General features: G+C 56.8%; 54 protein-coding genes and 4 tRNA genes (2 of these 58 running past the window's edge). 28 read left to right on the top strand and 30 right to left on the bottom strand.

Annotation, left to right across the window (positions count from 1 at the left end; all coding sequences use genetic code 11):
* The 6 genes from ACOKCT_RS13795 to ascF all read right to left on the bottom strand — a co-directional run.
* Positions 1–919, bottom strand: the 5' portion of a protein-coding gene (locus tag ACOKCT_RS13795; RefSeq protein ID WP_420193575.1) for an MDR family MFS transporter. Its footprint begins 314 nt before the window's first position; the window shows 919 of its 1,233 coding nt (coding positions 1–919); the start codon lies at positions 917–919; its stop codon lies off the left edge, out of view.
* A gap of 13 nt (positions 920–932) precedes the next feature.
* Complete coding sequence (locus tag ACOKCT_RS13790) at positions 933–1,694, bottom strand: ABC transporter ATP-binding protein (RefSeq protein ID WP_103180900.1); 762 nt, start codon at positions 1,692–1,694, stop codon at positions 933–935.
* Positions 1,694–2,731 carry a FecCD family ABC transporter permease gene (locus ACOKCT_RS13785; RefSeq protein ID WP_156655155.1) on the bottom strand — a complete coding sequence of 346 codons (1,038 nt, stop codon included), beginning with the start codon at positions 2,729–2,731 and terminating at the stop codon, positions 1,694–1,696. Before ACOKCT_RS13785 ends, ACOKCT_RS13790 begins: the two co-directional genes overlap by 1 nt.
* Positions 2,731–3,729, bottom strand: coding sequence for an ABC transporter substrate-binding protein (locus ACOKCT_RS13780; RefSeq protein ID WP_103180898.1), 999 nt, complete (start codon positions 3,727–3,729; stop codon positions 2,731–2,733). The genes ACOKCT_RS13785 and ACOKCT_RS13780 overlap by 1 nt, the downstream gene beginning before the upstream one ends.
* A 193-nt stretch (positions 3,730–3,922) precedes the next feature.
* Positions 3,923–5,347 carry a 6-phospho-beta-glucosidase gene (locus ACOKCT_RS13775; RefSeq protein WP_336998131.1) on the bottom strand — a complete coding sequence of 475 codons (1,425 nt, stop codon included), beginning with the start codon at positions 5,345–5,347 and terminating at the stop codon, positions 3,923–3,925.
* Between the two features lie 18 nt (positions 5,348–5,365).
* Positions 5,366–6,817: a PTS cellobiose/arbutin/salicin transporter subunit IIBC gene (ascF, locus tag ACOKCT_RS13770; RefSeq protein ID WP_103180896.1), complete on the bottom strand. Its 1,452-nt coding sequence runs from the start codon at positions 6,815–6,817 to the stop codon at positions 5,366–5,368.
* Positions 6,818–7,061: 244 nt separating this feature from the next.
* Between ascF and ACOKCT_RS13765 the strand changes: the two genes are divergently transcribed.
* Positions 7,062–8,075: a LacI family DNA-binding transcriptional regulator gene (locus ACOKCT_RS13765; protein ID WP_103180895.1), complete on the top strand. Its 1,014-nt coding sequence runs from the start codon at positions 7,062–7,064 to the stop codon at positions 8,073–8,075.
* A 350-nt stretch (positions 8,076–8,425) separates the two neighbouring features.
* On the opposite strand, the gene norW is transcribed toward ACOKCT_RS13765, so the two are convergent.
* Complete coding sequence (norW, locus tag ACOKCT_RS13760) at positions 8,426–9,559, bottom strand: NADH:flavorubredoxin reductase NorW (protein WP_103180893.1); 1,134 nt, start codon at positions 9,557–9,559, stop codon at positions 8,426–8,428.
* Positions 9,556–11,004, bottom strand: coding sequence for an anaerobic nitric oxide reductase flavorubredoxin (norV, locus tag ACOKCT_RS13755; RefSeq protein WP_159339784.1), 1,449 nt, complete (start codon positions 11,002–11,004; stop codon positions 9,556–9,558). The genes norW and norV overlap by 4 nt, the downstream gene beginning before the upstream one ends.
* 189 nt (positions 11,005–11,193) lie before the next feature.
* Here norV and norR point away from each other — a divergent pair, with 189 nt between their 5' ends.
* Positions 11,194–12,708 carry a nitric oxide reductase transcriptional regulator NorR gene (gene norR, locus ACOKCT_RS13750; protein WP_420193574.1) on the top strand — a complete coding sequence of 505 codons (1,515 nt, stop codon included), beginning with the start codon at positions 11,194–11,196 and terminating at the stop codon, positions 12,706–12,708.
* On the opposite strand, the gene gutQ is transcribed toward norR, so the two are convergent.
* The 7 genes from gutQ to srlA all read right to left on the bottom strand — a co-directional run bounded on the left by gutQ (position 12,705) and on the right by srlA (position 17,646).
* On the bottom strand, positions 12,705–13,670 hold the full coding sequence (gene gutQ / locus ACOKCT_RS13745; protein WP_103180890.1) for an arabinose-5-phosphate isomerase GutQ: 966 nt from the start codon (positions 13,668–13,670) through the stop codon (positions 12,705–12,707). The genes norR and gutQ overlap by 4 nt on opposite strands.
* On the bottom strand, positions 13,663–14,436 hold the full coding sequence (gene srlR / locus ACOKCT_RS13740; RefSeq protein WP_103180889.1) for a glucitol operon DNA-binding transcriptional repressor SrlR: 774 nt from the start codon (positions 14,434–14,436) through the stop codon (positions 13,663–13,665). Before srlR ends, gutQ begins: the two co-directional genes overlap by 8 nt.
* Positions 14,437–14,499: 63 nt before the next feature.
* Positions 14,500–14,859 (bottom strand): transcriptional regulator GutM, encoded by a 360-nt coding sequence (gene gutM / locus ACOKCT_RS13735; protein ID WP_103180888.1) that lies wholly within the window; start codon positions 14,857–14,859, stop codon positions 14,500–14,502.
* Positions 14,860–14,957: 98 nt separating this feature from the next.
* Positions 14,958–15,737: a sorbitol-6-phosphate dehydrogenase gene (srlD, locus tag ACOKCT_RS13730; RefSeq protein ID WP_103180887.1), complete on the bottom strand. Its 780-nt coding sequence runs from the start codon at positions 15,735–15,737 to the stop codon at positions 14,958–14,960.
* Positions 15,738–15,751: 14 nt separating this feature from the next.
* Positions 15,752–16,114 carry a PTS glucitol/sorbitol transporter subunit IIA gene (srlB, locus tag ACOKCT_RS13725; RefSeq protein WP_103180886.1) on the bottom strand — a complete coding sequence of 121 codons (363 nt, stop codon included), beginning with the start codon at positions 16,112–16,114 and terminating at the stop codon, positions 15,752–15,754.
* Between the two features lie 12 nt (positions 16,115–16,126).
* On the bottom strand, positions 16,127–17,086 hold the full coding sequence (gene srlE, locus ACOKCT_RS13720; protein ID WP_103180885.1) for a PTS glucitol/sorbitol transporter subunit IIB: 960 nt from the start codon (positions 17,084–17,086) through the stop codon (positions 16,127–16,129).
* Positions 17,083–17,646, bottom strand: a complete 564-nt coding sequence (gene srlA / locus ACOKCT_RS13715; protein WP_103180884.1) for a PTS glucitol/sorbitol transporter subunit IIC — start codon at positions 17,644–17,646, stop codon at positions 17,083–17,085. Before srlA ends, srlE begins: the two co-directional genes overlap by 4 nt.
* Positions 17,647–17,730: 84 nt before the next feature.
* On the opposite strand from srlA, the gene ACOKCT_RS13710 reads away from it, so the two are divergent.
* From ACOKCT_RS13710 to ACOKCT_RS13630, 17 genes are all read left to right on the top strand, one after another.
* Entirely contained in the window at positions 17,731–17,856 is a 126-nt protein-coding gene (locus ACOKCT_RS13710; RefSeq protein ID WP_259935559.1) for a hypothetical protein, read from the top strand.
* 57 nt (positions 17,857–17,913) lie between these two features.
* The gene (gene mltB, locus ACOKCT_RS13705) at positions 17,914–19,005 is read left to right on the top strand and encodes a lytic murein transglycosylase B (RefSeq protein WP_156655151.1); all 1,092 of its coding nucleotides are present in this window, start codon (positions 17,914–17,916) and stop codon (positions 19,003–19,005) included.
* A gap of 161 nt (positions 19,006–19,166) precedes the next feature.
* A complete protein-coding gene (gene pncC / locus ACOKCT_RS13700) occupies positions 19,167–19,664 on the top strand; it encodes a nicotinamide-nucleotide amidase (RefSeq protein WP_103180882.1) in 498 nt (165 codons plus the stop codon).
* An 87-nt stretch (positions 19,665–19,751) separates the two neighbouring features.
* A complete protein-coding gene (gene recA, locus ACOKCT_RS13695) occupies positions 19,752–20,810 on the top strand; it encodes a recombinase RecA (RefSeq protein ID WP_103180881.1) in 1,059 nt (352 codons plus the stop codon).
* A 67-nt stretch (positions 20,811–20,877) separates the two neighbouring features.
* On the top strand, positions 20,878–21,378 hold the full coding sequence (gene recX / locus ACOKCT_RS13690; protein WP_420193573.1) for a recombination regulator RecX: 501 nt from the start codon (positions 20,878–20,880) through the stop codon (positions 21,376–21,378).
* 131 nt (positions 21,379–21,509) lie between these two features.
* Complete coding sequence (gene alaS / locus ACOKCT_RS13685) at positions 21,510–24,137, top strand: alanine--tRNA ligase (protein ID WP_156655150.1); 2,628 nt, start codon at positions 21,510–21,512, stop codon at positions 24,135–24,137.
* Positions 24,138–24,378: 241 nt separating this feature from the next.
* The gene (csrA, locus tag ACOKCT_RS13680; protein ID WP_000906486.1) at positions 24,379–24,564 is read left to right on the top strand and encodes a carbon storage regulator CsrA; all 186 of its coding nucleotides are present in this window, start codon (positions 24,379–24,381) and stop codon (positions 24,562–24,564) included.
* Between the two features lie 342 nt (positions 24,565–24,906).
* A tRNA-Ser gene (locus ACOKCT_RS13675) sits at positions 24,907–24,999 on the top strand.
* A 4-nt stretch (positions 25,000–25,003) separates the two neighbouring features.
* Positions 25,004–25,080: transfer RNA gene (locus ACOKCT_RS13670), tRNA-Arg, on the top strand.
* Positions 25,081–25,144: 64 nt separating this feature from the next.
* Positions 25,145–25,221: transfer RNA gene (locus tag ACOKCT_RS13665), tRNA-Arg, on the top strand.
* A gap of 197 nt (positions 25,222–25,418) precedes the next feature.
* Positions 25,419–25,495: transfer RNA gene (locus ACOKCT_RS13660), tRNA-Arg, on the top strand.
* Between the two features lie 248 nt (positions 25,496–25,743).
* Complete coding sequence (gene yqaB / locus ACOKCT_RS13655) at positions 25,744–26,310, top strand: fructose-1-phosphate/6-phosphogluconate phosphatase (RefSeq protein ID WP_156655149.1); 567 nt, start codon at positions 25,744–25,746, stop codon at positions 26,308–26,310.
* The gene (locus tag ACOKCT_RS13650) at positions 26,307–26,735 is read left to right on the top strand and encodes a YqaA family protein (protein WP_103180877.1); all 429 of its coding nucleotides are present in this window, start codon (positions 26,307–26,309) and stop codon (positions 26,733–26,735) included. Before yqaB ends, ACOKCT_RS13650 begins: the two co-directional genes overlap by 4 nt.
* 71 nt (positions 26,736–26,806) lie before the next feature.
* The gene (gene gshA, locus ACOKCT_RS13645) at positions 26,807–28,351 is read left to right on the top strand and encodes a glutamate--cysteine ligase (protein ID WP_103180876.1); all 1,545 of its coding nucleotides are present in this window, start codon (positions 26,807–26,809) and stop codon (positions 28,349–28,351) included.
* Between the two features lie 152 nt (positions 28,352–28,503).
* The gene (luxS, locus tag ACOKCT_RS13640; protein ID WP_103180875.1) at positions 28,504–29,019 is read left to right on the top strand and encodes an S-ribosylhomocysteine lyase; all 516 of its coding nucleotides are present in this window, start codon (positions 28,504–28,506) and stop codon (positions 29,017–29,019) included.
* A gap of 228 nt (positions 29,020–29,247) precedes the next feature.
* Positions 29,248–29,616, top strand: coding sequence for a hypothetical protein (locus ACOKCT_RS13635; RefSeq protein ID WP_103180874.1), 369 nt, complete (start codon positions 29,248–29,250; stop codon positions 29,614–29,616).
* 77 nt (positions 29,617–29,693) lie between these two features.
* Positions 29,694–32,504 (top strand): FKBP-type peptidyl-prolyl cis-trans isomerase N-terminal domain-containing protein, encoded by a 2,811-nt coding sequence (locus ACOKCT_RS13630; RefSeq protein ID WP_214422339.1) that lies wholly within the window; start codon positions 29,694–29,696, stop codon positions 32,502–32,504.
* Positions 32,505–32,564: 60 nt separating this feature from the next.
* Here the strand turns inward: ACOKCT_RS13630 and emrB are convergent, their stop codons facing one another.
* The 12 genes from emrB to ACOKCT_RS13570 all read right to left on the bottom strand — a co-directional run bounded on the left by emrB (position 32,565) and on the right by ACOKCT_RS13570 (position 45,503).
* Positions 32,565–34,112 (bottom strand): multidrug efflux MFS transporter permease subunit EmrB, encoded by a 1,548-nt coding sequence (emrB, locus tag ACOKCT_RS13625; RefSeq protein WP_420193572.1) that lies wholly within the window; start codon positions 34,110–34,112, stop codon positions 32,565–32,567.
* Positions 34,113–34,128: 16 nt separating this feature from the next.
* Positions 34,129–35,301, bottom strand: coding sequence for a multidrug efflux MFS transporter periplasmic adaptor subunit EmrA (gene emrA, locus ACOKCT_RS13620; protein ID WP_103180870.1), 1,173 nt, complete (start codon positions 35,299–35,301; stop codon positions 34,129–34,131).
* 124 nt (positions 35,302–35,425) lie between these two features.
* Complete coding sequence (gene mprA, locus ACOKCT_RS13615) at positions 35,426–35,956, bottom strand: transcriptional repressor MprA (protein WP_039029994.1); 531 nt, start codon at positions 35,954–35,956, stop codon at positions 35,426–35,428.
* 309 nt (positions 35,957–36,265) lie between these two features.
* Positions 36,266–37,450, bottom strand: coding sequence for an MFS transporter (locus ACOKCT_RS13610; protein ID WP_103180868.1), 1,185 nt, complete (start codon positions 37,448–37,450; stop codon positions 36,266–36,268).
* A 135-nt stretch (positions 37,451–37,585) separates the two neighbouring features.
* On the bottom strand, positions 37,586–38,581 hold the full coding sequence (proX, locus tag ACOKCT_RS13605) for a glycine betaine/L-proline ABC transporter substrate-binding protein ProX (protein WP_156655146.1): 996 nt from the start codon (positions 38,579–38,581) through the stop codon (positions 37,586–37,588).
* A gap of 9 nt (positions 38,582–38,590) precedes the next feature.
* Positions 38,591–39,661, bottom strand: a complete 1,071-nt coding sequence (gene proW, locus ACOKCT_RS13600) for a glycine betaine/L-proline ABC transporter permease ProW (RefSeq protein ID WP_103180866.1) — start codon at positions 39,659–39,661, stop codon at positions 38,591–38,593.
* Positions 39,654–40,856, bottom strand: coding sequence for a glycine betaine/L-proline ABC transporter ATP-binding protein ProV (gene proV / locus ACOKCT_RS13595; protein WP_114385885.1), 1,203 nt, complete (start codon positions 40,854–40,856; stop codon positions 39,654–39,656). The genes proW and proV overlap by 8 nt, the downstream gene beginning before the upstream one ends.
* 341 nt (positions 40,857–41,197) lie before the next feature.
* The gene (nrdF, locus tag ACOKCT_RS13590; protein ID WP_159340350.1) at positions 41,198–42,157 is read right to left on the bottom strand and encodes a class 1b ribonucleoside-diphosphate reductase subunit beta; all 960 of its coding nucleotides are present in this window, start codon (positions 42,155–42,157) and stop codon (positions 41,198–41,200) included.
* 9 nt (positions 42,158–42,166) lie between these two features.
* Entirely contained in the window at positions 42,167–44,311 is a 2,145-nt protein-coding gene (nrdE, locus tag ACOKCT_RS13585) for a class 1b ribonucleoside-diphosphate reductase subunit alpha (protein WP_420193571.1), read from the bottom strand.
* Positions 44,284–44,694 carry a class Ib ribonucleoside-diphosphate reductase assembly flavoprotein NrdI gene (gene nrdI, locus ACOKCT_RS13580; protein ID WP_103180862.1) on the bottom strand — a complete coding sequence of 137 codons (411 nt, stop codon included), beginning with the start codon at positions 44,692–44,694 and terminating at the stop codon, positions 44,284–44,286. The genes nrdE and nrdI overlap by 28 nt, the downstream gene beginning before the upstream one ends.
* Entirely contained in the window at positions 44,691–44,936 is a 246-nt protein-coding gene (nrdH, locus tag ACOKCT_RS13575; protein WP_290557515.1) for a glutaredoxin-like protein NrdH, read from the bottom strand. Before nrdH ends, nrdI begins: the two co-directional genes overlap by 4 nt.
* A 240-nt stretch (positions 44,937–45,176) precedes the next feature.
* A complete protein-coding gene (locus ACOKCT_RS13570; RefSeq protein WP_159340347.1) occupies positions 45,177–45,503 on the bottom strand; it encodes a DUF883 family protein in 327 nt (108 codons plus the stop codon).
* A 161-nt stretch (positions 45,504–45,664) separates the two neighbouring features.
* Between ACOKCT_RS13570 and ACOKCT_RS13565 the strand changes: the two genes are divergently transcribed.
* Positions 45,665–46,009: a DUF2002 family protein gene (locus ACOKCT_RS13565; protein WP_039030004.1), complete on the top strand. Its 345-nt coding sequence runs from the start codon at positions 45,665–45,667 to the stop codon at positions 46,007–46,009.
* Positions 46,010–46,041: 32 nt separating this feature from the next.
* Here the strand turns inward: ACOKCT_RS13565 and alaE are convergent, their stop codons facing one another.
* Positions 46,042–46,491 (bottom strand): L-alanine exporter AlaE, encoded by a 450-nt coding sequence (alaE, locus tag ACOKCT_RS13560; RefSeq protein ID WP_159340346.1) that lies wholly within the window; start codon positions 46,489–46,491, stop codon positions 46,042–46,044.
* Positions 46,492–47,120: 629 nt separating this feature from the next.
* On the opposite strand from alaE, the gene stpA reads away from it, so the two are divergent.
* Positions 47,121–47,525 (top strand): DNA-binding protein StpA, encoded by a 405-nt coding sequence (gene stpA / locus ACOKCT_RS13555; protein ID WP_103180858.1) that lies wholly within the window; start codon positions 47,121–47,123, stop codon positions 47,523–47,525.
* A gap of 45 nt (positions 47,526–47,570) precedes the next feature.
* Here the strand turns inward: stpA and ACOKCT_RS13550 are convergent, their stop codons facing one another.
* Positions 47,571–47,750 (bottom strand): hypothetical protein, encoded by a 180-nt coding sequence (locus ACOKCT_RS13550; protein WP_103180857.1) that lies wholly within the window; start codon positions 47,748–47,750, stop codon positions 47,571–47,573.
* 221 nt (positions 47,751–47,971) lie between these two features.
* Between ACOKCT_RS13550 and ACOKCT_RS13545 the strand changes: the two genes are divergently transcribed.
* Complete coding sequence (locus tag ACOKCT_RS13545) at positions 47,972–48,130, top strand: YqaE/Pmp3 family membrane protein (protein ID WP_103180856.1); 159 nt, start codon at positions 47,972–47,974, stop codon at positions 48,128–48,130.
* Here the strand turns inward: ACOKCT_RS13545 and ACOKCT_RS13540 are convergent.
* Positions 48,127–49,056, bottom strand: coding sequence for a LysR substrate-binding domain-containing protein (locus ACOKCT_RS13540; protein WP_103180855.1), 930 nt, complete (start codon positions 49,054–49,056; stop codon positions 48,127–48,129). The genes ACOKCT_RS13545 and ACOKCT_RS13540 overlap by 4 nt on opposite strands.
* A 319-nt stretch (positions 49,057–49,375) precedes the next feature.
* Here ACOKCT_RS13540 and ACOKCT_RS13535 point away from each other — a divergent pair, with 319 nt between their 5' ends.
* The 6 genes from ACOKCT_RS13535 to ACOKCT_RS13510 all read left to right on the top strand — a co-directional run.
* Positions 49,376–49,981: an ankyrin repeat domain-containing protein gene (locus ACOKCT_RS13535; RefSeq protein WP_420193570.1), complete on the top strand. Its 606-nt coding sequence runs from the start codon at positions 49,376–49,378 to the stop codon at positions 49,979–49,981.
* Between the two features lie 105 nt (positions 49,982–50,086).
* Complete coding sequence (gene fdrA / locus ACOKCT_RS13530; protein WP_103180853.1) at positions 50,087–51,628, top strand: acyl-CoA synthetase FdrA; 1,542 nt, start codon at positions 50,087–50,089, stop codon at positions 51,626–51,628.
* Positions 51,628–53,043 carry a DUF1116 domain-containing protein gene (locus ACOKCT_RS13525; protein WP_180209179.1) on the top strand — a complete coding sequence of 472 codons (1,416 nt, stop codon included), beginning with the start codon at positions 51,628–51,630 and terminating at the stop codon, positions 53,041–53,043. The genes fdrA and ACOKCT_RS13525 overlap by 1 nt, the downstream gene beginning before the upstream one ends.
* A gap of 11 nt (positions 53,044–53,054) precedes the next feature.
* Positions 53,055–54,608, top strand: a complete 1,554-nt coding sequence (locus ACOKCT_RS13520) for a xanthine permease (RefSeq protein ID WP_156655140.1) — start codon at positions 53,055–53,057, stop codon at positions 54,606–54,608.
* Entirely contained in the window at positions 54,605–55,552 is a 948-nt protein-coding gene (locus ACOKCT_RS13515) for a carbamate kinase family protein (protein WP_159340344.1), read from the top strand. The genes ACOKCT_RS13520 and ACOKCT_RS13515 overlap by 4 nt, the downstream gene beginning before the upstream one ends.
* A gap of 53 nt (positions 55,553–55,605) precedes the next feature.
* Positions 55,606–56,760: the 5' portion of an amidohydrolase family protein gene (locus tag ACOKCT_RS13510; protein ID WP_159340343.1), read on the top strand. 234 nt of this gene lie beyond the right edge of the window; the window shows 1,155 of its 1,389 coding nt (coding positions 1–1,155); the start codon lies at positions 55,606–55,608; the stop codon falls past the right edge of the window.

The raw sequence follows: 56,760 nt of genomic DNA, 5'->3' as shown, positions 1-56,760 counted from the left end.
ACCCCGTGCCCGGCGGCGAAGAGGCAAACAGCGCGACGCTCAGAAACGCGGCGGCGATAAGCAGAAAACCCACCGGCAGGACCCGCACCGCGCCCACCCGACGGGCAAAACGCGCCAGCGGAAGCTGAAAGAGGATCACCAGCCCCGAGGCCAGCATAAACAGCGGGCCAAGATCTTTCTCGCTGCCGCCAGCACGCTGGATCTCCACCGGGAGCGCCAGATAGAGCTGGTTATAGCTCAACAGCCAGCTGCTCCAGGCGATGATAAACGCCACGAACCGCGGCTGGCGAAAGGTGGTCCACCAGGGGGTGATATGCAGCGGCTGGTTTTTTGCTGAGCCTGAAGGTAAACAGAAGAACAGCACTATCAGCGCCACCACGAAGACCGCGGCCCCGGCCAGCGCCACCTGACGAAAACCCAGGCCGGTGAGCAGGGCACCCGCGACCGGGCCCAGGACGGCCCCCAACTCGCCACATACCGCAAAGAGGGCGAACCACTCGGCGCGGCTGCGTTTTCCCTGCGCCTCGCTGCGGGTTCCGGCTTTAGCCAGTAAGGCTTCGATGGAGGGGGAGAAGAGCGCGCCCCCGATCCCGGTGAGGCACGCCCCGGCAATAATGACCGGCAGGCTGTAACCAAAGGCCAGCAGCAGATAGCCCACCACCCGTACAACGCAGCCGCAAAGAATAATGATGCGCGCGCCGTAGCGGTCGGAGAGAGCGCCGCCAACGATAAACATCCCCTGCTGGGAGAAGGTCCGCAGCCCGAGCACCAGCCCGATAACGCCGCCGGAGAGCAGCATATCGTCGCGTAAAAAAATCGCCAGGAAGGGGACGACGGCATAAAAACCAATATTGAAAACAAACTGGCTGCCCAGTAAGACGGGCGGCCAGAGTTGCGTCGCGGGGCGAATGGATAGCACCTGTTATTTTGCCTCAGACGAGGAAGTGAATATGTTTTTTGCCATGATCGGGGGAGAGCTCAATGCGGGTTTTCACCCGGAATATCTCCCACAGCAGCTCTTCGGTCAGGATCGCCTGCGGCGTACCGCTGGCGACAACGCGCCCTTTTTGCATCACGATCAGCGCATCACAGAACATAGAGGCGTGGTTAAGATCGTGAATGGCGACGATGCTGGTGACCGGCAGCTGGCTAATCAACTGCATCAATTGCATCTGATGGTGAATATCCAGGTGGTTAGTGGGTTCATCCAGCAGGATCTCGGTTGGCATTTGCGCCAGCGCCCGGGCGATGTGCACCCGCTGGCGCTCGCCGCCGGAGAGGCTCAGCCAGCCCTGCTCGCTATGATGCAGCATATCCACCGTCTTCAGCGCCTGGTTTACCGTTTCGTCATCCTGCGCCGTCCAGCCGGAGAAAGGGGAGTGGTGCGGAATACGCCCCAGCTTCACCACATCCCGCACGCGCATGTTGGCGTCGGTCATGCCATGCTGTTCCACAAAGGCTACCCGCCGGGCGAGCTGCTTTTTCGGGATGCCACTGATGCTTTTGCCATCCAGCGCGACGGTGCCGCTATGGGGGCGACGTAACCCGGCCAGGATCCGCAGCAGCGAGGATTTGCCGGAGCCGTTTGGCCCCAGCAGGCCGACGGTCTGCCCCTGGGATACTGCCAGCGAGACATTGTCGACGATGACCTTTTTACCCACCTTCCAGGTGATATTTTCAGCAGTGATGCTCATCACTTATTCCTTGAACGGTAGATAATCACAGCAAAGAACGGGACGCCCACCAGCGCGGTAACGACGCCCACCGGCAGGCTTTGCGGAGCGATCAGCAGGCGTGAGGCGATATCCGCCAGCACCATCAGGATGGCACCCGCCAGCGCGCTGGCGATAAGCAGCGTGCGGTGCAGCGGACCAAAGAAGAAGCGCATCATGTGTGGCACCACCAGCCCGACAAAGCCGATGGAACCCGCCATGCTGACGATGGTGGCGGTCATCAGTGCGGTAACGATGAACAGGATCAGCCGCACCCAAGGGACGGCGATCCCCAGCGAGGCGGCGGCATCATCGCCAAAGGTGAAGGCGTCGAGCGCCCGGGCGTACCAGAGGCAGACAGCCAGACCGACCAGCACCGCGACCAGCACCATCTGGAACTCGGGCCATCTCACGCCGCTAAAGCTGCCCAGCAGCCAGAACATCACGTCGCGCGCCTGCTGGGCGCTGGCCGAGGTGCTGACGGTCCAGGCGGTGATGGCGTTAAACAGTTGCGAGGCGGCAACCCCGGCAAGGATGGTGCGTTCACTGCCGCCGCGGGCACCGTTCGTCAGCAGGGCCACAAACGCGAAGGCGGTAAACGCCCCGGCGAAGGCCCCGGCGGAAAGCGTCACGGTACCGCTGCCAATGCCCAGCACGACCACGGAGACCGCCCCGGTTGACGCCCCGGCGGAGACCCCCAGAACGTAAGGTTCGGCGAGGGCGTTTTTCAGCAGGCTTTGCAGCACCGCGCCGCAGATAGCCAGACCCGCACCGCAGCAGGCCGCCACCAGCGCCCGGCTCAGGCGAAAGTCCCAGATCACGCTCTCATAGATGCGATTGAGCGGCACCTCGGTTAAGCCCATTTTATTGGTAATGGCGTAGAACACGCTCTGCAGGGGGATCGACAACTCCCCCACGCTGACGCCAAAAGCGATAACCAGCAGCAGCGCGACCACCGCCAGGAAACCCGAAGCTGGCAACAGCCAGCTCAGGCGGGTCTGTTGTACTACCGCGGTCATTAATTCAGTTCCATTTTTCTGAGCTGTTCACCAATCTGCTCCGCGCCGTAAAGGGTGCGGATGGTCGGGTTCATCGCCTGGCCGTCCATCACCACGATGTGGCCTTTTTTCACCGCGTCGAGCTGGCTGACGGCGGGATCGCTTTTCAGGAATTTGATTTTTTCCTCGGCGTTATCCAGCGCCCAGCGGTTGCGGTCGAGGCTGGAGACCACGATCACGTCCGGGTTGGCCGCGATAATGCTTTCCCAGCCGACGGTCGGCCATTCCGTTTCAGAGGTGATGGCGTTGTGGCCACCCAGCACGTTAGCAATAAAGCCGGAGGCGCTGTTTTTACCGCCGACGTAAGCGTCAGAAGAGGGGGAGGAGCTGGAGAACCAGAAGACAAATGAGAGATCTTTCTTGTTTTTGCTGAACTCAGCCCGCAGGTCGGCTTCACGCTTTTTGAAATCGGCAATCAACGCCTGGCCGCGATCTTCGACGTTAAAGATTTTGGCGAAATCCTCAATCTCTTTATACAGGAAGGTCATATCCCAGAGCTTCTGGCGGCTGCCGTACATATCGCCGATATCTTTTTTGGTGGCGCACATGCCCGGCGACATGTAGCTGTTGACGCCGACGGTGGCCAGATCTTCGCGTTTGGCGACTTTACTCTCTGGCCCCAGTAGCAGCGGCAGCTGGGCCGGAACGAAGTCCGGGTTTTGCGCAAGGATAGACTCCAGCGTCGGGATCTCAACGGTCAGCAATTTAACTTTTTCATTCTTTTCAGCGAGTTCAGGTAGCACTTTGGTCGGCCAGAAGGCGCTGGCGGCAACCTTATCCTGCAGGCCCAGCAGTAAGAGAATTTCTACGGTGTTCTGGCCCAGTGCCACCACGCGCTCTGGCGCTTTGGTGAAGGTCTCTTTATAGCCGCAGTTCTCGATCGTCAGAGGGTAGGTGGTTGCAAAAGCAGAACCGGCTGTCGCGATCAGCAAGCCTAATGCACTGATGATCTTTTTCATGAAACGCTATCCTTCATTAATTTATTGATGACAGCCCGGGAGCATGGCTGAGAATGAATATCATTTATTATGGCGGGGTTTTATACAATGATATATTCACGGTGTCAATGAACGATAATAACGTCATGAAATTATTGGGTTTCATAGGGGATTTGTAGGCCGGGCAAGCGTAGCGCCGCCCGGCGAAGGGGGGTTAATCTAAATCTGCACCATTGCTGGCAATCACTTTCTTGTACCACCAGAACGATTTTTTGCGTTTGCGTTCAAGGGTGCCGTTGCCCGCATCATCACGATCGACATAGATAAAGCCGTAGCGCTTGCTCATCTCGCCGGTGGAGGCGGCAACCAGATCGATGCAGCCCCAGCTGGTGTAGCCCATCAGCGGAATGCCATCTTCAATGGCGTCGCCCATCGCGCGGATATGCTCCCGCAGGTAGCTGATGCGGTAGTCGTCGTTAATCTCACCGTTGGCGTCCATCTCATCCTTCGCGCCTAAGCCGTTCTCCACCAGGAACAGGGGCTTCTGGTAGCGGTCGTACATCATGTTCATGGTAATGCGCAGGCCCAGCGGGTCGATGCCCCAGCCCCACTCGCTGACGTCAATATGCGGGTTACGCAGGGATTTCACGATATTGGCCGCGCTGGTGTTGTTGGCATTCATATCCGCCGAGGCGCAGCGCGAGGCGTAATAGCTGAATGAGACAAAATCGACGGTGTGTGTCAGCAGTGCGTCATCACCCGGATCTTTGACAATCACCACCCCCTTTTCGCGGAACACGCGAGCAGAGTAGGCCGGGTAGCGGCCACGGGCCTGGACGTCGATAAAGAACAGGTTCTCACGATCTTTTTCTAATGCCGTCCACACATCTTCTGGTTTGCAGGAGTAGGGGTAGAAGTTACCGCCCGCCAGCATGCAGCCCACCTGGTTTTGTGGGTTCACCTCGTGGGCAATTTTGGTTGCCAGCGCGCTGGCAACCAGCTCATGGTGGGCGGCCTGATACTTCACCTGATCCTCATTTTCACCTTCCTCAAACACCAGCCCGGCACCGGAGAAGGGGCTGTGCAGCATGATGTTGATCTCGTTGAAGGTGAGCCAGTATTTCACCAGCCCGTTAAATTCTTCGAAGCAGGTGCGGGCGTAGCGGGCGAAAAAATCGACCATCTTGCGGTTGCGCCAGGAGCCATACTCGGTCACCAGATGCATCGGCACGTCAAAGTGGCAGAGGGTCACCAGCGGTTCGATATTGTACTTTTTACACTCCTCGAACACGGCCCGGTAAAAGGCAATCCCTTCTTTATTAGGCAGCGGTTCGTCGCCGTTTGGGTAGAGACGGCTCCAGGCAATGGAGGTACGAAATACCGTGAAGCCCATCTCGGCCATTAAGGCGATATCTTCTTTATAGCGATGGTAAAAATCGATCGCGTCGTGGCTGGGATAGAACTCATCGTCACGCAGCGAAAAGCGTTTTTCCTTGCCGACCTTCACCGCCAGGCGGTTTGCGCCGTGGGGGATCATATCGACGGTGGTCAGGCCCTTGCCGCCCTCGCGGTATGCGCCTTCGCTCTGGTTAGCGGCCAGTGCGCCGCCCCATAAAAATCCTTGTGGAAAAACTGACATTCTTACCTCGCTATAAATTTATGCTTGTGCTGCTTTGGCCTGAACCGGTGCGGATTGCAGCGCGCGTGCTTTTTCTGCTTCGTCTTCTACCGGGATATCTTCAAAGCCCAGAATCAGGGTCAGCACGAAAGAGAGCACCACGGCCAGGGCCATGACTCCGAATACCCAGACGATGGACATCGGGTTGGCCGGGTCGAAGAACTGGACGCTGGTAAACAGGCCCGGCGCCGCCATCGAGTGGCTGGCCAGCCCGGCGATCCCGGCCACGGCGCCGCAGATAAAGCCGCTGATCAGGCTCGCAATTAAAGGACGTTTCAGACGAACCGCCACGCCGTACAGCGCCGGTTCAGAGATCCCGGCCATGATGGCGGAAGCGGCCGCGGCTAGCGCCGTCTGGCGCAGTTCCGGGTTTTTGGTTTTCCAGGCGACCGCCAGCGACGAACCGCCGAGGGAGAGGTTGGCGCCGATTTCTGACGGCATCACCATCCCCTCTTTGCCCGTTTCGGCAATGGTCTGAATGATGGTAGGCGTAAAGACGCGGTGCATCCCGGTCATCACCAGCAGCGGCCACAGCGCGCCCATGATGGCGACGGAGAGCCAGCCCAGATAGCCGTGAATGGTGTAAACCAGCGCGGAGATGCCGCTACCGATCCAGATCCCCAGCGGCCCAATCAGGACGATGGCGAGCGGGGCGGCAATCAGCACGATCAGCATTGGCTTGAGGAAGTTTTTCGTCACCGCCGGGGTGATTTTGTCCACCCAGCGTTCGATATAGGACAGGCACCAGGTCATCACCAGCGCCGGGATCACCGTATAGGTATATTTCACCGCCGTCACCGGCACAAACGCGAACTCAACGTGCTCGCCCTGCGCCGCTTTCGCCATCAGCTCAATAAAACTCGGGTGGACCAGCACGCCCGCAATAGCGATCGCCAGCGACATGTTGGTTTTGAATTTCACCGCCGCAGAGGCGGCCACCATCAGCGGCAGGAAGAAGAACGCGCCGTCGCCGATGACGGTCAGGATCGTCAGCGTCGGATCGCCTTTGGTCAGCACGCCGCTCATCTCAAGGATCATCGCCAGCAGCTTGACCATCGACCCGCCGATGATCGCCGGGATCAGCGGTGACATGGTGCCGATCAGGGCATCAAGAATGCCCGCGCCAATGCGTTTCAGGGTCAGCTTTTGCGGCCCCTGGGGTGCGGCAGGCTGCATGTCGGCGGGCAGCAGGTTGACCACCTCGCGGTAAGCCTGGGAAACGGTATTGCCGATGATCACCTGGCACTGGTTGTCGTTGCGCACGACGCCCAGCACGCCGCTGATGCTTTTCAGCGTCGCGCTGTCGATCAGGCTTTCGTCTTTTGCCACGAAGCGCAGACGGGTCATGCAATGGGTGACCGCGACGATATTCTCTTTGCCGCCGAGCGCGCTGACAACGGCATTCGCCAGCGCAGCATAATTTTTGGCCATCGGGTTGTATCCTGTTTTATCAGTAAGGTACGTCCTCATCGGGGTGAGCGATGAAACTTATATAGGAAACCGGTTCCACAAAATCATGAAGAGTTTCCTGGAATCTAACAAGATCACGTTTTAGCCATTTTTTAAATTCGTGATGGCGATCACCTGGCGTGTTAAAAAGCGTGTGACAGACGCTGCGACAATTTTCACGCGGTGCAGTACACTGCCGCTCACGGGATTAAGACGGAACAGATGCATGACCACGATGCTGGAAGTGGCGAAGCGGGCAGGGGTCTCGAAGGCGACGGTTTCACGGGTGCTTTCGGGCAATGGCTACGTGAGCCAGGAGACAAAAGACAAGGTTTTTCAGGCGATTGAAGAGAGCGGGTATCGGCCTAATTTACTGGCGCGTAACCTGGCGACCAAAAGCACGCAAACCCTTGGGCTGGTGGTGACCAACACCCTCTACCACGGGGTCTATTTCAGCGAGCTGCTGTTCCATGCCGCCAGAATGACCGAAGAGAAGGGACGTCAGCTGATCCTCGCCGACGGTAAGCACAGCGCCGATGAGGAGCGCGAGGCGATTCAGTACCTGCTGGATATGCGCTGCGATGCGATCATCATCTACCCGCGTTTTCTCAGCGTTGATGAGATGGACGAGATCATCCAGAAACACGCCCAGCCGGTGATCGTGCTTAACCGCCGCCTGCGTAAAAACAGCAGCCACTGCGTCTGGTCAGATCATAAAGCCTCCAGCCAGGCGGCGGTATCGACCCTTATCGAGCAGGGCCACCGCGATATCGCGTTTATCACCGGATCGCTCGATTCCCCCACCGGGATCGAACGCCTTTCCGGCTACAAAGAGGCCCTTGCTGCGCACCGCATTCCGCTACGCGAGTCGCTGATTGTCGAGGGTAAATGGCACCCGGCCAGCGGCGCGGCAGGGGTGGCGACGCTGCTGGCGCGCGGCGAGCATTTTACCGCGCTGGTGGCGAGCAATGACGACATGGCGATCGGCGCCATCAAGCAGCTTCACGACAGTGGGGTCGCCGTGCCGGAGGCGGTGTCGGTAGTGGGTTTCGATGACATTGCGATGGCGCCCTACGTGGTACCCTCCCTCTCCAGCGTGCGCGTACCGGTGACAGAGATGGTGAAAGAGACCATCAGCCGTCTGATCTTTATGCTCGATGGTGGGGACTTCACCTTCCGGCAGACCTTCGCCGGAGAGTTGATGCTGCGTGATTCCGTCATCCCCGGCCCGCACCACTGATTTATAGGGCAGCCAGGCACAAGTAAAGCCGAGTCGGCCGCCCGCGGTCAGCGCCATATCCTGCACGTTTTCCAGGGCGTTGAGCGGTGATGGGCTGAGACAGCGCCAGCGAAAAAAGAGGTTCATGCTTCCTGACCTGTCTGAACCAGGCGGCAAGCCAGGTTATTTCCTGGGTGAAGTTTGCCATGTGTCGTCTCCGGTGAAGGAGTAGCGCAACAGTGTAGGCCGGAAAACAGGCTTAAAACCTGACGCGGTTTCATCACTGTTCCGCATTAAAAAAGCCCCGGGCACCGGGGCTGCGAAAGGCAAAATCTGACAAGCATACAACGAGTAGAACAAGAGTTTGAGGGTTAAACAGGTAAGGCTTTCAGCAGGGCGAAGGCCTCCTTCATACGATCTTCGCTGACCACAAAGGCGCGCAGATTGCCCTCGTTGTCGGCCCCTTTCGCCACCATCCCCTGGGCTTCGATGGCGATCTGCCAGTTCAAATCCTGGCGCTGGGTTTCGCCTGCCAGGTGCAGCGGCAGTTCCGGCGTTTTGACCTTCACCAGCATCGCAGGCAGTTTCAGTGGCGTACTGGCCCCGAGCAGATTCTTCGCCAGATACATGGCGCTTAACTGGATCGGCTGCAGGAACGGCAGCACCTGACCGTTAATTTCGGCGCAGTCGCCCAGAGCATAAATATCGGGCCGGGTGGTTTGCAGATAGCTGTCGACCTTTACCCCGCGATCTGTTTCTGCACCGGCCCGCTGTGCCAGCCCGATTTCCGGGCGCAGGCCAGTGGCGGCAATCACCACATCGACTTCAAGGCAGCGATCCCGATCCAGCAGGGCGCAGATCCCAGTGTCGGTTTGGGTCAGGCTTTGCAGCTGGGATTTCAGCAGCAGATGCACCCCCATATCGGTCAGCCGGTGTTGTAAGCGACTGCTCACTTCGGCGGGCATCAGCGCGGAGAGAATGCTGGCGGAATGGTCAACCAGGGTGACCTCTTTCCCGGCCCGGCAAAAATCCATCGCCAGTTCGCTGCCGATAAGACCTGCGCCAACAATCATCACCCGTCGGGCGTCACGCAGGGTGCTTTCACAGGCCCGGTACTCCGTCTGGCTGTTCAGGGTCAGCATCAGCTCGCGGCCTGCAACCGGCGGCACAAAGGCCGAGGCTCCGGTTGCCAGCACCAGTTTGTCATAGGACCACTGCTTGTCTTTCCCTTTGACCACGTGGGCTGCGGCGTCGATGTCGGTGACCCAGGTGTAGGGAAACAGGCGCAGGTTAAACTGTTCGGCAAACTCTCCCGCCGTCTGGCGGGTGAGGTCGTCGGCCTGCTGGCGCTGACTGATAACGTGGCTTAAGTCTGGCTTGTTGTACTCATCCATGCTGTCCGCTGCAATAAGCGTCAGCGGGACGTTCGCATCCTGTTTACGGATGTTTTTCACCAGCTGGCGGGCGGCGAAGCCCGAGCCGATGATGACGATACCGTGGCTCATTTTGCCTCCGATGCCAGTTCTTCAAATACATCTTTACCAAGGGAACATTCCGGGCAGAGGAAGTTGTCCGGCACGTCGCTCCACGGGGTACCTGGCGCGACGTCCTGCAGCGGCTCGCCGAGGGTTGGATCGTAGATCCACTGGCATACGCTGCACTGCATGCAGGGGCCGAGGTCGGCGGTGGTCTCTTCGACGCTGGCGCTTTCTTCCGCCTGAGCGGCAGGTTTCACGCTGGCTTCAGGCAGCGGAGCGAGCGCCCACTGACGGGCAATATCGCGACCATGCTGACGGCAGACTTCCAGCGCATCGAGATCCGGGCGCCATTTCGCCTTCAGGCTCATCGACATTTCAAAACCCGCGTCCTGCAAACGGGTGGAGAGACGGTCTACCGCGCCGCCACTCCAGCCGTGAGAGCCGAAGGCGCTGGCACGTTTGTTACGGAAGCGCAGGCCGGTCATCTCTTCCACCAGGCCGGCAATTTTCGGCATCATCACGTTGTTCATGGTGGAGGTACCCACCAGCACGCCTTTTGAGCGGAAGACGTTCGTGAGAATGTCGTTTTTATCGCTGCGGGCGACGTTAAAGATTTTCACCGCCACGTTCGGGTCAACTTCATTAATGCCCTGGGCGATGGCGTCGGCCATCATGCGGGTATTGTTGGACATGGTGTCGTAGAAAATGGTGATGCGGTCTTCCTGATAATCCGCCGCCCATTTCAGGTACAGCTCGACGATCTGCGTAGGGTTATCACGCCATACCACACCGTGAGAGGTGGCAATCATATCCACCGGCAGGTTAAAGCCGAGGATCTCGGTGATTTTTGGCGTCACCAGACGGCTGAACGGGGTGAGGATGTTGGCGTAGTAGCGCTGGCACTGCTCAAAGAGTTCGGCCTGATCCACTTCGTCATTGAACAGACGTTCGTCGCAGTAGTGCTGGCCGAAGGCGTCGTTACTGAAGAGCACCGCGTCGCCGGTCATGTAGGTCATCATGCTGTCCGGCCAGTGCAGCATCGGGGTTTCCACGAAGATCAGCTGTTTGCCGTTGCCGATATCCAGAGAGTCGCCGGTTTTCACCACGTTGAAGTTCCACTCCGGATGGTGGTGATGGCCGGTGATGGAGTCGATGGCGTTGGCGGTGCAGTAGATCGGGGTGTCCGGGATGCAGGACATCAGCTCGGTCAGCGCCCCGGCATGGTCCTCTTCCGCATGGTTAATGATGATGTAGTCGATATCGGCCAGGTCGATTTCACTGCGCAGGTTCTGCACGAACTCGCGGCTGAATTTATGATCGACGGTATCGATCAGGACGTTTTTCTCTTCCCGGATGAGATAGCTGTTATAGCTGCTGCCGCGCAGCGTTTTGTACTCCGTTCCGTGAAAATCACGTACTTCCCAGTCACGTTGACCAACCCAATGAATATTGTTTTTAACCAGAATAGACATAGCAACCTCAACTTAATACAGCGCAATTAAATGAAAGATGTCATGCCTATTGCAGGGTGCGTGCCAACTTTTTAAGTTATTAATTTTTAATGGTTTTAAAAATAACTGCACTCTTATGGTAGTCAATTTGACTGTGTTTGTTATAGTCAATATGACACTGTGTATTGTCAAAATGACAATGAGGCGAGAATGAGTTTTTCTGTAGAGGTGCTGGCGAAAATCGCCATTGAATTGCAGAGCGGCATCGGCCATCAGGATCGCTTTCAGCGGCTGATCTCCACTCTGCGCCACGTGCTGGAGTGCGATGCCTCGGCGCTGCTGCGCTACGAAGGGCGTCAGTTTATCCCGCTGGCGATCGACGGGCTGGCGCAGGATGTGCTGGGGCGGCGCTTCACCCTTGAAGGCCATCCGCGGCTGGAGACCATCGCCCGCGCCGGGGATGTGGTGCGCTTCCCGGCCGACAGCGACCTGCCCGATCCCTACGACGGGTTGATCCCCGGTCAGGAGAGTCTGAAGGTGCACGCCTGTATCGGCCTGCCGCTGTTTGCCGGGCAGAACCTGATTGGCGCGCTGACCCTCGATGGCATGTCGCCGGACCAGTTCGACACCTTCAGCGACGAAGAGTTGAGGCTGATTGCCGCCCTGGCCGCCGGGGCGCTGAATAATGCCCTGCTGATTGAGCAGCTCGAGAGCCAGAACACCCTCTCCACCCGCCCGACGGGGTTTGAGCAGGTAAAAAGCACCGAGATGATTGGCCTCTCGCCGGGCATGATGAGCTTGAAAAAAGAGATTGAGATTGTCGCCGCCTCCGACCTGAACGTGCTGATCGAAGGGGAGACCGGCACCGGTAAAGAGCTGGTGGCCAAAGCCATTCACCAGGCTTCTCCCCGGGCGGTGAATCCGCTGGTCTATCTCAACTGTGCCGCGCTGCCGGAAAGCGTGGCGGAGAGCGAGCTCTTTGGTCACGTCAAAGGGGCGTTTACCGGGGCCATCAGCAACCGCAGCGGCAAGTTTGAGATGGCCGATAACGGCACGCTGTTCCTGGATGAGATTGGCGAGCTGTCGCTGGCGCTGCAGGCTAAGCTGCTGCGCGTATTGCAGTATGGCGATATCCAGCGGGTGGGCGATGACCGCAGCCTGCGGATCGACGTGCGGGTGCTGGCCGCCACCAACCGCGATCTGCGTGAAGAGGTGCTGGCCGGGAACTTCCGCGCCGATCTGTACCACCGCCTGAGTGTGTTTCCGCTTTCGGTGCCGCCGCTGCGCGAGCGTGGCGAAGATGTGGTACTGCTGGCAGGCTATTTCTGTGAACAGTGCCGGTTGCGGATGGGGTTATCCCGGGTGGTGCTAAGCCCCGGCGCCCGGGCGCATCTGCTGAGCTACGCCTGGCCGGGCAACGTGCGCGAACTGGAACATGCCATTCACCGGGCGGTAGTACTGGCCCGGGCGGCGCGGGCAGGGGATGAAGTGGTGATCCACGCGCAGCACTTTGCTCTGCATGATGAGAGCACACCCGTGGTGACGCCGGAGACGCCGCGCGTTGAGAATCAGAACCTGCGTGAGGCGACGGAGGCGTTTCAGCGCCAGATGATTGTCCGGGCGCTGGAGCAGAACAGCCGCAACTGGGCGGCGAGCGCGAGGGCGCTGGAGACGGACGTCGCCAACCTGCACCGGCTGGCGAAACGTCTGGGTCTTAAGGGTTAGAGAATGCCTGCCTGGTAGAAATCCTGCAGGTTGATGGCACCGCACAGGCGGCCATGGCTATCCACCACCGGCGCGGCGGTGATTTTGCGCTTCATCAAGAGCTCTTTGGCTTCAATGGCGCGGCTGTCGGCATTCAGCGTCAGGCCACCGGCGGTCATGGCGTTGCTGACGGCAATCTCCAGTTTGCCGCCGCTCACCAGCCAGCGGCGCAGGTCGCCGTCGGTGAAGACCCCTTTGACCTGCTGGACATCATCACAGACCGCCACCAGCCCCAGTCCGGTACGGCTCAGCTCCAGCATCGCGTCCATCACGCTGGTATTCAGTTTCACCTGCGGGATAGCCTCGTCGGTGCGCATCAGGTGGTGCACTTTATTCAGCAGGCGTGCTCCCAGGGCGCCTGCCGGGTGCGAGCGGGCAAAATCCTCTTCATTAAACCCGCGGGCCTGCATCACCGCCATCGCCAGCGCATCGCCCATCATCAGCGTGTTGACGGTGCTGGAGGTCGGCGCAAGGTGCATCGGACAGGCTTCGCGCTCCACCGAAATATCCAGCGTAGCGTTGGCGGCCAGCGCCAGCGGCGAGCGGGACTTGCCGGTCATCGCCAGCAGCGCCACCGATTTTTCCTGCAAACGCGGGAGGATCAAATCCAGCTCTTTTGCCGAGCCGGAGTAGGAGATAAAGAGCAGCACGTCGCGACTCTCAATCATCCCCAGATCGCCGTGCAGGGCTTCAGCAGGGTGGACAAAAAAGGCGGGGGTGCCGGTGCTGGCAAGGGTCGCGGCAATCTTCTTGCCGATATGCCCGGATTTGCCGATGCCCGAGACGATCACCTTCCCGTCGCAGTGAATAATGGTATTGGCTGCGCGAACAAAATCTTCCCCCAGACGGTCCGGCAGGCGGCTGGCCTCCTGCAGTTCCAGCATCAGGGTCTGGCGACCCGCGTTTAACAGAAAATCACTCATCACGCTCTCCGGTTACAATCACGTCGATTCCTTTCTCTTCCAGCGCTTTCTTAAACGCCGGATCGATGCCCGCGTCGGTAATCAGCTTATCGACGCTCTCCAGGCTACAGACAATATTCGGGCTTTTACGGCCAAACTTTGACGAGTCCGCCATCAGGATCACCTCCCTGGCGGCATTGCACATCGCTTTACTGACGCTGAACACTTCATTGAAGGTGGTGACGCCCGCGTTGAGGTCGATGCCGTCGGTGCCCATAAACAGGCGGTCGAAGCTGAAATGGTCGAAGGCGTTCTCCGCAAGCTGGCCGTGAAACGAGGCCGACTTTTTGCGGAAGGTGCCGCCGGGCATCAGGATGGTTTGTTCATTGTCGAATTCGGAAAGGGCGTTGACGATATGCAGGCTGTTGGTCATCACCGTGATGTTATTGAAGCGGCTCAGCATTGGCACCATCTGCAGAACCGTGCTGCCCGCATCGAGGATAATGGAGTCGCCGTCATGGATAAATTTTACCGCGGCGTCAGCGATTAACGCCTTCTGATGGGTGTTGATGAGCGTCTTGTGATCGATAGGCGGGTCGGCCTCGTCTTTATTCAGCACCACGCCGCCATAGGTGCGGATCACCGCCCCGGCGTTTTCCAGGATCACCAGATCCTTGCGGATTGTGGTGCCGGTGGTATCAAAGTAGTGGGCCAGATCCTCAACCGAACATTTTCCCTGTTTTTGCAAATGGTCGAGTATGGCCGCCTGCCGCTGGCGGGGTTTCATAGGCGTTGAGTTCCTTAGGTTGCGAAATGATAATTTCGCAAGCGTATAACGTTCACAACGAAATTATCCATGTTTCAATTTAAGCGCTAATGATAGTGCATCCTGACAGAGCGAATCATTGGGAAAGATCACATCGGGCTCTAATTCCTGCAACGCGGTGCCGTTAATCGCTGCAATTTTCACCGGTCGGGCAAAGACCGTCAGCCCACGCATCATCAAGGAGTCACAGACCCGGTGGTTATCATCCAGCGCAATGGCGACAATCACCCGCGGCTTAAAGCGACCGCCGGAGCGGCCCACGCCCACGCGCCCTTTCTGGCAAAGGGCGTCAAAGGCGCGGTTAAAACGATGGATTTGCCAGCCGCCGAGTGCCAGCTGGCACAGCCAGGCGATAACAGCGACGGTGATCAGGGTGGTGACCATGTTTAGCTCCTGTGCTATGGCCGGGCGGCGATACGCTTGCCCGGCCTGGGGTTCGGGGTTTGTAGCCCCGGTAAGCGCAGCGCCCCCGGGGAATGAACTCAGAACATCACCTGCCCACCGGTGACATTGATCGACTGCCCGGTGCAGTAAGAGGCTTTCGGGCTGGCATAAAACAGCAGCATATTCAGCACGTCCTGATAGTCGCAGCCGCGCTTCAGCGGCACTTTATCGATGTAGTATTGCTCCACCTGATCCTCATTAATGCCAAGTTTGGTGGCGTACTGCGGCAGCAGGGACTGGAACATCGGCGATTTCAGCAGGTTGCCGAGCATCAGGGAATGCACGGTAATGCCATATTCCGCCAGATCCAGCGCCAGGGACTGCGTCAGCCCCACGCCGCCGAACTTGGCCGCGCTGTAGCCGGAGTTGTGCTTGCTGCCCACCTTGCCGGATTTGGAGTTGATCTGAATGATGCGCCCGGCAATGCCGTCGCGGATCATCAGGCGCGAGAACTCCCGGGCGCAGAGGAAATAGCCCACCAGGTTCACCTGCAATGAACGGTCGAAATCCCCCAGCTCCACATCGCTGATAAATGCCGCTTTGGCGATCCCGGCGCTGTAGACCAGCAGATCGGTGCGGCCAAAAATCTCGTCCACGCCGCGGGCGAGAGCCAGCACGCTCTGCTCGCTGGTGGCGTCAGCGCCAAATCCCCAGGCCATCCCGTTACCGAATTCGGTATTGATGGCGTCCGCCACGCGGGCGGCCTTTTCACTCTGGATATCGACTACCGCCACGCGGTAACCCTCTGCGGCAAGCCCACGGCAGAGGAACTCCCCTAAGGTTTGTCCTCCACCAATGACAACGGCAACCTGACTCATATTTCTCTCCTTAATTACGCAACAAATTTTAATGTGCAGCCTGGGGTAACAGCCTGTGGAACCGGGCCCGCCACGTGAACCGTGCCGGGGTACTCCGCCTGGAGCCGACCATCGAAACGCAGGGTGATGTGGCCCAGCTCGCGCAGGTTTTGTTCGGCCACGTCGCCCACGGCGGTGACGGCATAGCGCGTTTCGCCCAGCTCCAGCTCGCTTCCGACCTTCAGTTCGCCATTGAGCTCCCCGTGGCAGTGGATAAAACAGAATTCCTCAATATCTGCCGGGGCCCCTTCACGAAAGGTGATCAGCATCTGGTCGCTCAGCGCATCCGGGGCGCTCTGGCCGATGCGGGTAATGGTGGTCTGGTAAATCACGGTCATCAGGAATTCCTCTTATTGATAAATAAAGCCGGAGACGAACCAGGCGATCAGCACCGTTGGCGCACCAGTCAGGAAGCGGCTTACCAGCACCGAAGGGACGCCGACGCGTACGGTCTCCTGGCGCGCTTCAGCCAGCGACAGCCCCACCGGGATAAAGTCACAGGCGGCCTGGGCATTAATGGCGAACAGCGCGGGCAGGGCGAGGTGCGGGGGAATATTGCCCAGCCCAATCTGCACGCCAATCAGTACGCCAATGACCTGGGCGATGACCGCGCCGGGACCGAGGAACGGCGACAGCAGCGGGAAGGAGCAGATCAGCGCCAGGGTCACCAGCCCGAGCGGATGACTGGCCAGCGGAGCCAGGCCGTGGGCGATCCAGTCCCCCAGCCCGGAGGCCATGATGATGCCGATCAGCGCCGAGACGAAGGCCATGAACGGCAGGATGGTTTTCAGCACCGTATCGATGGTGTCGCGCCCGGACTGGAACAGGACCGCAACCGCAGAGCCCATTCCCATCCCGACTTTTGCCAGCAGACCGTCGCTCTGCTCGGTGATCTTCTTGCTGGTGTCATATTCGCGCGGCGCGTGCTTTTTGGCTGGTGCAGCCCCGTCTACCAGCGTGATGTTCTCTTCTTTTACGCCTGAGACGTAAATGTCCTCCACGATATGCTGCGCCAGCGGGCCGGATTTCCCCGTCGAATGAATATTGACGGTGGGAATGCGCCGTTTCGGGTAGATGCCGCAGCGCAGGGTGCCGCCGCAGTCGATCACCGCCACGCCGATCTCCGCTTCCGGCGGCTCGCCCTCTTTAAAGCCGTCCATCGCTTCCCAGCCGGTGAGTTCGCGCAGCTTGTCGACGATAGCCGGGCGGGTGCCCGCGGTGATGTAGACGATTTTTTTGCCTTCGGTGGCGTCGAACTCCAGCGGGCCGCCCCAGCCACCCGTGCCTTTTTCAATGCGGATCCGGCTCATGCTGTGGCTCCCTTAAGCTGGACGTTCTGTTCAAGCTGAATGCCCATCTTCTTTTCGAAAATGGCGGTGGTGAGATCGGTCACCCAGCCGCGGAAGAAGTTAGTCACCAGGCCGACCACCAGGTAGCTCACCGCCAGCGGGCCGAGCGGCAGGCCGAGGGTGGTCAGGCCGCTGGCGATCCCCAGATAGACAAACAGCTCGCCCGGGTTGATATGCGGGAACAGGCCGTTCATGGAGTGGCAGCTGTAGGATGCTGCCGCGTAGTAGCTCGGCTTGTAGCGTTCGGGCATAAAGCGCCCGAGGCTCAGGGTCATGGGGTTACAAAACACAAAGGTGCCAATGCAGGGCAGCAGCAGATAGCGGGAAAGGGGGTTACCTGCGCAGCGCTGGGCCAGCTTTTCAATCCGCTGCTGGCCGATAAAGTTGATCAGCGCATTCATGATCACCAGCAGGCTGATCAGCAGCGGCAGAATGCCGGTGACCATGCTGGTAAAGACTTCGCCACCTTTCTGAAACAGCCCGATAAACCACTCGGCGCCATGGGTGATGATTTCTATCATTATTTTCTCCTGTAGGGTATGTTCGCTCTGGCGGAGTAATAATAATCACTTTGAAAGGTTTTAAAGTGTTAAATAGATCCCACAATGAAAGAAAAAGTGATTATTTTGAAAGATAATAAGAAAGGTGACGGCGGCGTGGTGAAGAAGAGACTGAATTTACCTTTAGGCAGCGTAAAGATTTTGCCGGGTGCGTGTGCGCCCCTTCCTTGAGGTGTCCCGGATGCTTTACCATACTTGCCACTTATCGAATTCGTGAATGGATGTGTCATGTTCAAGCGTCGTTACGCAGCGCTACTCCCTGCGCTTATTCTGCTCTCCGCATGCAGTAGTAAACCGAAGACCGAAGAGGTCCAGCAAACGGCAGGCGCCCCTTCCGGCGGCTTCCTGCTGGAGCCTCAGCATAATGTGATGCAGATGGGGGGCGACTTTGCCAATAACCCTGCGGCGGAGCAGTTCATCGACAAAATGGTGAGCAAGCACGGCTTTAACAAAGCCCAGCTACAGGAGATCCTCTCCCAGGCGAAACGTCTGGATTATGTATTGCGACTGATGGATCGTCAGGCGCCGACCACCCAGCCTCCGGCCGGACCGAACGGCGCATGGCTGCGCTATCGCAAGCAGTTTATTACCCCGGACAACGTGCAGAATGGCGTGGCGTTCTGGAATCAGTATCAGGATGCACTGACCCGTGCCCAGCAGGTTTACGGCGTGCCGCCGGAGATCATCGTCGGGATTATCGGCGTGGAGACCCGCTGGGGCCGGGTGATGGGAAAAACCCGCATTCTTGATGCGCTGGCGACCCTCTCCTTTAACTACCCGCGCCGGGCGGAATACTTCTCCTCTGAGCTGGAAACCTTCCTGCTGATGGCCCGTGACGAGCAGGACGACCCGCTGGATCTGAAAGGCTCCTTTGCCGGGGCGATGGGCTACGGCCAGTTTATGCCCTCCTCCTATAAGCAGTATGCGGTCGATTTCAATGGGGACGGGCACATCAACCTGTGGGATCCTGAAGATGCCATTGGCAGCGTTGCCAACTACTTTAAAGAGCATGGCTGGACGCCAGGCCAGCCGGTCGCGGTTATGGCTAACGGCCAGGCACCGGGGCTGGAGAACGGCTTTAAAACCCGCTACAGCGCGGCACAGCTGACCTCTGCCGGCCTCACGCCGCAGCAGCCGCTGAACGGCAATCAGCAGGTGAGCCTGCTACGTCTGGATATTGGCACCGGTTATCAGTACTGGTACGGCCTGCCGAACTTCTACACCATCACCCGCTACAACCACAGTACGCACTATGCGATGGCGGTCTGGCAACTGGGGCTGGCGGTGGCCCAGGCGAGGGCGGCCTCGCCGTTCAGTTAACGCCTGAAAACGTGGGTGGCTTACGCCACTCACGTTTCACTCCTGGCCGGATGGCTACGTTTATTTTTTCTGAATCCCCCTCGTAAAAGCGCCACCTCATCCTCATATCTACCGACTAAAGTGCTATCTTGTGCTGCACGTTTTTATGGAGACAAAACGAGATGAGTGACCATGAATTAATGCAGCTCAGTGAGAGGGTAGGGCAGGCGCTGAAACAGCGCGGTGCCACGGTCACCACGGCTGAGTCCTGTACCGGTGGCTGGGTGGCGAAAGCTATCACCGATATCGCGGGCAGTTCCGCCTGGTTTGAACGCGGTTTTGTCACCTACAGTAATGAAGCGAAAGCGCAGATGATTGGGGTTCGTGAGCCCACGCTCATCGAGCACGGCGCGGTGAGTGAACCGGTGGTCATTGAAATGGCGATTGGCGCCCTGCGTGCTGCCCGGGCGGACTATGCTATCTCTATTAGCGGCATCGCCGGGCCGGACGGTGGCAGCGAGGAAAAGCCTGTTGGAACAGTGTGGTTTGGCTTTGCGACGGCCCAAGGGGAGGGGATTACCCGCCGGGAATGCTTTAGCGGCGACCGTGAAAGCGTGCGTCGTCAGGCCACCGTTTATGCGTTAAAAACGCTCTGGCAACATTTTCTACAAAACACTTGATACTGTATGAGCATACAGTATAATTGCTGCAACAGAACAGAAATCCAAGGTGAAGCGCAGTTGTTTCACCCGGCATGAGAGGAAAAAATGGCTATCGACGAAAACAAACAGAAAGCGTTGGCGGCAGCACTGGGCCAGATCGAAAAGCAATTCGGTAAAGGTTCCATCATGCGCCTGGGTGAAGATCGTTCCATGGATGTAGAAACTATCTCCACCGGTTCGCTTTCTCTGGATATTGCACTGGGTGCTGGCGGCCTGCCTATGGGTCGTATCGTAGAGATCTACGGGCCAGAATCCTCCGGTAAAACCACCCTGACCTTACAGGTTGTGGCTGCTGCACAGCGCGAGGGCAAAACCTGTGCCTTTATCGATGCTGAGCACGCGCTGGATCCGGTTTACGCACGTAAACTGGGTGTTGATATCGACAACCTGCTCTGCTCGCAGCCGGATACCGGTGAGCAGGCACTGGAAATCTGTGACGCACTGGCGCGCTCTGGCGCAGTTGACGTAATCATCGTCGACTCCGTAGCGGCGCTGACGCCAAAAGCAGAAATCGAAGGCGAAATCGGTGACTCTCACATGGGCCTCGCGGCACGTATGATGAGCCAGGCGATGCGTAAGCTGGCCGGTAACCTGAAGCAGTCCAACACGCTGCTGATCTTCATCAACCAGATCCGTATGAAGATCGGTGTGATGTTCGGTAACCCGGAAACCACCACCGGTGGTAACGCGCTGAAATTCTACGCCTCCGTGCGTCTGGATATCCGCCGTATCGGTGCCGTTAAAGACGGTGAGAACGTGGTGGGTAGCGAAACGCGTGTGAAAGTGGTTAAGAACAAAATCGCTGCACCGTTCAAACAGGCTGAATTCCAGATCCTCTACGGCGAAGGCATCAACTTCTACGGCGAACTGGTTGACCTCGGCGTGAAAGAGAAGCTGATTGAGAAAGCGGGCGCCTGGTACAGCTACAACGGCGACAAGATTGGTCAGGGTAAAGCGAATGCTATCTCCTGGCTGAAAGAGAACCCGGCAGCAGCGAAAGAGATTGAGAAGAAGGTACGCGATCTGCTTCTCAACAATCAGGATGCTAAGCCAGACTTCACTGCGGATGACGCAGACGTAGAAGAAACCAACGAAGATTTCTAATCACTTGATGTAATAAAAGGGCTGCGATTGCGGCCCTTTTTTGCATTTGTTTTTCAGCAGGTGCTTTATGAGTGAATCATCCCCCCGACGCCCCGCCTGGAACCGTCTGCTTGATCGCGCAGTACGCATACTGAGCGTGCGCGACCATAGCGAACAGGAGCTGCGCCGCAAACTCATGGCGCCGGTCATGAGCAAAAACGGCCCGGAACAAATCGACGCGACCGCGGAAGATTATGACCGCGTTATTGCCTGGTGTTACGAGCATAACTATCTGGACGATAGCCGCTTCGTCTCTCGCTTTATCGCCAGCCGCAGCCGTAAAGGTTATGGCCCGGCGCGTATCCGCCAGGAGCTTAATCAGAAAGGTATCCCACGGGAAATCACAGAACGCGCGATGCGTGAATGCGAGATTGACTGGTGCGAACTGGCGCGGGAACAGGCGGTGCGAAAATACGGCGAACCGCTGCCGCGTGAATTTTCAGAAAAAGTCAAAATCCAGCGCTTTTTGCTCTACCGCGGTTTCCTGATGGAGGATATACAGGATATCTGGCGTAATTTTATCGATTGAACGCATGCGGGATTTTACTTCCCTCCAAAGAAAACTTATCTTATTCCCACTTTTTACAGTAGCTGGTCCGTCCAACAACGGTTGCGTAGTGACCCGCTGTGACATTTCGTTAGCTTGATTTCAGGATAATTATGAGCAAGAGCACCGCTGAGATCCGACAGGCGTTTCTCGATTTTTTCCATAGTAAGGGACATCAGGTTGTTGCCAGCAGCTCCCTGGTACCGAACAACGATCCAACTTTACTTTTTACCAACGCCGGGATGAACCAGTTCAAGGATGTCTTCCTTGGTCTCGACAAGCGTAATTATTCCCGCGCGACCACCTCACAGCGTTGTGTACGTGCGGGTGGTAAACATAACGATCTGGAAAACGTCGGTTATACCGCACGTCACCACACCTTCTTCGAGATGCTGGGTAACTTCAGCTTTGGCGACTATTTCAAACATGACGCTATCCAGTACGCATGGGAACTGCTGACCGGTGAAAACTGGTTCAACCTGCCGAAAGAGCGCCTGTGGGTTACCGTCTACGAAACCGACGATGAAGCCTATGAAATCTGGGAAAAAGAGGTGGGTATCCCGCGCGAACGTATTATTCGCATCGGCGATAACAAAGGCGCCCCGTACGCGTCTGACAACTTCTGGCAGATGGGCGATACCGGTCCGTGCGGTCCTTGCACCGAAATCTTCTACGATCACGGCGACCACATCTGGGGCGGCCCTCCTGGCAGCGCAGAAGAAGACGGCGACCGTTACATCGAGATCTGGAACATCGTCTTCATGCAGTTCAACCGTCAGATCGACGGCACCATGGAGCCACTGCCGAAGCCATCCGTAGATACCGGTATGGGTCTGGAGCGTATTGCCGCAGTACTGCAGCACGTTAACTCCAACTACGACATCGATCTGTTCAGCACTCTGATTAAGTCCGTTGCCGACGTGACTGGCGCGACCGACCTGAGCAACAAATCCCTGCGCGTGATTGCCGACCACATCCGCTCCTGTGCATTCCTGATTGCTGACGGCGTGATCCCATCGAATGAAAACCGCGGCTACGTGCTGCGCCGTATCATTCGCCGCGCGATCCGCCACGGCAACATGCTGGGCGCGAAAGATACCTTCTTCTATAAGCTGGTGGGGCCGCTGATTGGCGTTATGGGCGCAGCGGGCGAAGAGCTGAAACGTCAGCAGGCGCAGGTTGAGCAGGTTCTGAAAACCGAAGAAGAGCAGTTTGCCCGTACGCTGGAACGTGGCCTGACCCTGCTGGACGACGAGCTGTCGAAGCTGAAAGGCGACACTCTGGATGGTGAAACCGCCTTCCGTCTGTACGACACCTATGGTTTCCCGGTTGACCTGACGGCTGATGTTTGCCGCGAGCGCAACATTAAAGTTGACGAAGCGGGCTTCGAAGCGGCAATGGAAGAGCAGCGCCGTCGTGCGCGTGAATCCAGCGGGTTCGGCGCCGATTACAACGCCATGATCCGCGTTGATGGCAGCAGCGAATTTGAAGGTTACGAGCATCTGGAAACCAACGGCACAGTAACAGCCCTGTTTGTTGACGGCAAAGCCGTGGAGAGCATCAGCGCGGGCCAGACTGCCGTTGTGGTTCTGGACAAGACGCCGTTCTACGCGGAATCAGGCGGCCAGGTGGGTGATAAAGGCGAACTGAAAGGCAATGGTTTCAGCTTTGCCGTCAGCGACACGCAGAAATATGGTCAGGCAATCGGCCACCAGGGGACGCTGGCATCCGGCGAACTGAAAGTGGGCGAGGGCGTTCAGGCTATCGTTGACGAAGCGCGCCGCGCACGTATTCGTCTGAACCACTCCGCGACGCACCTGATGCACGCCGCGCTGCGCCAGGTTCTGGGTACGCACGTTGCCCAGAAAGGCTCCCTGGTAAATGACAAAGTGCTGCGTTTCGACTTCTCCCATTTTGAAGCGATGAAACCGGCAGAAATCCGCGCGGTGGAAGATCTGGTTAACGCTCAGATCCGTCGTAACCTGCCGATCGAAACCAACATCATGGACCTCGAGGCGGCGAAGAACAAAGGCGCAATGGCCCTGTTCGGCGAGAAGTATGACGACCGTGTACGTGTGCTGAGCATGGGTGACTTCTCCACCGAGCTGTGTGGTGGTACGCACGCCAGCCGTACGGGCGACATCGGTCTGTTCCGCATCGTGTCCGAATCCGGTACCGCGGCAGGCGTTCGTCGTATCGAAGCGGTCACCGGTGAAGGCGCGATTGCCAGCCTGCATGCTGAGAGCGATCAGCTGCACGACATCGCGCAGCTGCTGAAGGGCGACAGCCAGAACCTGGGCGAGAAAGTGCGCAGCGTGATGGAACGTACCCGCCAACTGGAAAAAGAACTCCAGCAGCTGAAAGAGCAGGCTGCGGTTGCGGAGAGCGCAAACCTCTCCAGCAAAGCGGTTGAAATTAAAGGCGTTAAACTGCTGGTCAGCGAGCTGACGGGCGTTGAGCCGAAAATGCTTCGTACCATGGTCGACGATCTCAAGAACCAGCTCGGTTCAACGGTTATCGTTCTGGCAACGGTAGCGGAAGGTAAGGTTTCTCTGATTGCGGGCGTATCTAAGGACGTGATCGACCGTGTGAAAGCAGGGGAGCTGATTGGTATGGTCGCTCAGCAAGTGGGCGGTAAAGGCGGTGGTCGTCCTGACATGGCGCAAGCCGGTGGTACGGACGCTGCGGCCCTCCCGGCAGCACTGGCCAGTGTAGAAAGCTGGGTAAATTCGAAACTGTAATAATTACAAAGCGTAATCAGACGCCATAACGACACCGTTATGGCGTACTGCGCTCTACGCTATCCATAATGATAAAGTCAGGTTGAGTTTGTGTATATCGGCTAAACTTACGTTTAACAGATTGTGATGCCGTGACTACCTACACATTACGTGTTTGTCATCGCTTACTTTTTGGCGTTATATGATGGATAATGCCGGGATACAAGAGACCCGACTCTTTTAATCTTTCAAGGAGCAAAGAATGCTGATTCTGACTCGTCGAGTTGGTGAGACCCTCATGATTGGGGATGAGGTCACCGTGACAGTTTTAGGGGTAAAGGGTAACCAGGTACGTATTGGTGTGAACGCCCCTAAAGAAGTCTCTGTTCATCGTGAAGAGATCTACCAGCGTATCCAGGCTGAAAAATCCCAGCAGTCAAGTTACTGATATTATCGCGTCTCGCTCTCTGGCGAGACGCACCCCTCCTGACATTCTCCTTCCTTAAAGTTACCGTTCTGTTTCGTTCGCTCTGTTTTTGACCACTCTCATCTCTTTTACTTCGCCAAAATCTACCGTTCTCCATGCAGAAGAGTGTAGAAAGAGGGGCAAAATACGTTTATAAAACACTCTCTTTGCAGGTTTTACGTCCGAATTGCCTGTGAATTGTGCAAACGATAAAAGCTTGTGGAAAATTGTTTGACTTATAAGTCCCAGAAAGTAATATATGCGCCACGCAGCGACGAGAAGCTCTTAGCGAGTTACTCGGAGCACTCGAAAGAGGCGTTGTGTGGTGAGGTGGCCGAGAGGCTGAAGGCGCTCCCCTGCTAAGGGAGTATGCGGTCAAAAGCTGCATCCGGGGTTCGAATCCCCGCCTCACCGCCATTTTGCATCCGTAGCTCAGCTGGATAGAGTACTCGGCTACGAACCGAGCGGTCGGAGGTTCGAATCCTCCCGGATGCACCATCTATTACTTCATATTGCTTTAGAAGTGATATGAATATCGAGCAGTACAGTAGTAAATCCCGATGCATCCGTAGCTCAGCTGGATAGAGTACTCGGCTACGAACCGAGCGGTCGGAGGTTCGAATCCTCCCGGATGCACCATATTCTCCGAGATAACAGCGAAGCTGTTGTTTCAAGGTCTGCGAGTTAATCGCCAGNACCAGGGAGGATAACGTTGCTTCAGCAACGGCCCGAAGGGTGAGGCGCAGCCGAGTAATCCTCCCGGATGCACCATCTTTTATTGCATGTCGATTTCGAAATGATATGTGGTATCGAGTAGTACAGTAGTAAATCCCGATGCATCCGTAGCTCAGCTGGATAGAGTACTCGGCTACGAACCGAGCGGTCGGAGGTTCGAATCCTCCCGGATGCACCATCTTCTCAGAGATAACAGCCAGGCTGTTGTTTCATGGTCTGCGAATCAATCGTCAGCATCAGGGAGGATAACGTTGCTTCAGCAACGACCCGGAGGGCGAGGCAACGCCGAGTAATCCTCCCGGATGCACCATCTTCTCCCTCATTGTTTATTCCTTCGACGTTTCGTCAGCAATCATCTTCTCTGTCAGCGACAAAACCCCTTGTTTACGATAAAGTAACGCTTTGTAATCCTTTCGCGAGAGCACGATGTACGCACAGTATGACGGTTTGATTTTCGATATGGATGGCACCATCCTCGACACTGAGCCAACGCATCGCCAGGCATGGACTGAAGTCCTGGGTCGTTATGGTATGCGTTTCGACTTACAGGCGATGATAGCCCTCAACGGATCTCCAACCTGGCGTATTGCGCAGGCCGTGATTGAACTGAATCAGGCCGATCTCGACCCGCACCTGCTCGCGCGTGAAAAAACCGATGCAGTAAAAGCCATGCTGCTGGACACTGTGCGTCCTTTGCCCTTAATCGACGTAGTGAAGGCGTGGCACGGGCGACGTCCCATGTCCGTCGGTACGGGCAGTGAAAGCGCTATCGCTGAAGCACTGCTCAACCACCTTAACCTGCGCCACTATTTCTCTGCCGTGGTCGCGGCCGATCACGTTAAAAACCACAAGCCTGCACCTGACACCTTTCTGCTTTGTGCAGAGCTGATGGGCGTACCACCCGCGAAGTGCGTGGTGTTTGAAGATGCCGATTTCGGTATTCAGGCAGCGCGTGATGCCGGTATGGCCGCGGTGGATGTTCGCTTACTGTGAGTGACACACTGTCACTCGCCTCATTATTCGCCAGCAGTTTTTTAAGCGCCACGATCCTGCCCGGAAATTCCGAGGTGGTACTGGTGGCGATGCTCTTGTCCGGTGTCAGTCAGCCGTGGTTACTCGTGTTAATAGCAACAATGGGTAATAGCCTTGGAGGGCTGACTAACGTTATTCTTGGGCGATTCTTTCCGCTACGCAAAAAATCGCGCTGGCAGGAAAAGGCAGTCGGCTGGCTAAAACGCTATGGCGCTGCCACGCTTTTACTAAGCTGGATGCCGGTAATCGGTGATTTACTGTGCCTGCTGGCGGGATGGATGCGCATCTCCTGGGGGCCTGTGCTCTTTTTTTTATGCCTTGGCAAGGCATTGCGCTACATTCTTGTAGCGGTTGCAACTTTGCAGGGCATGACGTGGTGGCACTAATTGGACTGTTTGTGACCAGAAACCATTACAATTATGCTAAATGAAATGATTTTGACAGGCGGGAGGTCGAATTGATCCCGGACGTATCACAGGCACTGGCCTGGCTGGAAAACCACCCTCAGGCACTGAAGGGTATTCAGCGCGGTCTTGAGCGCGAAACGCTGCGCGTTAACGCAGATGGCAGTCTCGCAACGACAGGCCATCCACAGGCGTTGGGTTCGGCGCTGACCCATAAATGGATCACTACTGATTTCGCCGAAGCACTGCTTGAGTTTATTACGCCGGTCGACGGCGAAATTGACCACATGCTGAAAATCATGCGTGACATTCACCGCTACAGCGCCCGTAATCTGGGTGATGAGCGGATGTGGCCGCTGAGTATGCCGTGCTATATCGCGCAGGGGCAGGATATTGAACTGGCGCAGTACGGCACGTCCAATATCGGTCGTCTGAAAACGCTCTATCGCGAAGGATTAAAAAATCGCTATGGCGCGCTGATGCAGACGATCTCTGGCGTGCACTATAACTTCTCCTTGCCGATGGCATTCTGGCAGGCGAAGTGCGGCGAAACAGATAAAGAGGCGATCTCCGCAGGCTATTTCCGCCTGATTCGTAACTACTATCGCTTCGGCTGGGTCATCCCGTATCTGTTCGGCGCATCGCCGGCGATTTGCTCCTCTTTCCTGCAGGGCAAACCGACCACGCTGCCGTTTGAGAAAACCGACTGCGGTATGTACTACCTGCCATATGCCACCTCCCTGCGTCTCAGCGACCTGGGTTATACCAATAAGTCGCAAAGCAATCTCGGTATTACGTTTAACGATCTGCACGAGTATGTGGCAGGATTGAAGCGGGCGATCAAAACCCCGTCGGAAACCTACGAAGAGATCGGTCTTGAGAAAGACGGTAAGCGTCTGCAAATCAACAGTAACGTTTTACAGATTGAAAACGAACTATACGCGCCTATCCGTCCGAAACGCGTCACGCGCAGCGGAGAAACACCATCGGATGCGTTACAGCGCGGTGGGATTGAGTACATCGAAGTGCGCTCCCTGGATATCAACCCGTTCTCGCCTATCGGCGTGGACGAGCAGCAGGTACGCTTCCTGGATCTGTTTATGGTCTGGTGCGTGCTGGCCGATGCGCCGGAAATGAGTGCTGACGAACTGCTCTGCACCCGCACGAACTGGAACCGGGTGATCCTTGAAGGGCGTAAACCTGGCCTGACGCTGGGCATAGGTTGCCAGACGGCACAGTTCCCGCTGCAACAGGTGGGTAAAGATCTGTTCCGCGATCTCAAACGCGTCGCCCAGACACTGGACAGCGTTTATGGTGGCGATGCGTATCAGCTGGTTTGCGATCAGCTGGTCGAAAGTTTTGATAATCCTGAGCTAACGTTCTCGGCACGCATTCTGCGTTCTATGATTGATCGGGGCATCGGCGGGACCGGTCGTGCACTTGCGGCGGAGTATCGCGATATGCTGCTGCAGGAACCGCTGGAGGTGCTTACCGAAGCTGAGTTCGCTGCTGAACGCGAAGCGTCAACGGTGCGTCAGCGTGAGATTGAGGCGGCGGATACAGAGTCGTTTGCTGAGTTTCTGGCGAAACAGACCTGACAGAAAAGAAAAAGGCCACATCGCTGTGGCCAAAATAACATCTCTGAAGAACAGGGATGATGATAACAAATGCGCGTCTTTCATATACTCAGACGCGCGTTGAAAAGAAGAGTTCATTTTTTTTAAAAAAAAATCACTATCGGAGGTGACGTATGCCGTTATTAGATAGCTTTACTGTCGACCATACCCGTATGGAAGCACCTGCTGTACGCGTTGCGAAGACCATGCATACCCCGCACGGCGATACGATCACGGTATTCGACCTGCGTTTCTGCGTACCGAATAAAGAAGTGATGCCGGAAAAAGGCATTCACACCCTGGAGCACCTGTTTGCCGGCTTCATGCGCGATCACCTGAACGGTAACGGCGTTGAGATCATCGATATCTCGCCTATGGGTTGCCGTACCGGGTTCTACATGAGCCTGATTGGGGTGCCGGAAGAGACCCGCGTCGCAGATGCGTGGAAAGCGGCGATGGAAGATGTGCTGAAAGTTAAAGAGCAGAACCAGATCCCGGAGCTCAACGTTTACCAGTGCGGTACATATCAGATGCACTCTCTGGAAGAAGCCCAGGATATTGCCCGCCACATCCTTGAGCGTGACGTTCGCGTCAACAGCAATGACGAACTGGCGCTGCCAAAAGAGAAGTTGCAGGAACTGCACATCTAGCAAATTACCCGGCTCTTCGCAAGGAGTATGCCGGGTAATATTACTCTATTAATAAATTCCTAAAAGCCTGTCACTCGTTGTGCAATCCTCTCTTTCTCTTTATTATTGCAGCTAACGCATGATAGTTATTTATATATATTATATCTATGGATGAAACCTTAACGCTCATTCACTGTAATTATTGATGCGTTAATATTTCATGGAATAGAATATAATTAAGAGGGATTTATGAAAGTTTATTTTGCTGGCTCCGCGATTCTTTTTTCCGCTATTCTGCTGTCTGCCTGCAGTTCTAAACCGGTGACTACGCCTATAGCCAAAGCCCCTGCCGAACGTAAGCAGGAGGTGCAGTGCTATCAGGAGTTTTCTGCGCTGCAAAAGCTCGACCCGGCGGCCTACGAGACCTACCGTAAGCAATTTGAGAATATTAATAAAAACTATAAAATTTACGAATCGAATAAATCTCTGGTTGATGATAACGCTTCCGAAGTTATGCTCACCGAAATTAATAAAAAACTGTCGCTGGTATGCGTAAGGATTCGTAATACGGTTTATACCAATATGATGAACCGTGCCAATGAAATGAACAAGTTATGAATAAATATTTTAGCGCAGCACTGTACTGCGGATTGTTATTATCGGGTGGAAAAGCATTTTCAGCCGGAACGGAACTATTGGAACGTTTAAATAACGAAAAAATTATCGGCAATAATTCAACCAATCCTTTTATCTCCTCAGAGACCACCACTACTCCCCTGGATACAGCGCCGCAGCAGGTAAAACCTGCCCGTCCGGCGACCCGTGCCGCGTCTGTTAAAAACGACAAGGCCGTCGCGGCCGATCAGGCCAAACTTTCCCGCCTCACCGAGGCACTTCGTCAGGCCAATACCACCATCACCCAATTAGATAAACAGCTAAGTGCGGTGGAAAGCGAAAAGGCGCTGCTGGAACAGGCGGTTGCTCATGAAAGGGATCGTGTCGCGGAAAAAGAGCAGAAGCTCTCCCGGCTGACAGCACAATCGGAAGGCAGCGCGCAAAAGCTTGCCATTGAGAGCCTGATCGCGATGCTGCCGAAGCCTGCTGGCGTCGATCAACAAAAAAATGCAGAACTGGTGGAGCAGCTCAATAAAGCCAACGCGCAACGCGCCGCTCTGACGAAAGCGCTGAACGATCTACAGGCGCAGAAGGACGCGCTTGATGCGCAGCTGAGTGCCCTTAAGACCAACAGCATCCAGACCACTGGCGTGACAAAAGAGCTCGATGCTTTAAAAGCCCAGCTCTCGTCGCTGAATCTGCAAAAAGCGACTCTGGAGACCCGGCTCGCCGAACAGGAAAAAGCGTTCAGCGGCGAAAAGACAAAGTCTGAGATTGCGCAGAATCAGCTCGAAGATGCCAAAAAGGTGATTGCCTCGCAGGAGTCGCTGCTGGCTGTGCAGAAGAGCAGCGCCGGAAGCGACAAAGAGAAGCTGCTTAAAGAGCTGAGCGACCTGGAGGCGCAGAAGAAGGCGCTGGAAACCCAGCTGGCTTCACTGAAAGCGGCCGATGAGAAGAGCGCCACGCTGGCGAAAGAGTTGACCGATCTGCAGGCGCAGAAGAAGGCGCTGGAAACGCAGCTCGCTTCACTGAAAGCGGCCGAGGAAAAGAGCGTCGCGCTGACGAAAGAGTTGACCGACCTACAGGCGCAGAAGAAGGCGCTGGATGCCCAGCTTGCCACCCTCAAAACCAGCAGCGAGAAAAGCGCCGGGGTGGCAAAAGAGCTTGAGGCTCTAAAAGCCCAGCTGTCGTCGCTGAATCTGCAAAAAGCGACTCTGGAGACCCGGCTCGCCGAACAGGAAAAAGCGTTCAGCAGCGAAAAGACAAAGTCTGAAATTGCGCAGAACCAGCTCGAAGATGCCAAAAAGGTGATTGCCTCGCAGGAGTCGCTGCTGGCTGTGCAGAAGAGCAGCGCCGGAAGCGACAAAGAGAAGCTGCTTAAAGAGCTGAGCGATCTGCAGGCGCAGAAGAAGACGCTGGAAACCCAGCTGGCCTCCCTGAAAGAGGTCAGTACCAAAAATGACACTCTCAGCAAAGAGCTGTCCGATCTGCAGACGCAAAAGAAAGCGCTGGATACCCAACTTGCTTCTCTGAAAGAAGCCAGTGCGAAAAATGCGACCCTTACCAAAGAGCTGACCGATCTGCAGGCGCAGAAAAAGACGCTGGATACTCAGCTGACGGCGCTGAAAGCGGTCAATGAGAAAAGTGCCGCGCTGGCGAAAGAGCTGACCGAACTGCAAACGCAGAAAAAGGGGCTGGAGACGGAGCTGGCTGCCCTGAAAGCGATCCGCGAGAAAAACGTGGCATTGTCCAAAGAACTGGCCGATCTGCAGGCGCAGAAGAAAGCGGTGGAGGCGCAGCTTGCGACCCTTAAAACCAGCAGCGATAAGAGCACCGGCGCGGTAAAAGAGGCGGATGCCTTAAAAGCCCAGCTGTCGTCGCTGAACCTGCAAAAAGCCACTCTGGAGACCCGGCTGGCCGAGCAGGAAAAAGTGCTTAAAAGCGAGAAGTTAAAATCTGAGATTGCGCAGAACCAGCTTGAGGATGCTAAAAAAGTTATCGCTTCACAGGAGTCCCTGTTGGCTCTTCAGAAAAATAACGTTGGCAGCGAGAAAGATAAAAGCGGTGCGCTGGTCACTCAACTGGCTGCTGCCGGAAAAGAGACCGAGGAGCTGAAAAAGCAGCTGGCCCAGCTACAGACGCAAAAAGCCTCGCTTGAGGAGCAGCAGAAAACGCAAAGCGCCTCCCTGGCAACGTTGACGGCCGAAAACCAGAAGCTGAAGGAGAGTCAGGCAGCATCCGCAAAAGCGACTAAGGAGCCGCAGCGGATGAAGATCGATAAGACGGCGGCAAAAGATACGCTGACCAGCTACGCTATCGGCACCTGGTATGGCGATGCGGCAGGGCGTGAAAAGAGCAAGCTGCGCGGGCTGAACAAAAAGCTCGATCTTAACGCCTTTATGCAGGGCTTTAACGACAAGGTGAACAATAAGCTCCAGATGACGCCAGCAGCGCTGTCGAAGGAGCTGGTCGCGCTGGATCAGGTACAGAAAAAGCAGTTTGTCGCAATGCAAAGTGAAAACGAAAAGCAGAGCAAAGCGATCATGACTAAGGCGGCGAATGAGAAAGGCGCTAAACGACTGCCGGAAGGAGCTATCTATCGGGTGATTCAGCAAGGTGAGGCGCCGCTGATTACGGCCCAGAACGAGATCATTGCCGAGATTGATGAGGTGCTGGGTACCGGTAAAGTGATGTCCAGTAAAGAGGTGCGCGCCAGCCGGGTTAAGGATTTACCGCCGCTGTTCCAGACGGTAGTGAAAAAACTGGGTCTGGGCGGGGAGGCAAAAATCCATATCCCGGCGAAACAGGCCTACGGTGAAGAGGGCGTACCCGGCTTTGTGCCACCAGGCACGGTCTCGATCATTACGATTAAAATTATCGGCATTAAGTAAGTTCTATCGCGCCCATAAAAAAACGGATCTGCATGCAGATCCGTTTTTCTTTTCAGATGATTAGTGCGCGCCACCGCCTCCGCCACCCGCCCCGAACGGCGGTTTAGCGAACCAGATCAGCCCCAGTAACACAATGAACACCCCAGCCGATAGCCAGAAGATCTCGTTGGCCGAGATGATTAGCCCCTGGGCGGTGATCTGCTGTGCTATCCACCCGGATGCCTGTTGCTCGGTCATGCCCATCCCCTGCAGCTGGCTGTAGACTTCCTGCGCCTGCGGATTGAACACGTTCACCGATTCAGTCAGCTGCGCATGGTGCAGCGACTCGCGGTTAGTCCACATGGTGGTGGTCATCGAGGTCCCGATGGAGCCCGCCAGCGTACGCATAAAGTTCGACAGGCTGGATGCCGCCGCCATCCTTTCCGGCGGCAGACCGGAGAGGGTGATGGTGGTCAGTGGCATAAAGAAGCAGGCCACTGCAAACCCCTGGATGAACTGCGGCCACGCGGAGGCGCCAAAGTCCATGCCCGGTTCAAAGGTATAGGCGCGCCAGTAGAAGCACACCGCATACATGATGAAGCTGAAGGTCACCAGGCGTCGCATATCCAGCTTATGGGCGAAGCGGCCGATGATCGGCGACAGCAGGACCGGGATCACCCCGACCGGCGCCGACGCCAGCCCTGCCCAGGTGGCGGTATACCCGTATACCTCCTGCAACAGCTGCGGCAGCAGAACAATGGCGCCGAAGTAAAGCATGTAGGCAAGGCTGATACACAAACACCCTATGGTGAAGTTGCGTGATTTAAATAGCGACAAATCGACTATCGGGTTGTCGTCCGTCAGCTCCCAGACAATCAGGAAGCTGAGCGCCACCACCGCCACAACAGTCAGAACGATGATCTCCTGCGAGGCGAACCAGTCCAGCTCTTTCCCGCGGTCGAGCATGATCTGCAGGCTACCGATGCCCAGCACCAGTAGCGCCAACCCCACGCCATCAATCCGCCGCTGTTCAGTGCGGGTTTCGCGGCCACGCAGCGACTGCAGGGTCAGCAGTACCACCAGGGCGCCAATCGGCACGTTGATAAAGAAGATCCAGCCCCAGTGATAGTTATCGCTGATATAACCGCCCAGAATCGGGCCGCAGATCGGGGCGACAATCACCGTCATCGACCACAGCGCCAGCGCAATAGAGCGCTTGGCAGGCGGGTAGTTGTTCAGGAGCAGACTTTGCGACAGCGGGATCAACGGTCCGGCCACAATCCCCTGGATCACGCGGAAGAAGATGAGCATGTTCAGGCTGGTGGAGACGCCACACGCCCAGGAGGCCAGCACGAAAGCGATCGTTGACCAGAGGAACAGTTTCACTTCCCCGACGCGCTTCGCCAGCCAGCCGGTAATCGGGATGGAGATCGCATTCGCCACCCCGAACGAGGTGATCACCCATGTCCCCTGGCTCAGGGATGAGCCAAGGTTCCCGGCGATGGTCGGGATCGCCACGTTCGCGATGGTGGAGTCCAGCACCTGCATGAATGTCGCCAGCGAAAGCGCAATGGTCATGATGACCAGCTGCGCCCCTTCCAACGGTTTTTGCGGTTTTTGCTGCTGCATAACGCTCACCTTCGGATTAACCGGCGTTTGCCTTCACGATCTCATCGATCAGTTTATTCACCGGCTCAAGGCTGATCTCACGGGCATTACTTTCGTAGGCCGGGTTCGAACGTGCCTGGTTTGCCAGCATCTGGCCGTCACGGTTGGAGGTGTCCACCGTCACCAGCGTGGAGAGGCCAATACGCAGCGGATGGTCCGCCAGCTGTTTCTCATCCAGCTCGATACGCACCGGCAGACGCTGAACCACTTTGATCCAGTTCCCGGTGGCGTTCTGCGCAGGCAGCAGCGAGAAGGCGCTGCCGGTCCCCATATCCAGCCCCACCACTTTGCCGGTGTACTTTACGTCGTCGCCGTAGATGTCGCTGACGACCGTGGCGGTCTGGCCGATACGCATATGCGCCAGCTGGGTCTCTTTGAAGTTGGCGTCAATCCACAGGTTGGTTGCCGGCACCACCGCCATCAGCGGGGTGGAGGAGGTGATCTGCGCGCCAGGCTGCACGGAACGACGGGAAACGTAGCCGGTCATCGGGCTGACGATTTTAGTACGCTGCAGCGCCAGCCAGGCGTTACGGACTTCGGTCGCCGCCTGTTTTACCGCCGGTTGTTGGTCGAGCGTGGTATTCAGCACGATCGCCTGATTAGCGTTATATTGCTGAAGTGCCACATCCAGCTGGGCCTGCGCGCTGGCGACCGCGTCACGGGCGTGTTGCAGCTCTTCGCGGCCAATCAGGTTGGCCGAACCCAGCGGGACGCGACGATTGAGGTCGCTCTGGGCCTGGGCGAGGGCGGTTTTCTGCACGTCAATATTGGCCTGCAGCTGTTTGCTGTTGATCATCAGCTGGCGGGTCTGACGTACGCTCGAGGCCAGCTCAGTCTGCGCTTTTTCAAACGCCTGCTGGGCATCGGTCGGATCGAGCGTTACCAGCACATCACCTTTTTGCACAAAGTCGGTATTGTCAGCCCAGACTTTCGTCACGCTGCCCGACACCTGCGCCATAATCTGAACCTGGTTCCCTGCCACATACGCGTCATCCGTCTCTTCACTATGACGCAGTACTAAAAACCAATAGATCCCATATGCCACGGCAATGATAATAAAGAGCAAGGTCAGCAGCAGAAGGGCGCGCTTGCGTTTGCCTTTCTTGTTGACCGGTTGCTGCGGGGTTGTGTTCTCCGCATTTGCGCTCATGTTGTTCTCCACGATCTTATTATTTCACATCGGCTGAGCCGACCTGTTATCAGAAAGGCCAGCACGATGAGATGCTGGCCTGACGGTTTTCTTATTAATCTGGATTTTGGAGCGTGTCGTCGCGTTAGCGCAGCGCCTCAAGAACAGCGCCATCTTCATCCATCTGGTCCAGACGGGTGAGCAGCTTACGGGTGATATGCTCGAGCTGATCTTTCTCTGCGTTACTTAAAGACGACCAGAGTTGATGCAGGCAGTTGTGCTGAGGTGGGAGCACCTCGCGCAGGAATTCGTGACCTTTCTCGGTCAGTTGCAGGTGCAGACAACGGCGGTCGTTGTCACTTTCGCGGCGCTCAATCCAGCCACGTTTTTCAAGCTCATCGGCAATACGGGTCGCATTGGTACGGGACGAACCCAGCGCGCAACTCAGTTCCGAAGGCTGAATGCTGTGATTTTCCTGAGACTCCAGCGTAATCAACGCCATAAATAACGTCTCGTTAATCCCTTGAGCTTTCAGCATTTTATTGCGATTTTCCAGCAGCTTACCCTGCATGTGCATGCAGAGACGCGTTAACAGGATCTCCTGATATGGGAAATCTGCATAGCGACTGGCGCGAAATTTAAGCATTTGTTCAATGGGCGTAAACGAACTATCCATTTGGGCATAACCTCATTAATTACAGCCAATATAGTAACGACAGTGACAAATAATGTAAATGAATTATTTGTGCGGATAAAATCCACAAGGCGAATTTCACTGTCATCAAGAGCCGGGTTGATCCGTGACCCGGTAAGCACAGAAAAGAGGGGGTGGCGCTGGCAAAACGGGGATGAGTCATCAGGCGTAAGCTATTCATGCGGTATTCTAATATATTACCCACATAAAAATTTTCGGTATAAATGATTGCGTACCTTAACAGACTGAGGGGCTCCTTAACACCCTGAGAGCCCCAAACTTATGTAAACCTTATTGAATAGCCTCCTGACGGTGATAACCGCGCCACCAGACCAGCAGGTTAAGCAGCGCCATCACCGACCCGACCGCACACACGCCCGTCCAGCCGGCATGCTGCCACGCCGAGGCCGAAATGAGCGACCCGGCCGCACCGCCGATAAAGTAGCTGGTCATATACCCGGCCGTCAGGCGGTTACGGGCATCCGGCTTGACGCGGTAAATCACGGTCTGGTTGGTGATATGCACCCCCTGCACGGTCAGGTCGAGCACCAGGATGCCGATAATCAGCGCCAGCACCGAGACATGTCCGTACCAGATTGCTGCCCAGGAGAGCAGCAGCATCACCAGACCGGCGGTGGTGGTGAGGTGCGATTTACCCTTGTCCGCCAGGCCACCCGCAGGACGCGCCCCCAGCGCACCGGCAGCCCCGGCCAGACCAAACAGACCGATCACCCCTTCGGAATAGTTAAACGGCGGAGAGGCCAGCAGGAAGGCCATCGAGGTCCAGAGAATACTGAAGTTAGCGAAGGTGAAACAGCCGAGCAACGCCCGGGTACGCAGCAGTTTATCCTTTATGAACAGGCTAAAGACGGAGCCCAGCAGCTGCGGATAGTTGAGATGGGTTTCTGACTTCACCTTCGGCAGGCCGCGCCACAGCGCCAGCGCCATCACCACCATCAGCACCGAGGCGACCCAGTAGACGGTGCGCCAGCCGCCGATACCCGCCAGTAAGCCCGCAACGGTACGCGCCAGTAAAATCCCCAGCAGCAGGCCGCTCATAATGGTGCCGACCACCTTACCGCGCTTATCCGGCGAGGCGAGGGTAGCGGCGAGGGGCACCAGAATCTGCGCCACCACCGAGAAGAGACCGGTCAGGGCGGTGCCGAGGATCATCATGCTAAGCGACTGGCTGGAGGCGGTGATCAACATCCCGCCCGCGGCCAGCAGCGTCATGGAGACAATCATCGCCCGGCGTTCAAACATATCCCCCAACGGGACGAGGAACAGCAGACCCACAGCGTATCCCAGCTGGGCGGCGGTAACGATAAAACCGGCTGAGCTTGCCGAGAGCGAGAAGTTGCGGGCGATGGTTTCCAGCAGGGGTTGCGCATAGTAGTTGCTGGCGACCGCCAGACCGGTTGCCACTGACATCAGCAGAATAAGTGCGGGGCTAAGCCCCTGAGGTGTTTTTGTCATTTGGTTTCGAAATCATTAGTTAAGTGATTATTTTTTCGTAAACCATAATAACGGATGAAGAGAGGAGGCGGGGAGTTGTTGAGTGATGGATCGTGCGGTCTGCTCCCCTCTCCGGGAGAGAGGAGCAGAGTAGCGTTACTTCTGTGCCGCCAGGGCTTCATTTACCCATGCATCAAACTGCTGCTGGTGGGCTTTGATCCAGCCATCGATATGGCCCTGTACATCGGCCTCCGATGACTTGCCGGCATGCATCATCGCGTTCTGCGCGTTGATGTCCGCCAGCGGCAGCTTCATGACCGAGAAGAGCTTCGCCGCTGCCGGGTTTTTCTCAGCCCAGGCTTTGTTGGCCACAATGTGCATGGTATTCACCGGGAAGCCGTAGTTCATGCCGTTAGGCAGTTTGGTGTCGATATCCTTCTGCTCGCCCGGCAGAGAGGAGAACGGCACCTGCAGCCAGACCACATCTTTACCCGGCTTCAGTACGTCGCTTACCCAGTATGGCGTCCAGGTGTAATAGATGACCGGTTTACCCTCTTTAAAGCGGGCAATAGTGTCCGCCATCATCGCAGAGTAGTTGCCGTGACTCACCTCCACCGTTTTTGCCAGGTCGAAGGCTTTGTTCTGATGGTTAATCACCGCCTCACAGCCCCAGCCCGGCGAGCAGCCCATCATGTCGGCTTTGCCGTCCCCGTTGGTATCGAACAGCTTCGCAATCTTCGGATCTTTCAGCTGCTCAATATTGGTGATGTGGTACTGATCGGCGGTTTTCTTGTCGATCAGGTAACCCTGAGCCGCACCGGAGACAAAGGTCCCTTCACGGTAGAACTTTTTGTCGCCGCCCGCGGCGGTGTACATGTCGTCATGCAGCGGCTGCCAGTTGACGGCAGTAAAGGTGGCATCCCCCGAGGCAATAGAGGTATAGCCGACGTTGTAATCCACTTCGCTGGGTTTATTGACCGTATAGCCCAGCTTCTCCAGCGCGCGGCTGACCAGCCCGGTCTGGAATGACTCTTCGGAGATGGTGCTCTGGACCGGTTGCACGGTAATACCGGTGCCCGGCAGGTCGGCAGCGAATGCGCTGGTGGAGGCAAGGGTGGCAAACGCTGTGGCAAAAAGTACGCTATGTCGCATCGTTGTTCCTTATTTAGACGTTGTGAATGGGCGGGTAAGCAACCCGACAGGGCCGGTGTTATACCAGCGACGGTTGCCGCGACTGCGTGCATCACGACCGACAGCCTGGGTCAGGCGGTCAAGGATAATGGCGAGGATCACGATCCCGACGCCACCGACGGTGGCCAGCCCCATATCGAGACGACCAATCCCGCGCAGCACCATCTGGCCCAGACCGCCCACGGCGATCATCGAGGCGATCACCACCATCGACAGGGCCAGCATCAGGGTCTGGTTCACACCCGCCATAATGGTGGGCATCGCCAGCGGCAGCTGGACTTTAAACAGCATCTGACGCGGGCTGGCGCCAAACGAGCGCGAGGCTTCGATCAGATCCGCCGGCACCTGATTGATGCCCAGAATGGTCAGACGCACAATCGGCGGCAGGGCGAAGATAATGGTCACCACCACGCCCGGCACGTTGCCGATGCCGAACAGCATCACGATAGGCACCAGGTAGACAAACGCCGGGGTGGTCTGCATCGCATCCAGCAGTGGGCGAATAATTTTCGCTGCCCGCGGGCTGCGCGCCAGCCAGATCCCCATCGGCAGGCCGATCACCACGCAGAAGAGCAGGGCGGTCAGTACCAGCGCCAGGGTGATCATCGCCTGGGACCACGCGCCAATGGCGCCGATGGCGATCAGCGAGATCAACGTGGCGATCCCCATCCCCGCGCTGCCAAACTGCCAGGCGATCAGCGAGAAGAGCACGATGGCGACCGGAGCCGGCATCCCCAGCATCAGCTGCTGGAAGCCGTTGAGGATGTAGTCCACCGGGACGCGGATCCCCTGGAAGACCGGGCGGAAGTGGGTCACTACCCAGTCGATCCCCTCCGTCACCCAGCTGTCGAGCGGGATCAGGGTCTTATGGAACGGGTCCATAATATTGAAATGTTCTGGCGCAGGCGCAGGGGCGCTGGTCAGCCAGTCAGCGCCACCGCCGTCGGTGGGTGCTGGCGTAGAAGAACCCCACGCGTCAGCGGATTGCGCCGCGCTGTCCGCCGCCTCTGTAGTACCCCACGGGTTAGATTGATCAGCCATTGTTTGCCCCCTCGCGATCTAAAGCCTGCAGCAGCATGCGTTTTGAAATGATGCCGACGTACTGTTGTTCCTCTCCAACCACCGGCACCGCACAGGGCGCCTGGCCAACGTGAGAGAGCAACTCGCTGAGCGGCGTTTCGGCGTCCACAGCAAGTGGCGCGTCGATTAACGCCGCATCGATCCCCTGACCTTCGCCGAGGGCGGTTTTCAGGGAGTCGATGGAGACCACGCCGACAAATTTATTGCCGCGTTCAACCAGATAACCGTATTCCCGGTCCTCATCCTGCAGCAGCTTCAGTGCCGAGCGCGGGCCGAACCCTGGCGTTTTACGGATAATGCCGTTTGGCGTACGGCGGGCAATATCTTTGGCGCTAAACACCTGGCTAATATCCACGCCGCGGAAGAAGGTGCGGACATAATCATTTGCCGGATTATTGAGAATTTCGTCCGGAGTACCCACCTGAACCACTTCGCCGTTTTGCATAATGGCAATACGATCGCCAATTCGCATGGCTTCATCGAGGTCATGGGAAATAAAGACAATGGTGCGTTGATGCCGGGATTGCAGTTTTACCAGCTCGTCCTGCATCTCGGTGCGAATTAATGGATCGAGGGCCGAGAAGGCTTCATCCATTAATAATATATCGGGGTTGATCGCTAATGCGCGGGCTAATCCCACGCGCTGGCGCATCCCGCCGGAAAGTTCATCCGGATATGCGTGGGCGTAATTTTCCAGCCCCACCTGACGCAGCGCATCCAGCGCTTTTTCCTGGCGCTCATTGGCCGGTACGCCGGCTAATTCCATGCCGAAGGCAGTGTTATTTAACACCGTCATATGCGGCATCAGGGCGAATGACTGAAACACCATCGCGATCTTTTTTCTGCGCACCTCGCGAAGCTCGGCGTCTGATATTTTGGCGATATCGACGCCGTCAATCAGCACCTGCCCGCGGGTGGGTTCAATCAGGCGATTGAGAAGGCGAACCATAGTGGATTTACCCGAACCGGATAATCCCATGATGACAAATATCTCGCCTTCTTCAATGGCCAGACTGGCGTCTTTAACGCCAAGCGATAGCCCGGTTTTTTCCAGAATTTGTTCTTTTGAGAGACCTTTTTCAATATATTTGAAAGCCCTCTGCGGGTGCTCACCAAATACTTTGTAGAGGTTTTTAACTTCTAATTTAATTGCCATGCAATAAAGAATGTCCCGTTATTTATTTAAATCGATAGCGTTACCAGTGAAATAATAAGCAGGCCATACCCTAACATACTCAGAATCTGAGACAACCCTTGCGGCGCTTGTGGCATGAATTTTGCCGTGGTTTGCACGCAGGTAATATCGCTCAATTTCCCATGAGATAAGGGCTGAGCGGGAAATGAATTTTTTTGAGATTTTTACCGTGCGGATGGGAAATTTCGCCTGAATCGATGTGATTCAGGCGAATATGACCGGAGAATTACAGCGTAGATCACGAAGAGATATTTGTCAGACATTAAGTGATATATTTCGCATTGAAAACCGATTTATTTTACTTAAAAATCCCAGTCCTGGTCTTCTGTCTCCACCGTTTTTCCCATGACATAGGACGATCCCGATCCGGAGAAAAAATCATGGTTTTCGTCACCATTCGGCGAGAGCGCGGCGAGGATCGCCGGGTTGACCTCCGCCATTTCCGGCGGGAAGAGCGCCTCGTAGCCGAGGTTCATCAGCGCTTTGTTGGCGTTGTAGCAGAGGAACGCTTTCACATCCTCCTCCCAGCCCGTTCCGGCATAGAGCTCGTCGGTATAGTTCAGCTCGTTATCATACAGATCCATCAGGAGATCCAGCGCAAAGCCCTTCAACGTCTCGCGTTCGGCCTCGCTAACTTTCTCGAGCCCTTTCTGATACTTATAGCCAATATAATACCCATGTACGGCCTCATCCCGGATGATCAGCCGAATCAGATCCGCAGTATTGGTGAGCTTACCCCGGCTCGACCAGTACATCGGCAGCCAGAAACCGGAGTAGAAGAGAAACGACTCCAGAAAGACGCTGGCGATCTTCTTCTTCAGCGGTTCGTCGGCGCGGTAATGTTCCAGTACCCGCTGGGCTTTATGCTGCAACGCAACGCTCTCTTCGCTCCAGCGGTACGAGGCATCCACATCTTTGGTCTGACAAAGCGTCGAGAAGATGGAGCTGTAAGAGCGGGCATGCACCGCCTCCATAAAGCTGATATTCGACATCACCGCCTCTTCGTGCGGGGTCAGCGCATCGTCAATCAGCGACGGTGCGCCCACCGTGTTCTGCACCGTGTCGAGCAGGGTCAGGCCGGTAAAGACGCGGATAGTGACCTGCTGCTCTTCGTGGCTTAAGGTCTGCCACGCCGGAACGTCGTTCGACAGCGGCACCTTTTCCGGTAGCCAGAAGTTGCTGGTCAGGCGGTTCCATACCTCCAGATCTTTGTCATCTTCAATCTTGTTCCAGTTAATGGCGTGAACCCGGGACAGTTTCATGCTCTCTCCTTACAGCGCGCAGGACACGCAGCCTTCTGTTTCGGTGCCTTCCAGCGCAAGCTGGCGCAGGCGAATGTAGTACAGGGTCTTGATCCCTTTCTTCCACGCATAGATCTGCGCTTTGTTGATGTCGCGGGTGGTGGCGGTGTCCGGGAAGAAGAGCGTCAGCGACAGCCCCTGATCGACATGTTTTGTCGCCTCGGCGTAGGTATCGATAATTTTTTCCGGGCCGATTTCATAAGCATCCTGATAGAGGTCCAGATTCTCATTCGTCATAAACGGGGCAGGGTAGTAGACGCGCCCGGTTTTCCCCTCTTTGCGGATCTCGATTTTCGACACAATCGGGTGAATGCTTGAGGTGGCATGGTTGATGTACGAGATCGACCCGGTGGGCGGTACCGCCTGCAGATTCTGGTTGTAGATGCCGTAGCGCATCACGTCGTCGCGCAACTGTTGCCACATCGCCCGCGTCGGCAGGCGGACCCCGGCGCGGGCAAACAGCGCCCGCACTTTTTCCGTTTTCGGCTGCCAGTCACCGCTGAGGTACAGGTTAAAGTACTCTCCGCTGGCGTAACGCGACTGCGCAAAACCGGCGAATCGCTGCCCTTTTTCACGGGCCAGCATCATAGAGGTGTTCAGCGCGTGCCAGGTGATGGTGTAGAAGTAGAGGTTGGTGAAATCCAGCCCCTCCGAGCTGCCGTAGGCAATGCCCTCCCGCGCCAGATAGCCGTGCAGATTCATCTGCCCCAGCCCAATGGCGTGCGAGGCGGCATTCCCGGCCTCCACCGACGGCACGCTGCGGATGTGGCTCATCTCCGACACTGCCGACAGGCCGCGCACCGCGGTTTCAACGGTGCGGCCAAAGTCCGGCGAGTCCATGGTATGGGCAATATTCAGCGAGCCCAGATTGCAGGAGATATCGTGCCCGATACGGGCGTAGTCCAGATTCTCGTCATAGGTTGAAGGGCTGTTAACCTGCAAAATCTCGGAGCAGAGGTTGCTCATATTGATGCGCCCGGCAATGGGGCTGGCATGGTTGACCGTGTCCTCGTACATGATGTAGGGATAGCCGGATTCAAACTGGATCTCGGCCAGCCGCTGGAAGAACTCCCGGGCATTGAGGGTTTTTTTGCGGATCCGCGTATCCGCCACCATCTCGTCATACAGCTCGCTCACCGCCACATCGCCAAACGGCTTACCGTAGATGCGCTCCACGTCGTAGGGGGAGAAGAGCGCCATATCGGCATTCTCTTTTGCCAGCCGGAAGGTGACATCCGGGATCACCACCCCCAGGGAGAGGGTTTTGATGCGAATTTTTTCGTCGGCATTTTCGCGTTTGGTATCAAGAAAACGCATGATGTCCGGGTGATGGGCATGAAGATAGACCGCTCCGGCCCCCTGGCGCGCGCCAAGCTGGTTGGCGTAGGAGAAGGCATCCTCCAGCATCTTCATCACCGGGATCACCCCGGAGGACTGGTTCTCGATGCGCTTGATGGGCGCCCCCGCTTCCCGCAGGTTCGAAAGTAAAAAGGCCACGCCGCCGCCGCGTTTGGAAAGTTGTAGTGCCGAATTGACCGCCCGGCCAATCGACTCCATGTTGTCTTCAATGCGCAGCAGGAAACAGGAGACCAGCTCCCCGCGCTGCGCCTTGCCGCCGTTGAGGAAGGTCGGCGTGGCGGGCTGAAAACGCCCGGAAAGGATCTCGTCCGTCAGCTGGCGGGCCAGCGTTTCATCTCCCTGGGCCAGGGTAAGGGCGACCATCACCACCCGATCCTCAAAGCTCTCCAGATAACGCTTTCCGTCGAAGGTTTTCAGCGTATAGCTGGTGTAAAACTTCCAGGCGCCGAGGAAGGTCTGGAAACGAAAACCGCTGGCATGGGCATGGGCAAAGAGCGCCAGCACAACGCTGCTCTCATAGCGCGCCAGCACCCGTGGGTCGTAGTAACCCTCCCTGAGCAGGTAATCCAGACGCGCCTGCGGGCTGGCAAAGGTCATGCTGTTGGGGCGGACATGGGCATTAAAAAAGGCGTCCACCGCCTCACGATCTTTGCTGAACTGGATCTTCCCGTCTTCATCGTAGAGGTTCAGCATGGCGTTCAGGGCATGGAAATCCTGCGATCCCTGTATCACGCGTTCTGCGGTTGTCGTTGCCAAAATTCGTTTACTCCTTTACGCACGTTGTCGACGTCCTGCTGGGTCCCCATCAGCTCAAAGCGATAGAGGTACGGCACGCCGCACTTTTGTGAGATGACATCCCCGGCGCGGCAGAAGGCCTCGCCGAAATTACGGTTGCCGGCGGCGATCACCCCGCGGATAAGCCCCCGGTTATGGGGATCGTTAAGAAAGCGGATCGCCTGGCGCGGTACCGCCCCGGCGGTTCCGCCGCCGCCGTAGCTGGGCACCACCAGAATAAAAGGCTCGTCCACCTGGATGCGCTCCCGTTCGTTCAGCGGGATCCGCACGGCGGGCAGCCCGAGGCGCACGATAAAGCGGTGCGTGTTCTCCGAGCTGCTGGAGAAGTAGACGAGCAGGCTCATGCCCGGGCGGCCTGCGCAGCCTGCGGCAGCCGGTTAATCAGGTCCGGACGGAACCCCGACCAGCTCATCTCCCCGGCGACCACCACCGGCAACTGGCGGAACCCCTGGGCTTTAAGCCTCTCTGCCGCGTCGGCAACCTGATCCACATTCACCAGTTCGAAGCTCACGCCCCGGCTCTCCATGGCGCGTTTGGTGGCATGGCACTGCACACAGTTGTTGCGAGTGTAAATAATAATGCGCATGATTCGTATTTCCATTTAAAATGGGAGTCCAACGCGATTGAACGCGTCACAGGAGTCTGTCTTGCTAAAAGGAATACTAGATGTAGTTATCCAAACTTTCAACCACACAAGATATGGGAAATTCAAGCGTGCTTGCTGCCGGTAACAACTGTTACGGGAAGGGGAGGTATGGCTTATAAAAATGAAAAACCCCAACACCGCAGGGCATTGGGGTAGAAGAACATAGTACGGCGTTGGGCGTTACTTACGCAGGGCGAGCAGCGCACCGATGAAGATCCCGACGGCGGCGACAGTACCTACCGCACACATGGGTCTCTCGCGAATAAAGGTGTTCGCACAGTTTATGGCATCGCAGGCAGACTGTTTGCTGGTGGAGCATCCATTAAGGCGCGCACGGGTTTCACGCAGTAGCGATCGCGCCTTACGTCTCGCATCTTCCGCTTCGCCCTTCGCATCTGAACCCCAGGATTTCAAAACGCTTTCCAGCGTATCCGCTAATTTCCTGACATCGTTATGGATATCCTGAGCATCGTCCTCAATGTCGTTTCGGTTTGATCGGCTAAACATACAATTCTCCCTTGAATTTGCGGTAATAAACAGTTTAGACCACCTTTTTAATATCTGAAGCCGGTCACGGCTTATCAGGCCGTTTATGGATTTTTCTGAAAGCACTGCTAATGCTGAATACGGTAAGGTTGCCCGGCAGGAAATGATAACGAGGAAAGAATATGTATTTACGACCCGATGAGGTTGCGCGCGAACTTGAAAAAGCGGGATTTACGGTGGATGTGGTAACACAAAAAGCATACGGTTATCGTCGTGGCGATAATTATGTTTATGTGAACCGGGAAGCCCGCATGGGGCGCACTGCGCTGATCATTCATCCGACGTTGAAAGAGAGAAGTCTTTCCTTCGCGGAGCCTGCTTCAGAGATGAAAACCAGCGACCATTACCAGCAGTTCCCGCTCTATTTAGGGGGCAATAATCAGGAACATTATGGTATTCCGCATGGTTTCAGTTCCCGCATGGCGCTGGAGCGCTTTCTGAAAGGCCTGTTTGGCGACTCGCAATAACGACGCGACTGGCTTTCGCCAGTCGCCGTGCTTCAGGCCTTGATCTGCTGGTACTGGCTCACTTTAAACAGACGTCGGCAGTAGTCGAGGAAATAGCCGTAGACGGCACCCATCATCATCGACACCACAATATTCGAGCTTACAGCAGTGGCGATCTGGTGCCAGTCTGCGCCCACCGTTAATAAAATGGCGACATATACCGGCGACTGGAAGGTAACATAGGCCACCACGTCCGCCAGATTTTTCATCCAGCCAGTAGATGAATAGCGGCGGGCAAAACGCATCACCGCATCGCGGTAGAAACCGTACGGCCATGCAATAAGGATGTTCACCGGCACGGCGACCAGACGTGAAGAAAGTGACTGCTCAAAGGTCATTCCGGAGAGGAATATTTCAATCAGCATGTTCACCACCGAACAGTAGACCACCATTGCAAATGTGTCCGCTACAGCGTGGCGCAGGCGAGACTGCCGTGAGAACATGTTCTGACTCCTGAAGATGATACGATAACGAGGCTAAAGCGGGTTGGGATAGTGCTTTAGTTTGCTTTGTTTTTCGTGTATAGCGTATCTCTCTGCATTAAAACTCTCAATTAGCGATAAATTTTTATTTAATGGCGTTTTGTCCGTAAAATTCTCTAAACGAACCGGTTTTGCCAGAACGGCGTTATTTTCTCTGCCCTGGTTATTTTTATCAATGTTAAACAATGACTTAAGTGGTTTTCTTTCTGCGCTCTGGCATGAGCTCTCTGCAGATAAGGTAAAACGCGCACCTCTCAAGCAACTTGTGTTGCTAAGTGGTCGCTATGTAGCGTAAAGCTCTGGAAGTGAGGGTTTGGTTTTATGCGAAACCAGTGAATGGCTATTCGTTTCGGGCGAGGGCGTCACCGCCATTGATGCGGGTAATAACACAGGACAAATAAATAATGGTTAAACGGCTACGCTGAATAAATCATACATTCTAAAAATAACCGCCGTTATATATTCTTTATTCTCAGATGTTGGGCTGGATTATATTTTCGTGCGGTATCGTCTGGATGTTTATAAACAAATGAATTACCATGAGCCGGTATTGATTATTTAGCAGACTTTTGAAAAGGTTTTCATATTATATGACTTCAACATTACACACTCTTAATAATATCCGTACACTCCGCGCGATGGCGCGTGAATTCTCTCTGGACGTGCTGGAAGATATGCTCGAAAAGCTGCGCATCGTCACGGAAGAAAAACGTAACGAGCAGGCTGAGATTGAACAGCAGCGTGCTGAGCAGCAGCAGAAAATTAGCGCTCTGCTGGAGATGATGAAAGCTGACGGTATTTCGGCCGAAGACCTGCTGGGTTCGGAACTGCTGAGCACCAGCGCGCAGCCGAAAAAGCGCAAACCGCGTGCTGCAAAATATCGCTATACCGATCTCGATGGCACTGAAAAAACCTGGACCGGCCAGGGACGTACGCCGAAGCCTATCTCCCTTGCGCTGGCAGAGGGTAAATCGCTGGATGATTTCCTGATTTAATCCGCGCAGACCGGGCGGATTCACGCCGCCCGGTAGCACCGGCGCTTAGCAGACGCCGAAATCGCCATCTTCTTTATACAGCGCCACATCCGCTGCTTTCAGGGTGAACTTCTCGCCCTGCTCGTTACTTGCCTGCACCGCCACAATCTGATCTTCATGCACTTCGATGACTTTAAGTTTCGGGCCGCCCATGCGCGGCTGTACGAGATCGCCAACAGAAAACATAGTTACCTCCTTCTGATAGATGAGCTCCGAGCTTAGCCCAGGCGCAGGCCGCGGTACAGCGCGGCGGGTGGAATACCCCTTAATCGCCCGCCTAAACCTGTGTAAAGAGGGTAAAAGAGGGTAAAACTTCACGCCAACGCTGGCAGCTGTGCGTAGACTCGCTACTCTTAGAGTGAAAATCTCTTTTTTTACAATGACCTGACTGCTTGTATGGAGAATCTATGGGTTTCTGGCGTATCGTAATTACCATCCTGCTTCCCCCGCTTGGCGTGCTGCTGGGCAAAGGGTTTGGCTGGGCCTTTATCCTCAACGTCATCCTGACGCTGCTGGGTTACCTCCCCGGCCTTATCCATGCATTCTGGGTGCAAAGCCGCAGCTAATCCCGCCACAGTAAATCGCTGTAGATCCCGGTCAGCACCCCGTCGGGCGCGAACTGCTGTTTGATCCAACGGGTGACCAGACCGGTTGCCGCATGCTGCGTGGCAAGCAGCATGCGCGAGTCCTGGCGCGGATTATTGATGCGCCGCGTCACCAGTAGCCCCGCCTCCACCGCCTCTCTCGCCATATGTTCCGGTAAAAAACCGATTCCTTCACCCAGAATCTGGCACTGGCATTTAGTATTAAAATCCGGGACCAGGATCGCCTCCTGGCCGTGCAGCAGCCAGCCCACTTTCTTGTTAATGGTATGCGCCGTGTCTTCGACCATGATGTTGGGATACAGGCGCAGCTGGCTCTCGGCCAGCGGCTCCGGGGCCAGGGCCAGCGGGTGGTCCGGGGCGATGGCAAACACCCAGCGGATCGCGCCAATCTCGGTGTAATCGATCCCGCCGCCGTCCAGCAGGGTATCCGGCGCGCCAATGGCGATGTTCGCCTGATTATTGATGATCGAATCCCAGACGCCGTTATAGACCTCGGTAGTGACGGTGATCTGGCAGGTGGGGAACTGTTTCTTTAATACCTGCAACAGGCGGGCGGTATGGCGCGGCGTATAGAGCAGCTGGTTGATGCAGATCCGCACCCGCGTCTCAATGCCCTGGGAGATGGTATCTATCCCGCGCTTGATGGCATGGAAGTCATTCAGCAGGTCTACCGCCTTACGGTAAAAGTAAAAGCCCGATTCGGTGAGCTCGATGCTGCGGGTGTTACGCACAAACAGCACCACGTCGAGGCCGGTCTCCATGCGCTTGATGGTATAGCTGATGGCCGAGGTGGTGACCCCCAGTTCGGTAGCCGCTTTGCTGAAGCTGCTGAAGCGGGCCGCGGTAGTAAACGCCAGCAGGTTCTCTTCGGTAAAGATGGAATTCATATCATGGCTCCTGGCACCCATCAGTTTTGAACATATTTTAACAACGCGGTTACAACTCATTTGAAGCCGGTCACAGTTCTGCGAAATTGCTGCGAGCCCCGCCGGGCAAGGGCTCGTTAACCATAAGCAGAATGCAGCGCAGGCGGTAAAAACGCGGCCAAAGATAAGAAAAAGATTGCACGGACGCACGTTTTGACCGGACTGTTAAATTTATCTCAACAATGAATTGCCTGTCGATGAATCATTTTTAAGCGGATTCTTTTCTGACCAGGCGGTTGCTATGCTCACTCCATCAGAAAGGAAAACCCGGAGTGTGGATATGTCCAGCAATGAACTCGTTACTGAATTTCTGTTAGCCGCCGAACAGGGGAATGTCGAGGCATTAAACGCCTGTCTGGAAAAAGGGGTGGATATAAATGCCACCAACCGGCAGAAAAGAACCGCCATTATTATCGCCAGCCTGAATAAACACTATTCCTGCGTGGAGCGGCTGATTGCCGCTGGCGCAAATATCGACCAGCAGGATCAGACCTGTTTTAACCCGTTCCTGATTAGCTGCCTGACCAACGATCTCACCCTGCTGCGTCTTGTGCTACCGGCCAACCCGGATCTCGACAGGCTGACCCGTTTTGGCGGGGTGGGGATCACCCCGGCCAGCGAGAAAGGGCATCTGGAGGTGGTGCAGGAGCTGCTGGCCCGCACCGACATCAATGTTAACCACACCAACTTTGTCGGCTGGACCCCGCTGCTCGAAGCCATTGTGTTAAATGACGGCGGCCCTCGCCAGCAGGCGATTGTGAAGCTGCTGCTCGACCACGGCGCCAACCCGCACATGACCGATAAATACGGCAAATCCCCCCTCGAACTGGCGCGGGAAAAAGGCTTCAGCGAAATTGAAGACCTGCTGATCGCCGCCGGCGCGTAATACTCCCGGCCAGCCGTTTCGCGCTGGCCTGAATTAAAAATAGCTCTTGCCGTCATGCCTTCGGGCGTGATGTGGCCCCCTTTTGCCCGCATTCAGGAGGACGTAATGCCCACCAAAATCGTGATAAGAAAGAATACCTATTTTGATTCTGTTTCGCTGATGTCGGTTTCCACCAAAGCCAACAAATTGCCCGGCGTGGAGCAGGCTTTTGTTGCTATGGCCACCGAAATGAATAAAGGCGTATTAAAAAATCTCGGCCTGCTGACGCCGGAATTAGAAGACGCCAAAAACGGCGATCTGATGATCGTGATTAAAGGCGAGGCCGCCAACGACGAGACGCTGGCCGCCATCGAGGCGCTGTTTACCCGAAAGGAGCGCGCAGGCTCACACGAATCGCGCTACGCCACGCTCGCCAGCGCCAAAACCCACCGTCCGGACGCCAACCTGGCGGTGATTTCGGTCAACGGCACCTTTGCCGCCCGCGAGGCGCGCCAGGCGCTGGAGAACAACCTCAACGTAATGCTCTTCTCGGATAACGTCTCCCTCGACGACGAGCTGGCGCTCAAGCAACTGGCCCACGAAAAAGGACTGTTAATGATGGGGCCGGACTGCGGCACCGCCATCATTAACGGGGCAGGGCTCTGCTTTGCCAACGCGGTCCGTCGCGGATCCATTGGCATCGTCGGCGCCTCCGGCACCGGCAGCCAGGAGCTGAGCGCGCGCATCCACGAATTCGGCGGCGGCATCTCCCAGCTGATCGGCACCGGCGGCCGCGATCTGAGTGAAAAAATCGGCGGCCTGATGATGCTGGATGCTATCGCCATGCTGGAAGCGGACGAGGCCACCCAGGTCATCGCCCTGATCTCCAAGCCGCCAGCGCCTGCGGTGGCCGAGAAAGTGCTGGCCCGCGCCCGCGCCTGCCGCAAACCGGTCGTAGTCTGTTTCCTTGGTCGCAACGAGCCGCCTGCCGATGAAGCGGGATTACAGTTTGCCCGCGGCACCAAAGAGGCGGCGCTGAAGGCGGTGCTGCTCACCGGCATCAAACAAGAGTCCCTCGATCTGCACCCGCTCAACTGGCCGCTGATTGAAGAGGTGCGCGCCCATCTCACCCCGCAGCAGAAGTACATTCGCGGCCTCTTCTGCGGCGGCACCCTGTGCGACGAAGCGATGTTCGCCGCGCTGGAGAAATATGACGAGGTCTACAGCAACATCCAGCCGGACCCGGCTAAGCGCCTGAAGGACATCAACGTCAGCCAGGCCCATACCTTCCTCGATTTCGGCGATGACGATTTCACCAACGGCAAACCGCACCCGATGATCGATCCGACCAACCGCATCAGCCGCCTGTTGCAGGAGGCACGCGATCCGGAAGTAGGCGTGATCGTGATGGATTTCGTCCTCGGCTTTGGATCGCATGACGATCCGGTAGGGGTGATGATCGAGGCGATCCAGGAGGCGCAGGCGATCGCGAAGGCCGATCACCGCCCGCTGGTCATCCTCGGCTATGTGCTTGGCACCGACCAGGATCCCCAGTCGCTGGCGCAGCAGTGCCAGCGGCTCACCGACGCGGGCGTCATCTGGGCCAGCAGCAGCACCAACACCGGATTACTGGCACGTGAATTTGTCTTCAAAGGAGAGAAAGCCTGATGACCACCTTATTTAACCAGCCGCTGAACGTCATTAACGTCGGCATCGCCCTGTTCAGCGACGATCTGAAGAAGCAGCACGTCCCGGTCACCCATCTCGACTGGACCCCGCCGGGGCAGGGCAATATGCAGGTCGTTGAGGCCCTCGATCAGCTGGCAGAAAACTCGCTGGCGGAGAAAATCGCCGCGGCTAACAAGGTTGCGCTGGAGCGCATTATCCAGTCCCATCCGGTGCTGGTGGGCTTTGATCAGGCGATCAACGTCGTGCCAGGGATGACCCGCACCACCATTCTGCACGCCGGCCCGCCGGTGGCCTGGGAGAACATGTGCGGGGCGATGAGAGGGGCGGTCACCGGTGCGCTGGTATTTGAAGGCTTAGCCAGAGATCTGGAAGAGGCGGCGCAATTGGCCGCCTCAGGCGAGATCACCTTCTCGCCGTGTCACGAGCACGACTGCGTGGGGTCGATGGCGGGCGTCACCTCGGCGTCGATGTTTATGCATATCGTCGAGAACAAAACCTACGGCAACCGCGCCTTCACCAACCTCAGCGAGCAGATGGCGAAGATCCTGCGCATGGGGGCCAACGACCAGAGCGTCATCGACCGCCTGAACTGGATGCGCGACGTGCTCGGCCCGATGCTGCGCGACGCCATGAAGATCATCGGCGAAATCGATCTGCGCCTGATGCTGGCCCAGGCACTGCACATGGGTGACGAGTGCCACAACCGTAATAACGCGGGCACCACGCTGCTGATTCAGGCGCTGACGCCGGGGCTGATCCAGGCGGGCTACCCGGTAGAGCAGCAGCGCGAGGTGTTTGAGTTTGTCGCCAGCAGCGACTACTTCTCCGGCCCAACCTGGATGGCGATGTGTAAAGCCGCGCTGGACGCTGCCCACGGCATCGAGTACAGCACCGTAGTCACCACCATGGCGCGCAACGGCTACGAGTTCGGCCTGCGCGTCTCCGGCCTGCCGGGGCAGTGGTTCACCGGTCCGGCGCAGCAGGTGATTGGCCCGATGTTCGCGGGCTACAGGCCGGAAGACTCCGGGCTGGATATCGGGGACAGCGCCATCACCGAAACCTACGGCATCGGTGGCTTTGCCATGGCGACGGCCCCGGCGATTGTCGCCCTGGTGGGCGGCACGGTGGAAGAGGCCATCGACTTCTCCCGCCAGATGCGCGAGATCACCCTCGGCGAAAACCCGAACGTCACCATTCCGCTGCTCTCGTTTATGGGCGTTCCTACCGCCATCGACATCACCCGCGTGGCGGGCAGCGGTATTCTGCCGGTCATTAACACCGCCATCGCCCATAAAGATGCGGGCATCGGCATGATTGGGGCGGGCATCGTTCACCCGCCGTTTAGCTGTTTTGAAAAGGCGCTGTTGGCCTTCCGCGATCGCTACTTCCTTTAAGGTAAGCATCCATGAAAAGCATGAAACTGGAGTGGAAAAGAGGTGACTGGGCGGCGTACTTCGGGTTGATGACCAACAACCTGACGAACCTGCTGACCATGATGGGGCTGCTCATTTTTGTCGTCGGCATCCCGAAAGAGATTGTTTATGGACGTATTGCGCCAGCCTTCGGGCTGGCGGTGCTGGTGGCGAGCGTCTGCTACGCGTGGTTTGGTCTGCAGATGGCGCGCCAGACCGGGCGTAACGACGTGACTGCGCTGCCGTCGGGGCCGAGCGCGCCCTCGATCTTCACCGTCACTTTTCTGGTGCTGATGCCGGTCTACCAGCAGACCGGTGACGCGGATTTCGCCATCCAGATTGGTCTGGTGTGGTGCTTCGTGGAGGCGATGATCCTCGCGGGCGGTTCCTTCCTCGGCGAAACCATCCGCAAGATGATCCCGCGTACCGTGCTGCTCTCGTGCCTCTCCGGTCTGGGTCTGCTGCTGCTGGCGATGAACCCGATGTTGCAGGCGTTCGAAGCGCCGACGGTCTCCTTTATCGTCCTGCTGCTGATCTTCATCAACTGGTTCGGCAAAAAGCCGATCTTCGCCCGCATCCCCACCGGTCTCCTGCTGCTGATCGCCGGTACGGCCCTGGCGTGGATCTCCGGCCTGCAAAGCCCGGAAGCGATCAAGGCGTCGATGTCCTCCTTCGGCTTTAACCCGCCGGAAGTGCATATCGACAGCTTTATGCAGGGCCTGCCGCACGCCCTGCCGTATCTGGCCTCTGCCGTGCCGCTGGGGCTGGCCAACTACATCTTTGACCTGGAGAACATCGAAAGCGCCCACGCGGCGGGGGATGAGTACCCGACCCGCAAGGTGATGCTGGCCAACGGGCTCTCGTCCATGCTCGGCTGCCTGATGGGGAACCCGTTCCCGGTAACGGTCTACGTCGGCCACGCGGGCTGGAAAGCGATGGGGGCCAGCATCGGCTACACGCTGGCCTCCGGCGTCACCATGTTCATCGTGCCGCTGTTCGGGTTGGGAGCCTTTATGCTCGCCATCATCCCAATGACCGCCATTGTGCCGATTCTGGTCTTTATCGGCGTGGTTACCGCCAACCAGGTGGTGAGGGAGACGCCCAAAGTGGAGGTGCCCGTCATCTTTATCTGTCTCTTCCCGTGGATCGCCAACTGGGCGCTGACCATGATGAACAGCGTGATGGGCGCGGCGGGCACCAACGCGGCGAAAATCGGCACCGACGTGCTGCACAGCAAGGGCATTTACTACGAAGGGCTGATGCACCTGGGTAACGGCGCACCGCTCGCCAGCATGCTGTGGGGCTGTATCGCCATCTTCGCCATCGTCAACAAGCCGTTGCGCGGTGCCGTTGCCGCTGCGGTCGGTGCACTGCTGGCGCTGTTCGGGGTCATCCACGCCCCGGTGGTGGGCTTTGCTGAGGGCAGTTCGCTGACCTTTGTGCTGGCTTACCTGATGATGAGCGGCATGTTTGTGCTGAAGCATGTTCTGGATAGCCGCGAAGCGGCAAGCGCGACGTCGGGCACCGTTATAAAGGACAACGTATGAAAGAGCTTATGGTCGTTGCCATTGGCGGCAACAGCATTATCAAAGATAACGCCAGCCAGTCGATTGAGCACCAGGCGCAGGCGGTGAAAGCGGTGGCCGAGTCGGTGCTGGAGATGCTGGCCTCGGACTACGACATCGTCCTCACCCACGGCAACGGCCCGCAGGTGGGGCTGGATCTGCGCCGCGCCGAGATTGCCCACGAGCGGGAAGGGCTGCCGCTGACCCCGCTGGCGAACTGCGTGGCCGATACCCAGGGCGGCATCGGCTACCTGATCCAGCAGGCGCTCAACAACCGCCTTGCCGCCCGCGGGGAGCAGAAAGCGGTCACGGTGGTCACCCAGGTGGAGGTGGATAAAAACGATCCCGGCTTTACCCATCCTGCCAAGCCCATCGGGGCGTTTTTCAGCGAGACGCAGCGGGATGAGCTGCAACGCGCCCATCCCGACTGGCATTTCGTCGAGGATTCCGGGCGCGGATACCGCCGGGTGGTGGCCTCGCCCCAGCCGCTACGCATCGTTGAGGCGGACGCCATCAAGGCCCTGACGCAAAGAGGCTTTGTGGTGATTGGCGCGGGCGGTGGCGGCATTCCGGTGGTGCGTACCGAACAGGGCGACTACCAGAGTGTGGATGCGGTGATCGACAAAGATCTCTCTACCGCGCTGCTGGCGCGTGAGATCCGCGCCGACGTGCTGGTGATCACTACCGGGGTGGAGAGAGTGTGCATTAACTTCGGCAAGCCAGACCAGCAGGCGCTGGACACCGTCAACGTGGCGCAGATGACGCGCTATATGGAAGAGGGGCACTTCCCGGCGGGCAGTATGCTGCCGAAAATTATGGCCTCGCTGGAATTTCTGCACCACGGCGGCAAGCGGGTGATCATCACCTCGCCGGACTGCCTGCCCGCAGCCCTGCGTGGTGAAACCGGGACCCATATTGTGGCTTAACCCTGGCGGGCTTCCCGCCCGCTGTGTGAATGCGTAAGTAAAAGGACAAGACAATGAGTGAGAATAAAAGCCGCCGGGAGTTTCTCAGCCAGAGCGGCAAAATCGCCACCGCTGCAACCGCCTGCGCCCTGTTTGGCACTGCTGGCTCCGTCGCGTATGCTGCTGACACCGCAAAAGCGACCTGCGAGACGGGCAAACCGATGAACATCACCGCGACACACTACTATCTGGACAACGTGCTGCTGGAGGCCGGGTTTAACGTCGACGGCGACGTGGCCGTCAGCACCCGCACCGAACTGAAAACGCTGGAGATCAAGGAGGGCAAGATCGCTGCCCTGCGCGACAACAACAGCCACGCCGACGCCACGCTGCCGCACTACGATGCGGGCGGCAAACTGCTGTTACCGGCGATGCGCGATATGCACATCCATCTGGATAAGACCTTCTACGGCGGCCCGTGGCGCTCGCTCAACCGCCCGGCGGGCACTACCATTCAGGATATGATCCGCCTGGAGCAAAAGCTGCTCCCGGAGTTGCAACCTTATACCCAGGAGCGGGCGGAAAAACTGATCGACCTGATCCAGTCGAAGGGCTCCACCATCGCCCGCAGCCACTGCAATATCGAGCCGACCTCCGGGCTAAAAAACCTGGAAAATTTACAGGCGGTACTGGCCCGGCGTAAACCCGGGTTTGACTGTGAGATTGTCGCCTTCCCGCAGCACGGCCTGTTGCTCTCAAACGCTGAAAAGCTGATGCGTGAGGCGATGCAGGCCGGGGCGCACTACGTCGGCGGGCTGGATCCCACCAGCGTTGACGGCGCGATGGAGAAATCCCTCGACCTGATGTTCCAGATTGCGCTCGATTACGACAAAGGGGTGGATATCCACCTGCACGAAACCAGCCCGGCGGGGGTGGCGGCGGTGAACTACATGGTGCAGACCGTAGAGAAGACCCCGGAACTGAAGGGCAAGCTGACCATCAGCCACGCCTTTGCGCTGGCGACGATGAACGAACAGCAGGTGGATGAGATCGCCACCCGCATGGCGGCGCAGCAGGTGACGATCGCCTCCACGGTGCCGATTGGCACGCTCCACATGCCGCTCAGGCAGCTGCGTGACAAAGGCGTGTTTGTCATGACCGGGACCGACAGCGTGATCGACCACTGGTCGCCGTATGGCCTGGGGGACATGCTGGAAAAAGCGAATCTC

The organism is Leclercia sp. M-A074-M (genome assembly GCF_965195605.1).
GTDB lineage: Bacteria > Pseudomonadota > Gammaproteobacteria > Enterobacterales > Enterobacteriaceae > Enterobacter.
The sequence above is the reverse complement of the archived record's forward strand: the minus strand, read 5'-3'. Positions and strand labels throughout refer to the sequence as shown.

Excerpts from the sequence above, each read along its gene's own strand:
- ACOKCT_RS13790 (WP_103180900.1), bottom strand. The coding sequence starts at position 1,694 with ATGAGCATCACTGCTGAAAATATCACCTGGAAGGTGGGTAAAAAGGTC.
- ACOKCT_RS13785 (WP_156655155.1), bottom strand. The coding sequence starts at position 2,731 with ATGACCGCGGTAGTACAACAGACCCGCCTGAGCTGGCTGTTGCCAGCT.
- ACOKCT_RS13780 (WP_103180898.1), bottom strand. The coding sequence starts at position 3,729 with ATGAAAAAGATCATCAGTGCATTAGGCTTGCTGATCGCGACAGCCGGT.
- ACOKCT_RS13775 (WP_336998131.1), bottom strand. The coding sequence starts at position 5,347 with ATGTCAGTTTTTCCACAAGGATTTTTATGGGGCGGCGCACTGGCCGCT.
- ascF (WP_103180896.1), bottom strand. The coding sequence starts at position 6,817 with ATGGCCAAAAATTATGCTGCGCTGGCGAATGCCGTTGTCAGCGCGCTC.
- ACOKCT_RS13765 (WP_103180895.1), top strand. The coding sequence starts at position 7,062 with ATGACCACGATGCTGGAAGTGGCGAAGCGGGCAGGGGTCTCGAAGGCG.
- norW (WP_103180893.1), bottom strand. The coding sequence starts at position 9,559 with ATGAGCCACGGTATCGTCATCATCGGCTCGGGCTTCGCCGCCCGCCAG.
- norV (WP_159339784.1), bottom strand. The coding sequence starts at position 11,004 with ATGTCTATTCTGGTTAAAAACAATATTCATTGGGTTGGTCAACGTGAC.
- norR (WP_420193574.1), top strand. The coding sequence starts at position 11,194 with ATGAGTTTTTCTGTAGAGGTGCTGGCGAAAATCGCCATTGAATTGCAG.
- gutQ (WP_103180890.1), bottom strand. The coding sequence starts at position 13,670 with ATGAGTGATTTTCTGTTAAACGCGGGTCGCCAGACCCTGATGCTGGAA.
- srlR (WP_103180889.1), bottom strand. The coding sequence starts at position 14,436 with ATGAAACCCCGCCAGCGGCAGGCGGCCATACTCGACCATTTGCAAAAA.
- gutM (WP_103180888.1), bottom strand. The coding sequence starts at position 14,859 with ATGGTCACCACCCTGATCACCGTCGCTGTTATCGCCTGGCTGTGCCAG.
- srlD (WP_103180887.1), bottom strand. The coding sequence starts at position 15,737 with ATGAGTCAGGTTGCCGTTGTCATTGGTGGAGGACAAACCTTAGGGGAG.
- srlB (WP_103180886.1), bottom strand. The coding sequence starts at position 16,114 with ATGACCGTGATTTACCAGACCACCATTACCCGCATCGGCCAGAGCGCC.
- srlE (WP_103180885.1), bottom strand. The coding sequence starts at position 17,086 with ATGAGCCGGATCCGCATTGAAAAAGGCACGGGTGGCTGGGGCGGCCCG.
- srlA (WP_103180884.1), bottom strand. The coding sequence starts at position 17,646 with ATGATAGAAATCATCACCCATGGCGCCGAGTGGTTTATCGGGCTGTTT.
- ACOKCT_RS13710 (WP_259935559.1), top strand. The coding sequence starts at position 17,731 with ATGAAAGAAAAAGTGATTATTTTGAAAGATAATAAGAAAGGTGACGGC.
- mltB (WP_156655151.1), top strand. The coding sequence starts at position 17,914 with ATGTTCAAGCGTCGTTACGCAGCGCTACTCCCTGCGCTTATTCTGCTC.
- pncC (WP_103180882.1), top strand. The coding sequence starts at position 19,167 with ATGAGTGACCATGAATTAATGCAGCTCAGTGAGAGGGTAGGGCAGGCG.
- recA (WP_103180881.1), top strand. The coding sequence starts at position 19,752 with ATGGCTATCGACGAAAACAAACAGAAAGCGTTGGCGGCAGCACTGGGC.
- recX (WP_420193573.1), top strand. The coding sequence starts at position 20,878 with ATGAGTGAATCATCCCCCCGACGCCCCGCCTGGAACCGTCTGCTTGAT.
- alaS (WP_156655150.1), top strand. The coding sequence starts at position 21,510 with ATGAGCAAGAGCACCGCTGAGATCCGACAGGCGTTTCTCGATTTTTTC.
- csrA (WP_000906486.1), top strand. The coding sequence starts at position 24,379 with ATGCTGATTCTGACTCGTCGAGTTGGTGAGACCCTCATGATTGGGGAT.
- yqaB (WP_156655149.1), top strand. The coding sequence starts at position 25,744 with ATGTACGCACAGTATGACGGTTTGATTTTCGATATGGATGGCACCATC.
- luxS (WP_103180875.1), top strand. The coding sequence starts at position 28,504 with ATGCCGTTATTAGATAGCTTTACTGTCGACCATACCCGTATGGAAGCA.
- ACOKCT_RS13635 (WP_103180874.1), top strand. The coding sequence starts at position 29,248 with ATGAAAGTTTATTTTGCTGGCTCCGCGATTCTTTTTTCCGCTATTCTG.
- emrB (WP_420193572.1), bottom strand. The coding sequence starts at position 34,112 with ATGCAGCAGCAAAAACCGCAAAAACCGTTGGAAGGGGCGCAGCTGGTC.
- emrA (WP_103180870.1), bottom strand. The coding sequence starts at position 35,301 with ATGAGCGCAAATGCGGAGAACACAACCCCGCAGCAACCGGTCAACAAG.
- mprA (WP_039029994.1), bottom strand. The coding sequence starts at position 35,956 with ATGGATAGTTCGTTTACGCCCATTGAACAAATGCTTAAATTTCGCGCC.
- ACOKCT_RS13610 (WP_103180868.1), bottom strand. The coding sequence starts at position 37,450 with ATGACAAAAACACCTCAGGGGCTTAGCCCCGCACTTATTCTGCTGATG.
- proX (WP_156655146.1), bottom strand. The coding sequence starts at position 38,581 with ATGCGACATAGCGTACTTTTTGCCACAGCGTTTGCCACCCTTGCCTCC.
- proW (WP_103180866.1), bottom strand. The coding sequence starts at position 39,661 with ATGGCTGATCAATCTAACCCGTGGGGTACTACAGAGGCGGCGGACAGC.
- proV (WP_114385885.1), bottom strand. The coding sequence starts at position 40,856 with ATGGCAATTAAATTAGAAGTTAAAAACCTCTACAAAGTATTTGGTGAG.
- nrdF (WP_159340350.1), bottom strand. The coding sequence starts at position 42,157 with ATGAAACTGTCCCGGGTTCACGCCATTAACTGGAACAAGATTGAAGAT.
- nrdI (WP_103180862.1), bottom strand. The coding sequence starts at position 44,694 with ATGAGCCTGCTCGTCTACTTCTCCAGCAGCTCGGAGAACACGCACCGC.
- nrdH (WP_290557515.1), bottom strand. The coding sequence starts at position 44,936 with ATGCGCATTATTATTTACACTCGCAACAACTGTGTGCAGTGCCATGCC.
- ACOKCT_RS13570 (WP_159340347.1), bottom strand. The coding sequence starts at position 45,503 with ATGTTTAGCCGATCAAACCGAAACGACATTGAGGACGATGCTCAGGAT.
- ACOKCT_RS13565 (WP_039030004.1), top strand. The coding sequence starts at position 45,665 with ATGTATTTACGACCCGATGAGGTTGCGCGCGAACTTGAAAAAGCGGGA.
- alaE (WP_159340346.1), bottom strand. The coding sequence starts at position 46,491 with ATGTTCTCACGGCAGTCTCGCCTGCGCCACGCTGTAGCGGACACATTT.
- stpA (WP_103180858.1), top strand. The coding sequence starts at position 47,121 with ATGACTTCAACATTACACACTCTTAATAATATCCGTACACTCCGCGCG.
- ACOKCT_RS13550 (WP_103180857.1), bottom strand. The coding sequence starts at position 47,750 with ATGTTTTCTGTTGGCGATCTCGTACAGCCGCGCATGGGCGGCCCGAAA.
- ACOKCT_RS13545 (WP_103180856.1), top strand. The coding sequence starts at position 47,972 with ATGGGTTTCTGGCGTATCGTAATTACCATCCTGCTTCCCCCGCTTGGC.
- ACOKCT_RS13540 (WP_103180855.1), bottom strand. The coding sequence starts at position 49,056 with ATGAATTCCATCTTTACCGAAGAGAACCTGCTGGCGTTTACTACCGCG.
- ACOKCT_RS13535 (WP_420193570.1), top strand. The coding sequence starts at position 49,376 with ATGTCCAGCAATGAACTCGTTACTGAATTTCTGTTAGCCGCCGAACAG.
- fdrA (WP_103180853.1), top strand. The coding sequence starts at position 50,087 with ATGCCCACCAAAATCGTGATAAGAAAGAATACCTATTTTGATTCTGTT.
- ACOKCT_RS13525 (WP_180209179.1), top strand. The coding sequence starts at position 51,628 with ATGACCACCTTATTTAACCAGCCGCTGAACGTCATTAACGTCGGCATC.
- ACOKCT_RS13520 (WP_156655140.1), top strand. The coding sequence starts at position 53,055 with ATGAAAAGCATGAAACTGGAGTGGAAAAGAGGTGACTGGGCGGCGTAC.
- ACOKCT_RS13515 (WP_159340344.1), top strand. The coding sequence starts at position 54,605 with ATGAAAGAGCTTATGGTCGTTGCCATTGGCGGCAACAGCATTATCAAA.